We start from the raw sequence: 52,138 nt of genomic DNA on the forward strand, positions 1-52,138 counted from the left end.
GCCTGTATAGGCAATAAGTAGCGGTACAAGATACAAACCTTTGGCGATTTTCCACGCCATCAAACCGGTACGCATCGGTGGTGTTTTGGCGATGGTTGCTGCTGCAAAAGCGGTCAAACACACTGGTGGCGTAACGTTACTGTCTTGCGATAACCAAAAGATGATGAGGTGAGCAGCCAGCAATGCCAAGCCTACCGCTTCCATACCCAAACTTTGCTCTAGTAGGGTTTCCATAAAGTCCGCAGGTACTAGCGCCACCATTTCTTTCGCGGTTTCCAACGCCATTGGTGCATTAAGCAGTTCCAACTTTTCTGGCGCCGCCAACATGAAGATCGCTTTTGCTTGTTCAGGCAATTGACCCGACACCATCAATTCAAGCAATTGGTTTTCCGCAATCAATTTGTAAAGCGCAGGGGCAGACAGTGTACCCAATACAATATACGCCGCTGTCACGGGTAAACCCATACCTAAAACAAGAGAAGCGAGCGCAATCAGAATGATCATGATGAACAGGTCGCCATTCGCCCAACCGTCGATCATCAGTGAGAACGTGTTGCCGATGCCCGTGGTGCTGATCACGTTGATCACCAAACCAATACCCACCAGCAATACCGCAGTTGTCGCCATATTTTTCGCACCTTGTGATAGCGCTTCGATGATCGCTTTTGGTCCCATCTTATGATCTTTCGAGAACCAAGAAGCCACCACCACAGAGATGATCGATAAGCCCGCAGCGTAAGTTGGCGTAAAGCCTTGAACCAACAAAGTAACCAACACTGCCAGCGGGATAAGATTGTGCCAACCGCTGATCAACACTTTCAGTAGAGACTCATCACTGGTCGTGATTTTTTGCACGCCGCTGCGTTTGGCTTCGATACGCACAAAGAACGCCACAGACAAGAAATAGATAAGAGCAGGAATGAAAGAAACGGCAATAATATCAACATAAGGAATTTGCGTGTAAGACGCCATGATGAAAGCACCCGCGCCCATCACTGGTGGCATCAACTGACCACCTGTCGACGCCGCAGCTTCAACGCCCGCTGCAAAGCGCGAAGGGAAACCTGCTTTTTGCATTAAAGGAATACTGATAACACCGGTAGAAACCGTATTTGCCACACTAGAGCCCGATACTGAGCCCATCAAACCGGAGCCAATCACCGCAATAAAACCCGGACCGCCGATGATTTTGCCAGCCGCAGCACGAGCCACATTGATGATGTAATCACCAACACCAGAGCGCACAAGAAACGCACCAAACAGAATGAACATGAATACGAAAGTCCAACTGATGCGCGAGATAGAACCAAACATGCCCTCGGAAGAATAGAAGCTACGGTAGAGCAAGGTTTCCATGCTCAAACCCGGGAAGTGGAAAATACCTGTTGCCCACTTACCCCAAAGCACAACGTAGCTCAGACACACCACAATCAGCACTGGAATAAACCAGCCCATGGTGCGTCGAATCAGCTCAATAACAATCAGGATTGCCATGATGGCGAAGACCCAATCGCTGGTCACGAACTTCACACCACGCTCGTACAGCGCATCTTCGGCATAGGGAATGTAGAGTAAACACGCGACCGCGCCCATGGCGATCAACACATCGATACCGAGTGCAATCTTACTCTGCTTGAGAGAGATATGAGCCGGATACCAAAGCGCACAAATCACCGCAAAGCCAGCAAAGTGGGTCGCGGAAATCCATAACTCTGGTAACGTCGATAAGGTATTAAACCAAATGTGCAAAGCAGACAACACCACGCCAAACACTGTGACCGTGGTGGTTACCCACGGAAAATCAGTGCGCGTGGGCAGCTCAAACTTCTGCAATTCCTTTTCTATTGAGTCGCTCATCTCATACTCCAAGCTCTGGCGGCTTTTTCCATCTTAGAAATCGGTAGGGATAAAATGCCCCTAGCCAAAACTCGGGGCGAAGTTGGCGTTATTTCGCCATTAGATCTGATGGGATTTCGATGCCCATTTCTTTGTAGTAACGCGCCGCACCTGGGTGAAGAGGCACTGGCAAGCCAGCAATCGCTTTCTCAATCGCCATTGCTTTTGTTGCTTTGTGGATACCTTGTAAGAACGGCAGATTCTCGTAGATCGCTTTGGTTAGTTGGTAAACGTCTTCTTCCGAGATATCTTCACGAACAGCCAAGAAGTTTGGCTGTGCAATGGTGGTGATCGGCTTATCTAGACCCGGGTACGTGTTCGCTGGGATCTCGTACTTCGTCCATAGGTTGTAATTGCCGTTCGCTTCTTTGATTTGTTCGTCAGTAAACGAAAGAATCGAAATGTCTTTACCCAGCGCAGCAAAAGCTTGAGTGACCGCACCAACAGGTACACCAGCAGGCGTGTTCATGCCGTCAATGGTGCCGTTTTGAAGTGCGCTCGCACTGCCGCCGTAACCCATGTAAGCAAGATTGAATTTATCAGGGTCGACCTTCAGACCTTTCATGATTTGGCGACCAGAGTTCTCAGTACCAGAATTCTTCTTACCGATAGAGAATTTCTTGCCATCTAGGTTGTTCAGGTCAGTCACAGTGCCAGTTTTTGCTAAGTCAGAGCGAACAATAAAGTGCTCAACGTTTTGCCACAGCATAGAGACCGAACGCAGCTGTTCTTGACGACCGCTCTTCTCATAAGGACCTTCTCCAGACCAAGCCCATGCACCGTAAAGACCTTGTAGAATCGCGAACTGTGCTTCGTTTTCGTTCAGCAGTTTGACGTTTTCACCAGAGCCCGCAGAGCTGATTGCAGAAAGGGAGAAGTGGTGCTTTGGTGCCAATTTCACTTTGCTTAGCGTCGCCAACGCTACGCCCACAGGGTAGTAAGTACCACCTGTCGATGCCGTTGCAAGAATGTAGCTACGATCTTCTGCCGCAGCGTTAGCAGCAATACCAAAAGAAGTCACAGCGACAGCCAAAGCTTTTACCAGCTTGTTCATTTTCATTATTACTCTCCGTGTAGTCGTTTCACGATTGGGGATTTACATCATGTTAAATCTTTATTAACAACACATTCCCTAGAGCAATTGAAATGCCAACTTTTAACTCTTTGTATTTATTGAACTAAGTTCTGAAGGACATCAAAAATGAGCAAAATCATGCTGATTTGATAGCAAAGTAATGAGCAAGATCTTGCTCATTGAAGAGAAGAAGGTTGTACGCCTAGATCGCAAAAGGTTAATAAAATGTGATCAAGACAAAATAAATGCACGATTCACTAATAAGCAATATTTTGCCGATGCAATTTTGGATTGAACTGCAACTAGTGAGCGTCTTAACAATAAGAAGAAAAAGCGCATCATTCTAAACTGCTCACTTTATCAGCGGAGGTTTATAGCCTAAACGACTACAAATAGCACAAAAATACAGCAAAACAAGCCATGTTACAGAAATGAAAAGTCATTTATTCTAATTTTGAACTTAAAAAGCAGTTCGATCCACCAGTTCAGAAACAAACATTGACCGTATCAACTTATTTTCTACTTCGGGGTTGTGCCAATAGCCCTATGTTCGTTAGGGTAACAACACGCCAAGGCAAACGTATTCCTTGGTATTTTTTCGTCATTAAGGATCACCCATGTCAGCAACTGCGCAATTACAATTCGCTTTAAAACGCCCATCTGGCGTTGCTGCTGCGATCCTCCTGCTCTCTCTGAAACTGATTCAGAGCTGACAGGCTATATCTAAACTTTCTGTCAGCTTGAGAAGAAGCTGACGGGAACACCACATACTCCTCCCATTCCTTTCAGTTTCTTCCAAGCGAAACATAAGAGGAATAACAATGTTAAGCGCACGCAATATCGCCGCTTTGGGCTTCATGACTTTCGCCATGTACTTAGGCGCGGGTAACCTGATCTTCCCTCCATTTTTGGGTTATCAAGCAGGTGAAAACTTTCTGAGCGGGATGTCTGGCTTCCTCTTAACGGGCGTAGGTCTGCCTGCGATGGCACTGGTGATGGTGGCTATCGTAAACGGTTCAGACAAACTAACCGCCGCCCTACCTAAACCTTTAGCTACCAGTTTTTGGGTGATGGTGTTTATTGTGATTGGCCCTGCGTTCGTAATCCCACGTGCGATTACCGTGGCTTACCAATTCAGCTTTGCGCCAATGTTTGGTGATGCCGCTTTGGTGCCTTTCACTATTGCCTTCTGTGCTATCACCATCATGTTTGCGCTATACCCGGGCAAATTGGTCGACAACCTAGGTAAGATCTTAACGCCTGCCTTGATGGGTATCTTGATCATCATGTCTGTGACTGCTTTGATTTCTCCTGCAGGTGAGCTAACTGCCGCAACGGGACCATACGTATCTGGCGCATTTGCTGAAGGCTTGACCCAAGGCTACATGACCATGGATGCATTAGGTTCTATCGGTTTTGGTTGGATTATCTTCCGCGCGATTCGTAGCATGGGTGTGGATTGTCCGAAAGCCACTGCAAAATACACACTAATTGCTGCTTTAATGTACGCGGTTGCCATGGCATTTGTTTACATCTCATTGGCTTACATTGGCTCGACAAGCTCATACTTGGGTTCTGAGTTCAGCAATGGTGGCGACATTTTAACGGCATTCACCTTCAGTCACTTCGGCGCATTTGGCTCACTATTGCTAGGTGCCGTGATGGTATTGGCGTGTTTGACTACTGCTATCGGCGTAACCACCGCAGGCAGTGAGTTCTACGACAACACTTTCAGCAAAGTGAACTACAAAGGCTGCGTTGTCACGACCATGGTATTGGCAGGTTTGATCGCGAACGTAGGTCTAGAGCAACTATTGGCTATCACATTGCCAGCGGTTGTGGCGCTTCACCCAGTCGCGATTGCGTTGATGATCATGGCACCAGTGCGCAACAAGATGTCGCAAATCATGGTGGTAGCAACCGCATTCACTGCTCTAACGTTTGGTTGTGTTGATGCGCTGCACATCCTAGGTTACATGCCAAGTTCCACTGATGAGTGGATGGGTAATTACATGCCTCTGTACAATGACTTTGCTAGCTGGATTGTGCCTAGCGTATTTATGATGATTGTTGGTCTGCTGTTTACGACGAAAACCAACCAAACCGAACAATTCGAGCTGGTGAATGAATAGCCGTTTAACATAAGACATCGCTCAATAAGTGCGTTACTATGTAGCTCGCTTATTGATATCAGGCAAAGGAGTTGCCTGAATGAAAGATTGATATGGGTCGCCTATGGATAATCAGTATCTAGACATCAGAACACTGAACTTTATCGTTATTCTGTTCTCTTGCATTTACTCTATTAGTCTGCTTTGTTATCAATACACTCAGGGTAGAGTCAAAGGCTTAAAAACCTTCTCGATATCACTACTGTTTATTGGTTTAGGCCCTTTTTTACTTGGCTTTAGAGGCTCTGCGCCAGACTGGCTGACCATCGTCATAGCCAACACTCTCATATTAGTCGGCTTCTTGCTTACGCTATATAGCGTAAGCATTTTTCGTCAATACCCTTTAAAATTGGCTCACTGTCTTACCTTGTTAACACCTGTTTTCAGTGGTTCATTTTACTATTTCACCTTCCATGACCCTTCTATCAAAAGCCGCATTATTTATCTGAGCATGTATATTTGTATCGTCACCTTCTTTAGTGGTGTCGCCATGCTTAAAGGTACCCAAAAGGACTTAAAGCTCCCTGTTAAAGCAATGGCTTACTCTTTCTTTGGATTTAGTTTTTTTATGGGATTTAGGGCGCTTTGGAGTACTTTTTCAGGTGAGTTACCAAGCTTTATGGTCGCAGGCCTTATCCATCAGCTGACGTTCTTATTTAGCATCTGCCTGATCGTTGCTTTGAGCTTTAGTATGCTGTGGTTAATTAACGGACGCTTGGTGCAATCCATTAATGATCTCTCTCATTTAGATGCACTCACAGGGCTATATAATCGTCGAGCCATGGAAGAAATCGTTCCAAACTTGGTTAGTAAAGCACATAAAAAAAGCCAAGCAATCAGCATTATTATGACTGATGTCGACAAGTTCAAAGCGATTAATGATCACTATGGTCACACGGTTGGCGACTCCGTCATGGCAACGATCTCCACTATTTTTAAAAAGCATCTTCCTGAGTCCGCCTGCATTGTGCGATTTGGTGGTGACGAGTTCATGATTGTTTTGCTCGAAAAAGCACAGCAAGCCAAAATTGTCGCAGAGCAAATTCGCATTGCGGTCGAAACTGAAACCGCTTTGCAATCATTTAAAACTGAAGTGACCATGAGCTTTGGTATCAGTCAGTTATCTGAGGGGCAATCACTTCAAGAGGCGCTTGCTGAAGCAGACGAAGCGCTATATAGCTCTAAACATACTGGAAGGAACCTCGTTACCTTGTTTGGAGAAGGGAAAGACCTAAATTATAAGTTTGTCCCAGCTCCAGCCAAAAGCGCATAACGTGTTTGTTATGCCAGTAATTTCGAATTAGCTAGAAATCGCACTAAGTATAGTCGGAGCGATTCAAACCAAACTTCTGCATCTTTTGGTTAAGGGTTCGACGTGGTAAATCCAACTCCTGCATCACCTCATTGATGCGTCCATGATGCCTGACTAAAGAATCATGTAGCACCTTACGTTCAAAGTTATGTAGCTGAATCGCCAACGGCACGCCCGCATGCGTCTCTTCGGTTGTTGAGGATGGTCGACTGGAGAGAATTTCCATCACGGAGACGGTTTCATCCAATGCAAAACGCATCGCTACATTCCTAAGCTCACGTACGTTACCGGGCCAAGAGTAAGCAAGAATGGCCTTTCTATCGGCTTCACTCAGCAGACGACTCTCAGGATTACTTTTCAGAGCAAAGTGTTCGAACAAGATCAACGCATCTTCTTCTCGCTCACGTAGCGGTGGCAAATAGATCTGCGCCACATTAAGACGATAGTACAAATCCTGACGAAACTCGTCATGATCATTGAGATCTTCTTTCGCGGCGGCGATCACTCTCAAATCAACTGAGATCTGTTGGTTGCCCCCAACGCGCTCTACCGTATGTTCCTGTAATGAACGCAACACTTTCACCTGCATGGACAGCGGCATACTCTCGATTTCATCAAAGAATAAAGTGCCTTTATCCGCGTATTCCAACTTACCAATGCGCTTTTTACCCGCTCCGGTAAATGCCCCTGCTTCATGCCCAAACAGCTCACTTTCAAACAGGTTCTCAGGAATAGCGCCACAGTTGATTGGCACAAAATGATAGGATCTGCGTTGGCTTTCATTATGCAAACTGGTCGCCACCAGCTCTTTACCACAACCTGTTTCGCCGTAAATGATCACGTTAGTATCAATGCGTGCTAACTTGGCTACTTGTTCTCTAAGCTGTTGCATCACTCGGCTTCGCCCAATCAACACCTCTTCTAAGCCGCTAACGCTAGATAGGTACTCTTGGCGATCTTGAGTAGACGTTTGTGCGCGATAGCTCTCGACCGCTTCGGTTACTCGTTGGGATAAACGCTCAGGTTGGAAAGGTTTCTCAATAAAATCGAACGCACCGTTTTGTAACGCCCCTACTGCCATATCGACGTCACCATGTCCGGTGATCAAGATAACTGGCGTTGGGACGTGATTGGCAATCAGGCTTTCTAGTATCGACAAACCATCGGTGTCTGGCAGGCGAACGTCACTGACAATCGCATCAAATTCTTGGCTCAGAATGGCCGCTTTGCCCTCTTCGCCTAAACTGAATGAGGTCACATCGAACCCCGCCAGTTGCAGCCATTGGCTGGTAGCCTGACGAACAATGTCATCGTCTTCGATAAGTGCAATTTTAGGGATGTCGTCAAAAGCCATGAGTTACTGCCTGCTTTGTGGGGTGGGAAAGAAATCGATCTTTATTAACGGTAGCAAAAACCACTGAGGAGAAAAGGAGCTAGATCTCACTTCTTGCTTACAAGTCTTTAACATCCAACCAGTTAGGCGCACTCTTTAATGACTGTTGGTGAGAACGCACTAGCTGAATGGAGTCGGTATGCAGCGCAAAAGGAATGGCAAAACATGGCTTGTGGTCGCAATTGCGGCAGTGCTGATGTTGTCTTGCTATAGCGCCAGCAGAGAGGTTGCCCGTCAGTGGTTGAGTGTACAAACTCAAACCGAAGCTCAACAAAAACTACTCGACTATATTGGTGAAGTTCGCCGTGCACTCAAACGCTTCTACCACTTACCTTACCTCGTAACCAATAACCCAGAAACCATCGCGTTTGTGAAAGGGAATCTGACTTATTACGAGCCATTGCAAACCCAACTGACTCAGCTAGATAAAGCCGCCAATACGGAAGGTTGGCTAATCCTGTCTAACTCTGGCGAAGTATTGGTCTCGAGTTTAATCGAAGAGCGCTTTAGCCTGTCTGACCGAAAAGCCATTGTGGAACAAATTCACAACCAAGGCGGCGGTGTTTCCTTGGTGAACAAAACCAAAGGTTCGAGCCCATTGTATTATCTTGCAGCCCCTATCTACGATGGTCTGGATATCGCTGGCATTGTGGTGGTGCAAATCAACCTTAGCTTGTTGACCGAACAGACCATTACTAGCCAAGACATCATCACGTTGCAGAATCGTCAACAACGCTTTTTCCTATCGAGTAGCGCGCTTTATAACGCTGACTGGTTTAACGAACCGAGCAACACCGTTCAGTTAGAAACGCAACGCTTATACGACAACACCAATATCAGTGTGTGGACGCTCAACCAGCAACGCTATTTTGCGCACACCGTTAAATTGGATGATTTGAATTGGTACGTAAGCTACCTCACCCCTTCTAAGCCGATTCAACAAACCATCAACGTGATTGGTTGGAGCGTCGCTGTGTTGCTCTTATTGGTTGTATTACTCGTCATCATTGGTCTACAACGTCGCCAAAAGCACATCAACCAACAACGAATTCAAGCCCTGTTGGAAGAGTCCCAACGCCGCTTGAAACAGATGATCAATAAGACCCACGTTGGTTTGCTATTGATTGATGAACAAGGTCAACTGTTCGATCTCAACCCAATGGCGAAGCGTTTGTTCTGTTTACCAGAAAGCGTCAATCGACACGCTTTTGCTTGGGAGTTATTCGATGCAGGCAATCCCAATTCCACCACACTTAAGCTACTGAAAGACTTACCTAAACATAAAGAGCTCGCAGAGATCAGCACGGTCGAAACCATTGCCAGACGCAGTGACGGAAGCGTCTTCCCTGTCCTGTTCTCGCTAACCAGTTTCCCTTGGCATGGCGAGCAGTATTTCCTTGCAACGATCATCGACATCAGCAAGCGGAAAAAAGCCGAACAGTCACTGCAACAGGTCAACCAAGAACTGGCACAGCGAGTAGAAGAGCGAACTCAAGCGCTAAAAGAAGCACAAAGCCAGTTGATTGAATCGAGCAAAATGGCCGCTTTGGGTCGCATGTCGAGCGCGATCACTCATGAGCTCAATCAGCCACTAACAGGATTGCGAACCCTGCTCACTACAAACGAGCTGCTAGCGGAACGTGGCGAAACCGAGATGATGAAAGCCAACAATGTTTTGGTACAGAAGCTGATTGATCGTATGGCAAGCATGACCAGTCAGTTAAAGACGTTCGCCTACAACAAACCAGAAAGCTTACAGGCAATTTCTCTCACCTCTGCACTCGAAGAGACCTTACGCGTTTATCAAACCCAATTAGACAAAGTGGATGTACGTGTTCGAGTTCCTCATGACTTACCTAACGTCATGGGTGAAGAACAACGACTGCTTCAGGTACTCGGTAATCTTGTCTCGAATGCGCTAGACGCAATGAACAACACCACCAACCCGCAGCTCAACTTGATCGTCAATCCAACTGTTAATCAGGTCGAACTGATCGTCAGTGACAATGGCTGTGGCGTGTCGAATGAGATGCTTGAATCCATGTTCGAACCCTTCCAAACCTCAAAGAAAATTGGTGAAGGATTGGGGCTGGGTTTAGCGATTACGGCCAACAATATGCGTGATATGAACGGACAAATTACCGTGCATAAGAATGAACAAAATGGGCTGACTTTCACTCTATTGTTCAAATCAGCCTAGGTTGATATTGATTACAAAATCATCATTAGAACTAAGCATCCCCGCTGTTTGAGAAAAATACGATCTCGATACAAGTATCGAGGTGTCTCCTACACTATTCTCAAGCAATAAATCCACAAACATTTCCTAAATATAAAGAGTGAGAAACATGATTAAGTTTCCTGAACATTTTCTTTGGGGTGGTGCCATTGCTGCAAACCAAGTAGAAGGGGCGTACAACCTTGGGGGTAAAGGGTTATCGACATCAGACATGCTGCCAAACGGTATTTTGAGTCCGCATCAAACCCGTGAAGAACGTACACCGGGTATCAAAGACGTGGCGATCGACTTCTACAATCGCTACCCAGAAGACATTGCGCTATTTAAAGAGATGGGCTTTAACTGTCTGCGTCTCTCTTTGGCATGGAGCCGCATCTTCCCGAACGGGGACGAACTAGAACCTAACGAAGAAGGTTTGGCGTTCTACGATAAAATTTTTGACGAACTTGCCGAGCACAACATCCAACCTTTCGTGACCTTATCTCACTACGAAATGCCTTACGCACTGGTTGAAAACTATGGCGGTTGGGGCGATCGTCGCGTCATCGAATTCTTCGAACGTTATGCTCGCACAGTGCTGGAACGCTACAAAGACAAAGTGAAGCTGTGGTTAACGTTCAACGAAATCAACATGTCTCTACACGCACCATTTACTGGTGTTGGTTTGCAAGAAGACGCCAATGAACAAGAGATTTACCAAGCGATTCACCACCAGCTAGTCGCAAACGCAAAAGCGGTAAAACTGTGTCAGCAAATCGTACCTAACGGCAAAGTTGGTAACATGCTGCTTGGCGCAATCAACTACCCATACACCTGTAACCCTGATGACGTGCTGGCAGCAATGCATGAAAACAACAAGTGGTTGTTCTTCGGTGATGTACAAACACGTGGTCAGTACCCTGGCTACATGAAGCGTTACTTCCGTGAAAACGGCATCGAAATTCAGATGGAAGCAGGCGACTTAGAAGAAATTGCATCGGCAAGTGTCGATTTCATCTCATTCAGCTACTACGCAAGTGGCTGTGCAAGTGCGGATCCGAAACAGAAGGAAGTGGGTAACATTGTCGATAGCGTACCAAACCCATACCTTGAAAAGAGCCAGTGGGGTTGGTTGATCGATCCAAAAGGCCTGCGCATTCTGCTGAACTTCCTTCACGATCGCTACCAAAAACCACTGTTTGTCGTAGAAAACGGCTTAGGTGCACGTGATGAAATCGATGAAAACGGTGAGATTCAAGATGATTACCGCATCGCTTACTTGAACGACCATCTTGTTCAAGCACACGAAGCGATTCTGGATGGCGTTGAGCTGATGGGCTTTACCAGCTGGGGGCCAATCGATTTGGTCGCAAACTCAACCGCTGAGATGAGCAAACGTTACGGCTTTATCTATGTCGATCGTCATGATGATGGGCAAGGAACGCTAGAACGTAAACGCAAGAAAAGCTTTTTCTGGTATCAAGACGTGATTCGTACTTCAGGCGGTTCATTGAAAAGCTAAGCCTGTTGTCTAGGTATAAAGTGCAACTAGGCATTCGCCCAAACCATCAAGCCCTGCAATTGCAGGGCTTGAATTTTAAGGTGTTTAAACTGCAATCTCTCCACCGTCTTCACGGCGAATAACCACTGTCGCCGCTCGTGGGCGCACAGAAACACCAGCAGGCGTTTCTTCGGCTGCATCTTCACTGTATGGCCAGTTGCCTGGGTGCTGAATATTCACAAATAATGATTTGTAATCAGGGCTGATGGTAAAGCCTGTTACTTCACAACCATTTGGTCCGACAAAGAAGCGTTTCAATTCAGCTTGATTATCCGCACCAATCACAGCTTGATCACCATTCTCATCTGTTAGCTTAGATGGAACAACAGCCAACATTTGATCATTGGTGTAAGACGTGACTTCATCTGCGCCGTTATCAGTCTGAATCCACAAAATACCACGGCCATCAAACGCTAATCCGTCTGGGCTCGCAAACTGGTTTAGCTCATTCAAGCCAGAACGGTTGGTATCTGCATCACCATTTGCTGGCGAACCGAAGACAAAGATATCCCAAGTAAAGTCAGTTGCTGAAGCACCTTCATCCCAACGAATAACATGACCAAACTTGTTATTCAAACGTGGATTCGCAGGGTTGGTTTCATCTGTACGGCGCGTATTGTTCGTCAATGTTAAATATACTGAACCCGTGAATGGATCAACCGTACACCACTCAGGTCGATCCATTGGTGTTGCCCCAACTAAATCCGCCGCGCCAGCAGTATTGATGATAATTTCAGCCAGTGAGTTAAAGTGATCCGCTAACGTACCACCAGCGGTTGTTACGCTATCAAGCGTTAATGGTAACCAAGTACCTGTGCTGTCTTCATTGAAGCGCGCCACATACAGTGTGCCTTCGTCCATGTACTTGTCACCCATCGCCAAGCGGTTATCAGGGTTAGCATCTGCTGGATCCCACGCTGCCGCAGATTCAAATTTGTATAGGTATTCAAAGCGAGAATCGTGACCAGAATAAAATACCACTGGTTTGCCTTCTTCAAGCTTACCGAAAGTACAGCCCTCGTGACGGAAACGACCTAGCGCAGTACGTTTCTTCGCACGTGAGTTTTGCGTGTAAGGGTCAATCTCGACAATGTAACCGTGACCATTGGCTTCATTGCGGTAATCATCCATCGCACTTGCTCCTGTTGGAGCCACATTAAAGCGAGAGAACTCATCAAGACGCTCTTCTGCATTTCCTGCTAATGTCTCCCACAAGTAGCGTGTACTTTGATCATCGACACCAATGCGATCTTGCTCTTCTGTACGAGTCCCGGCATTAACAAAGTAACCTGGCCAGTTCTCTTCACACGTTAAGTACGTGCCCCACGGCGTGTAGCCATTGCCACAGTTGTTTAACGTACCACGCGCTTGGCTGCCATCTGGCGAGAAACGAGTGACAGTTAAAGATGTGTGGGCCACCGGGCCAGACAAATCCATGACTGTCGCACCAGTATAACGACGGTTTAGTGGATCGGTATCAACCAACTTCCACATGTTGTCTTCCAGTTGAATGCGAACCACTGACACACCGTGCGCGTTAATCTCTTTACGCACTTCATCTACAATGGTACGTACGCCATTTTCAACCGTAGGACCGTTTGGATGCAGTGCTGATGTGTCGATGTACTCGTGGTTAATACATAGCAAGCCATCTGTAGTGCTATCGTTCAATGGGAAAAAATGCATGCCGTCATGGTGCATGCCTAGCGCATTTAACTGATCGGTACTGGTGTTGGTACCATCATTTTGCCATGCGCTGCCTTGTGCATTAAGTGGTGTTCCCCAAGGTACTAGTACTTGTGCGGTGTAGCCTTGTGGAATTGAAACTGCGTCAGTGAGTGAGCCAGGGATAGATTCAAAGTTAAGAACGGCTTTAGATGCGCCCGAACCACTGCTTACTGTACTCCCTGAGTCAGACGAGTTACAACCAGCCAATCCGAAAGCACCAAACGCTGTCATCGCACTGATACCTAAACCACCTTTCAGAATGCTGCGTCGAGATAGGCTCGCTTCTAATACTTCTTCAAATGGTTTGTTTTCACTTTGGTTATAACGCGTCGCGTCAAAGGTTTCCTTGCTCATTTTTACTTTCCCGATCTTATAGTTTAATTAATAAATAAGTGATTAGTTGAACGGCAAGAAGTTTGGATAAGAAAAATGACAAAAGTGCTTAAAACATATGAAACTTGTGTTTCAACAATACTGCAAACCAACCAACACAGCTAACGAAGCAATTAAATTCTGGTCACATAATCACCAACTGTATCGCTTCATTCTGATTTTACTTGGGCTAAAGTGTGATAGAAGGTATAAGGTGTACGAAATCAAATCATCTACGAGAGATAATCATGAAATTAGACAAGATCGATAACAAGAGCCGTCGTATCCGTAAAAAGCTGTTCTTAGGTGAGTTCGCAATCCTAGGTTTCGAGATCAGCTGTGAAACAGACATTAACGACTTCGACCGTTACGATGCATTCGTTGATGACTTTATCGACTACATTGACGAGCTTGGTCTTTGCTTCGGTGGCGGTGGTCTAGAACTGTTTGAAGGCTTCCTATGTTCTACTGACCGTTACGGCAGTGCGACTGAAGAACAGAAAGCGCAAGTTATCAAATGGTTAGAAGCACGCCCAGAAGTGAAAAGCGCGCAAGCGGGCGAACTAGTTGACGCCAACTACCTGTAACTAAAGGGCAACCTGTAATACGCAGAGCTCAATAAATGGTAGAGAAAGCTGGTCTTAAGACTGGCTTTTTTATTTTTTGAAGAATGTGATAGTAAATTAGGGTGCTTGGGAAGTTGCGCGGAGTGATTGTGGCGTTTTTGAGCTGGCAATCAACGGGAAACTGCGTTCCACAGCCAGCTCGTGCCTTTAGGTATAATTAACTATGATTTTTTAGCTGGTGCGTCTTTCGTGTCTTTCCAGTATTGAATACGCACACGATGTAGCTGAGCTCTTCTAGTCTTTTTCATAGTAAAGTCCCTCATCTTATATAAGTAACGCTCCTCATGGAGCTTATTGTCTAAGGTCGTATCCCCTTCAATCTATAAGGGAATCAATCATTTAACCGTGACCAATTTCACAACATAATGATAATTACCGATTTCTTGCAGCCTGTTTTTACTGGCAAACGGCATATTATCTATCTGACACAGTTAACTTACTCACCAGATATGACAGAAAAATGGCAACCAAGTTCCCTACTTATACTGTCATTGAATCTTAATAAGGATTAACAAGGTGGGCATTTCAGATTTACCATACTGTTTATAAAAACCGCAAGATTTTTTATTTCTTTTCAAACAAATCTCTACTCAAGATCAATTCACTTTCATCTTTATCGTCTCCCTTTTAACGCATTGTGATCCAGTTCAATCCACAGAACTCGGAACAAAAAGCGCTCATTAATACATTCACCACCAAACTTGTGCGATATCTCTTACAAGAGTTGTAAGCAAATAGATTAACCACGTCTAAGAGCAATGCCAGAAAAAACATTAAACATATGATTTAACAGTAATATTTAAATTCACTTAAAATAATAAGTAAAAATAATTTAGAAAAGTTAATTGAGTCAAATCAGCAAAACATCAATACTCAATTTGTCGACAGGATGTTGGCGGGAACAGGAAAAAAGCCTAAAGGATTGGGTATCTTCAGGATGAAGATTTGATAGCTTAGGATGAGTTGTCAGCAAGGATGTAGTTAAGCTCTAGGATAGAGTTCGCCCGTCAGGATGATAGGCAAGAATGGACACCGCTAGGAAGGCGATGAACAAGGAACTCGGTTAAAGGACTTAGCCACAATCAAGGATAGATGCAGGGAGCACCTATTAGTAGCTGGATTGCTGCGAAAAAGAATAAGCCCCGTCTGGGAAACCAGGCGGGGTTTTATTTTGTCTGTAATGTATTGATAAAGATTCATCTTTATCGTTTAAGTCTTCTCTGTTTTCATAAAACACCGTGCTATCATTTTCTTTACGTCTCCCAACAAAGCTCTCAGAAAATCACACACTATGCTTAATCCTGTTTGGTTACATACATTTAAGACATTGATTGAAGTCGGTCATTTTACGCAAACGGCAGAAAAACTTTTTATGACTCAGCCTGGCGTCAGCCAACACATCAAAAAATTAGAGCAAAGTTGTCAGCATGCCTTGATCAAGCGCGAAAACAAAAGCTTCGAATTAACCGAACAAGGCAGGATTGTCTACGCATATGCGCTCGAGTTAGAAGATAGAGAGAAGAAGCTGCTCGAAGAGCTCAGTTTTGATGATGCGTTTTCAGGCCACTGTAAACTGGCTTGTTCTGGTGCAATGGCGTTAATGTTGTATGGGCCCATTTTGGAGAAGCAAAAACAGCACCCGAGCTTATCGTTACATTTAGAAGCCGCGCCAAATCAATCTATTCTCAACGCCATAACGCAAGGGCACATCGATATTGGTATCGTGACTGATGTTCCCAACAAAGGTCTGTTTCACAGTGAGCGAATTGGTAAAGAGAGGTTGTGCTTGGTTCTGCCAAAGCATTATCAAAATAAGCAGATAACGCCACAACTCTTGCATGACTGTGGTGTCATTAGCCACCCTGATGCCGAGCATTACATGACGCTGTTTTTTGACCAGTGTGAAGAACCACAGCTCCAAGAAATTAAGATGAGCGATTTACCATTATCCGGCTACGTAAATCAATTGAGCCAAATTTTGCTACCTGTCAGCAAAGGACTTGGCTTCACCGTGCTGCCTCAAAGTGCGGTCGACAATTTTCCGCTAAAAGACACGTTACACATTGCTCAATTGAAAAACACTGTATGTGAAGAGCTATTTCTAGTTCGTAAGCGCAGTCGTGCTCTACCTCTGCGCTATCAGACCATCAAAGAAGTGTTATTGGATGTGATCGGTGGTACGCATCAATGATGTTAGCCACTCTTCGCTGGTAATGCGTTTGTCTTGGCAATCCACCCAATATGGTTTGCCAGATAACCAGCTCTTTGACGCGACCTCTTTTATAAACACATCCACGGAATCAACGTCATCTTTGGCGTAATCCCATTTATTGCGCATGTGTTCTGCCGCTTCTTGATTAGTGTACGCCTTGCCGTTGCGGATAAAGGTGCAAGAGGATTGCTCAACTCGTTTTATCAACGTCGAGATATCTTGCTCTACCCCTGCTAGTGCAAAGGTAGGCAGAATGCTTAATGTAAGTAACAACGTCCACTTTGCTTTCATCGCACCTTTATCCTTATCCCTGACCAAGTAACTACTAATAAGTGACTTAACTATTCTGATGTTTGGCTGTTTAGCTCAGCCATTATTGCCACCATGCCTTCGCAGGCTGAGGCTCCGCAATCGCCAAGCGTTGACCAATCTCAGGGCTAACTAACGTTACACCGCGCTCTTCACTAATATCTAACGCGCGTTGCATCGGTTCATTCCAATCGTGCATCGATAAATCAAACGTGCTGTTATGGATCGGCATCATCACTTTGCCCTGCACATCGATGTGTGCTTGAACGCTTTGCTCTGGGAACATGTGAATGTCTGACCAGAGTTCATTGTACGCACCTGTTTCAATCATGGTGAAGTCAAACGGACCGTACTTTTCGCCAATCTCTTTAAAGCCATTGAAGTAACCAGAGTCACCACTGAAGAACACTTTGTGTTGTTGTGCATTGATAACCCAACTGCCCCACAGCGTCGTATCGCGGTCTGTCAAACCTCGACCGGAGAAATGCTGAGTCGGAGTCAATGTATATTCAATGCCGTCGACAGAATGTGACTCCCACCAATCTAGCTCGATCACTTTCTCCTTCGGCACACCCCAGTTAACCAGTAATTGCCCCACTTTTAACGGCACCAAGAAAGTGCCCACCTTGTCGCCTAGCACTTTAATAGAAGCTTTATCTAGGTGATCGTAATGGTCATGACTGATCACCACCACATCGATAGTTGGCAAATCTTCTATCGTGATGAGAGTTTTGTGAAAACGTTTTGGCCCAGCCCATTTCACAGGAGACGCGCGATCACTGAATACAGGGTCGGTCATCACCAATTTTCCATCGAGCTTCATTAATACGCTTGAGTGACCCAGACGATAGATGACGTCATCTTGCTCTTCTAACAGCTGCTGCGCTGTGATCGCATGCACTGGAATTTCAATCGTTGGTGTTGGGTTAAGGCGCTCAGTCGTAAAATACGCTTTCATGATTTCGAACATGTCGCCCAAACCGCTTTTGTATTCCAACTCTGTATTTGCAAATTTGTCCGGGTATGTTGGCGCTTTTTCAGTATCAACATTAGAACAAGAAATCATTGATGTACCCATCGCGAACGCTCCTACTGTGGCTAGCAAAGTTTTTTTCATAAAAAGTTAACCCGAACAGAAGTAAACTACACGGTGCAGTTTACATTCTAATTATTAAAAGTAAACTACTTAGTGTAAAATAGATCAAGAAACGATCTTCTTAACTTAGCAAGCTTATGAATGTAAAAAGAAAAAGTCGTAGTGAAACCAAAAGAGAAGCCATCTTGTGCGCGGCAAGGCAAGCGTTCCAAGAGTTTGGGGTGCAAAACACCAGCATGGATAAGCTCTCTGCAATCGCACAAGTCTCTAAGCGCACGGTCTATAATCACTTCCCTTCTAAGGAAGCGATCGTGACGGAGTTGCTGACTGAGCTTTGGCGTTCGTCAATGATGGAAAGCGATATTAAACGCTTGGCCACTCTGCCACTCAAAGATCAATTGATTGAATTACTCTACAGCGAGATCATTGTGGTGACGGAACCAAACTATATTGAGCTGGCAAAAGTGGCATTTGGGCACTTCTTATTTAAGCCAGAAGATCTCAAAGAACAAGCAGAACAAATGTCGAAACAGGAAACCGCCCTGTACCGCTGGCTTACGGAGAAATCGAACAGTGGCGCTTTGCAAATTGATGATGTACATATAGCAAGCACTCAATTGCACAACTTACTTAAAGGCAGTGCATTCTGGCCGCAGTTAATGGGAATTCGCCCCTCTTTGTCGAATGAAGAATCTAGGCTGTTAGCTACCCAAACGGCGGAACTTTTTTTAAGTCACTATCAAAACAGCTAAAAACAGCGGTCAAATTGGCCGCTTTTTTAAGCGATAATTCGTGACAAAGCGATGAAATTTTTGCTCAATTTTATTTATCTCACCCTTGACAGTCTCATACCGCAAGGCGTGAGCGTTCGATAAAATATTTTTGTCGTGTCGACGATGCTTTTTCGTTTTCATCTCACAAAAAAACGCCCTAAGGTGCGCACCTCTGACGACGTGGTTGTTCAACCACAATTCTAAATCGTTGAAGTAAGTAGGTTATGTCATAACATGATCACCTGCCTACTGCATTCTATGCTCTATACTTATATTTTAATTTGGTACTGACTTACTAAGGAATTGCCATGCGTATTGCTATTCTCTCTCGTAATGAGAATTTATATTCAACCATGCGCCTAAAACAGGCGGGTGAAGAACGTGGGCATCAAATCGATGTGATCGACACGCTTCACTGTTATATGGACATTACGAGCAACAACCCTAAGATCCGCTACAAGGGTGAAGAATTACCGCAATACGATGCTGTTATTCCACGTATTGGGGCATCTATTACGTTTTACGGCACTGCTGTTGTACGTCAGTTTGAAATGATGGGTACATTTTGTGTCAACGAATCTGTCGCGATCAGCCGCTCCCGTGACAAGTTGCGCTCATTGCAACTGCTATCACGTAAAGGCATCGGTTTGCCACGCACTGGCTTTGCTCACCATCCTGACAACATTCAGGACGTGATCAAAAACGTTGGTGGCGCACCTCTAGTGATTAAATTGCTAGAAGGCACTCAAGGCATTGGTGTTGTACTTGCTGAAACAAATAAAGCGGCAGAAAGCGTGATTGAAGCTTTCATGGGTTTGAAAGCTAACATCATGGTGCAAGAATTTATCGAAGAAGCAAAAGGCGCGGACATCCGTTGTTTTGTTGTCGGAAATAAAGTAATCGCCGCAATGAAGCGCCAAGCAAAAGAAGGCGAGTTCCGTTCTAACCTTCACCGTGGCGGCTCTGCACAACTCGTGCGTTTGAGCAAAGAAGAGCGTGCGACCGCTGTAAATGCAGCGAAAGTGATGGGCTTGAACCTTTGTGGTGTGGATATCCTTCAATCTAAAAATGGCCCAGTGGTAATGGAAGTGAATTCTTCCCCTGGTCTAGAGGGCATCGAACTAGCAACGGGTAAAAACATTGCAGGTATGATCTTCGATTTTATCGAGAAAAACGCTAAGCCAAATTCAAACCGTACTCGCGGTAAAGGTTGATTTTTGTTTAACGCACAAGAGAGCCAAAAACCGGCTCTCTTGTTACTCGTCGCTAGGATGACACTATGAATCAGAAAATGATCATTGGGAATGCCGAAGCTATTTGCTTGCCAGAGTTAGGGATTACTCACCTTGAAGCGCGTATTGATACAGGCGCTCAAACCTCTTCATTACATGTAGACAATATTGATTGCTTTGAAAAAGATGGTCAGTCTTATGTTGCATTCGATCTGCACCCAGATGTATACCATTTAGAACAAGTGGTTCGCTGCACAGCGAAACTAAAAGCAAACCGTAAGGTTAAATCTTCTAACGGTACTTTTGAGCACCGCTGCGTGATCACAACGATGCTGCGTATGGGCGACCAACAATGGCCAATCGACATTACGTTGACTAACCGTGAAAAAATGACTTACATGATGTTGTTAGGTCGTCAGGGCATGGCAGACAAAGTGCTCGTTGATCCTAGCCAATCTCACTTATTGGCATCTTAACCCCGTAGCTTCAGATGAGTGATCGAACGTTTTTGTTGAGCATCACTCGTCTGGCTTTATCTTCGCCTATTTCCTACGAAATAACGCAAACAACAATCCCTTCGCTTTAACTTTTGTCACTCGCCAGTGCGTCATTGGCTTAGTCGGCGCTGTATTCAAAATGTGCTGATACGCTTTTTCATCCAAAGTCACCTCTCCCCCATGTGCCAAAAGCAAACATTGCGGATTCATCTCAAACACACGCTTTAATGATTGCCGATATTGATTCGGATGAAATATGGGAAACGGCGCAATCAGATGCTTTTTCACCTGCACCATTAAATCCGCCACATACAGCACATCTTGTTCAGAATGATAAACCGACAGATCTCGGTCGGTATGCCCAAGCGTTTCTAGCACCTGCCAATCATCAAATCCAGGAATAAACTCTCCATCAATAAGTTCAATATCTGGATTTAACTTGCGGGAATACCAAAGGTTTTGCTTTGGTTTACGCATCCGATTCGCCATCCAGCGTGCTAACATTAAATCGGTCAAATGCATTAGCCAACCGTCTACACCGCTATACCACTGGCTCTCTCGCTTTGCGGCCAATAGCTTACATCCTGTTAAATCACGTAGTTTGTGCGCACCACCAGCATGGTCTGGATGCATGTGGGTCACAACAACCAACTTTAGGTCAGAAAAAGGACGATGGAGTTGATGTTCAATAAAGTCTTTAAGATGAGGAATGTCTGCTCGACTGGCACCATCAAGCAACAATAATTTATCGGGATATTCGGCGAGATACATGGTCTGAATGTACCCCTGAATTCTGTGCAGCTGCAAAATATGTCCTTATTTTAGTGAGATGCTTCATGACCGAACCCTTACTGGTCAGACCAACTATAACAGCAGAATGGACGCTTCGGTAAACAAATATTCACACGTAGCGACGACAACAAATCATAATCGAGATGATAGATTTTAATCATTAGACTCAAGGGCCCTTTTATCCGTTAATGCGCGCACACGGAGTTCGTGTCAGGGTATGAGGTAAATACCTCATGATTTGCTTTTTTGTACTTTTCCTTCTAATTAATTAAGGAGTTAAGTACATTTTTGTGAGAATCGAGTTGGAAAAAGCAACTAAATTAGACCGCATCCGCGCGGACTACAACGTTCACTACTGGAGCCAAGGTTTCTACGGCATTGATGACCAAGGCGAAGTATATGTATCACCACGTAGTGATCGTGCACATCAAATCCCTTTCAGCGCTATTGTAAATGAGCTAGAAGCGAAGCAGTTAAATCTGCCTGTATTAGTACGCTTCCCGCAAATCGTGCACCAACGTGTGCATGGTATTTGCCACGCATTCAACCAAGCAATTGAAGAATACCAATATCCAAACAAATACTTGTTGGTGTACCCAATTAAAGTAAACCAACAACGTGAAGTGGTGGATGAAATTCTAGCGAGCCAAGCTCAACTAGAAACCAAGCAGCTTGGTCTTGAAGCGGGTAGCAAGCCAGAATTGTTGGCGGTACTTGCATTGGCTCAACAAGGTAGCTCCGTGATCGTGTGTAATGGCTACAAAGACCGTGAGTATGTGCGTCTTGCACTGATCGGTGAAAAGCTGGGTCACAAGGTATTCATCGTACTAGAGAAGCTTTCTGAGCTGGATCTGGTACTAGAAGAAGCGAAAAGTTTGGGCGTAAAACCGCGCCTTGGTTTACGCATTCGCCTCGCCTCTCAAGGCGCAGGGAAATGGCAAGCAAGTGGCGGTGAAAAATCGAAGTTTGGTTTATCAGCATCGCAAGTGCTTAGCGTTATTGAACGTCTTAAACGCGAAGGCAACCTAGACGCGATGCAACTGGTTCACTTCCACCTTGGTTCACAGATGGCAAACATCCGTGATGTACGCAATGGTGTGAACGAGTCTGCACGTTTCTACTGCGAACTACGCGCACTCGGTGCAAACATCGAGTACTTCGATGTGGGCGGCGGCTTGGCAGTGGATTATGACGGCACACGCAGCCAATCATCGAATTCGATGAACTACGGACTTGCAGAATACGCACGTAATATCGTCAACACAGTGGGCGATGTGTGTCTGCAATACGAACAACCAATGCCAGTGATCATTTCGGAATCGGGTCGCTCGCTAACAGCGCACCACGCTGTATTGATTTCTAACGTAATTGGTACCGAATCGTACCTACCGGAAGAAGTACATGAGCTTGATGATGACGCTCCGCTTTTGCTACAAAACATGTGGCGAAACTGGGAAAACTTACAAGATGGTACAGACGCTCGTGCGTTAATTGAGATTTACAATGATACCCAAAGTGATTTGGCAGAAGTGCACTCTCAATTTGCTACAGGCGTGCTTAACTTGGAACAACGTGCGTGGGCAGAACAATTGTCACTACGCATTTACTTCGAATTAAGCCGAAAGATGAGCACTAAGAATCGCTTCCACCGTCCGATTCTGGACGAGTTGAGCGAACGTCTTGCGGATAAGTTCTTCGTGAACTTCTCTCTCTTCCAATCTCTACCAGATGCTTGGGGTATTGATCAGGTGTTCCCTGTTCTGCCACTTTCTGGTCTGGGCGAGGCGGAAGAGCGTCGTGCAGTGATGTTGGACATCACATGTGACTCTGATGGCGCGCTCGATCACTACGTTGATGGTCAAGGCATCGAGAGCACGCTACCTGTACCAGCTTGGAGCAAAGACAAACCGTACCTAATGGGCTTTTTTCTAGTAGGCGCATACCAAGAAATCCTTGGTGACATGCACAACCTATTTGGTGATACCCACAGTGCTGTAGTCAATGTTGATGAACACGGTCAATTTGAGATCAGTTACATCAACGAAGGTGATAGTGTAGAAGACATGATGCGCTACGTTCATATCGACGTGGATGCGATTCGTGACAATTATAAACAATTGGTTTCACAGCGAGTTGAAGCCAATGAACAAACACAAATCCTAGCAGAACTAGAACAAGGTCTAGCAGGATACACCTATTTAGAGGACTTCTGATATGAATGATTTGTTTACTAAAACTGATTATTCGCTTTACTCCAACTCTATGTCGTTTTTACGTCTGCCGTACATTCGTAACCCGGTATCGGCAGACGCAGACGTTGTGGTGTTGGGAGTCCCTCTGGACATGGCAACATCTGGGCGTCCAGGTGCGCGTATGGGTCCAGATGCAATTCGCCGTGCCTCAGTCAACTTGGCATGGGAAGGTAAGAAGTTCCCGTGGAGCTTCAACGTATTGGATAAACTGAAAGTGATCGACGCAGGTGATCTCGTGTTCGATTGCGGTGATGCGGAAGATTTTACTTACCGCCTTGAAGCGGCAACCAGTGAAATTCTAAAAAGTGGTAAAACCATGTTGGGATTGGGCGGTGACCACTTCATTACGCTACCTATCCTGCGTGCCTATGCGAAGCATCATGGCCAAATGGCGTTGATTCACTTTGATGCTCATACGGACACCTATGCAAATGGCAGTTCATACGACCACGGTACGATGTTCTACCATGCGCCGAAAGAAGGTTTGATCTCAGCGAAGAACTCAATACAAATCGGCATTCGTACGGAGTACAAACAGCAAGATCACGGCTTCAATGTGATTAATGCGATGCAAGCGAATGACATGTCGGTGAGCGAGATCCTAGAAGAAATTCGTCGCACCGTCGCAGACAAGCCAGTATATGTCACTTTTGACATCGACTGCTTAGACCCGGCCTTCGCACCGGGAACTGGTACACCAGTTTGTGGTGGCTTGAACTCAGACAAAGCGCTGAAAATTATTCGTGGTTTAGCCGGCATGAATATCGTGGGTATGGATGTTGTCGAAGTATCGCCTCCATACGACCACAGTGATGTTACCGCACTAGCGGGAGCAACCATCGCACTAGAAATGCTTTACGCATACGCATCTGAGCGCGAATAGACATAATCATTTCTAAGGGAGCTTCGGCTCCCTTTTCTTTCTGATGCTTTCCTCTACCTTTTATTCACTCGTTTCATCTTGAACTCACCTCAACCGATCAGACGCTTTATTTTTGCACTTTAACCATTAAAACCAGTTACCTATAAGGCTCATTCTATTCACGAAAAGTAAAAAATTTAACGTAATTAGACAAAGAAATGCACCGCTTTTTGAAAACAAAATCGGATTAGTTTTTCTAATTGAAATCATAGATTTTTATCTTGCTCAACTTCACACTTTTCGATTGCTAATTATACAAGCAAGCACTATTATCTCGCGCAAATCCCCCCCGCAACACAAGAATTCAGTTGGCACTCTGTAAAAGAGTGCTAAGGGTTTTTACGTCTTAAATTTTTTGGAGAGATACGCAAATGTCTGCTTCGTTTCCATTAGCGAAACTTACCTTTTTAATCGCTATATTGACTGCCGTGGGTCAAATGACCCAGACAATGTACGTGCCTTCAATCGGTCATATGGCGGGCGAGTTTTTGGTATCTGCGTCATCACTTCAAGCTGTGATGGCTTGTTACCTAATCCCATATGGCTTGTCGCAATTTGCGTATGGCACACTATCGGACCGCTTGGGACGCAAACCGATCATCATCGTCGGGCTGCTTATCTACATCGCGGGTACACTGGTGGCATTATTTGCACATCAATTTGAATGGTTCTTGATTGGTAGCTTTATCCAAGGCTTAGGTATTGGCTGCGGCGGTGCGATGTCACGCACTCTGACTCGCGATTGCTTTGAAGGCTCTGATCTACACAGAGCAAACAGCTTAATTAGCATGTGTGTGATTTTCTCACCATTAATGGCACCAGTATTAGGCGGTTACCTAACAGAAGCTTTCGGATGGCGGTCGAGCTACTTGTTCTTAGCGCTATTTGCTATCGCGGTTGTGATCACCATGATGACAAGCATGATGGAGACGCTACCAAAAGAGAAACGCAAATTCGAACCAGTAGCCAAAAGCTACAAACACGTTTTGTCTGACCGTCGCTTTCAAGGCTTTTTGATTTGCCTGGTTGCAACATTCGCTGGTGTAGGTGTATTCGAAGCGGCGGCTGGGGTGTTGTTAGGTGGGGTATTAGAATTACCTGCAACAACGGTAAGTTTGCTGTTTATATTGCCGATCCCAGGTTACTTGGTGGGTGCGGGCTTATCTAGCTACATCGCAAGACGTCGCTCTGAGCGTCGTGCTTTAAACGTAGGCTTGGTCTCTATTTTTGTGGGCTCTGCTATTGTGCTCATCCCAGGCTTGTTTGGTTTGACCACGGCGTTAACGCTAGTTGGAGGCGCAACCGTGTACTTTTTGGGTGCGGGTATTCTCTTCCCAGCAGCAACAACTGGAGCGATTGCGCCATTCCCATACCATGCAGGAACAGCAGGCGCGACATTGGGTGGCATGCAAAACTTGGGGGCAGGTGTCGCAACTTTGCTCGCGTCACTATTTCCAGCGCATAACCAGATGCCTTTGGGCATTATGATGATGGCAATGTCGGTAATTGCAATGCTTGGGTTAATGTGGGTGAATCGAGCACACAATCACTCAAACGAAGTACCGCAAGTTATCTGATCATTATCAGCTTACTTTCAAAATCCAAAGGGACACACTCAACAAGTGTGTCCCTTTTTTCATATCACACTATATCGATTTCCCGATGAGAATGATTTAACTTTCGAATTGATATTTGTTAAAAATAACAGCTGCTTACACAATGTGTTTTCAGCTTCCTTCAAATTGAGTAGCCAACTCGAAAATATTGAGGATTCTCACTTTTTCGGCATACCCCATAACAAAGAATGGACAACTGAAAACCACTAACAAAATGAAAGCCCAGCCCTCAGGATGAGGCCACTTGGGTGTACAATAAGGATAAAATCAGATGCGTTTCACTTTAACTACGTTGGCCGTCTCGGTCGCGCTTGTCGCCGGATGCAGCAATCAAGGAATCCCCAGCATGACTCAATACTCCCAAACACAGATCGTTGCTCAACAAACTCAAGCTCCGGTTGCGAAAAAAGTCCCTCACGCGATGACTATTCATGGCGATACCCGCGTTGATAACTACTACTGGATGCGTGACGACGAACGTAAAGACCCTGAAATTTTACAGCACCTAGAGAAAGAAAATCAGTACGCAGAAACCGTTCTAAAGCACACTGAAACATTTCAAGATACGCTATTTGAAGAAATTAAAGGGCGTATCGCAAAAGACGACAACTCAGTACCGGTTCGTAAAGGCAACTACTTCTACTCCAGTGAAGTGACCGGAGATAACGAGTACGAAGTCCATTTGCGAGCTAAAGACTTTGCAGGCAAAGACAAACAAATCATTTTAGATGTCAATGAACTAGCAAAAGAACATGAATTTTTCAGTATCGGCGGCCTATACGTTAGTCCGAATGAAAACTTATTGGCGTATGGCGAAGACACATTAAGCCGCCGCGTGTACACCCTTAAGATCAAAGACCTGACAACAGGCAATTACCTACAAGATGAAATCGAAGGGGCCTCAAGCGCTGTCGCATGGCAGAACGATAACAACGCCTTTTACTACATCAAAAAAGATCCTCAGACCTTATTGGGCTACCAAGTTTATCGTCATGTATTGGGCACACCACAAAGCAACGATGAGCTGATTTTTGAGGAAACCGACAGCGCCTATTACACCTCACTAAGCAAAAGCAAAGATGGCGAAGATATTTATATCTGGCATTCGAGTACAGAAACCAGTGGGGTCTCTATCATTGATGCGAACAACCCTAAAGCAAAGGCGAAACCGTTCTATCCTCGCGAAGATGGCATTGAATACAGTATTTCTAAGCTAGGCGATTGGTACTACATTTATACTAACTATCAAGCCGTCAACTTCCGTTTGATGAAAGTTCATCAAAATGACATACATGACCGCTCTAAATGGCAAGATGTGATTGCCGCAGACGACAACACTCAACTTGTCGACTTCGAGTTATTCGATGATCACATCGTCTATGAGCAGCGCTCTAACGGCCTAGCAAGCGTCACTGTACGTCAGCTTTCAACAGGAAAAGAATTCCCCCTCACATTTAATGACGATGCGTTTGCTGCCTATTTGACAGGTAACCTAGAGCTGGATAACGAGAAAGTTCGTATTTATTACAGCAGTTTAACCACTCCAGGAACCTACTACGATTTCGATCTAACAACGGGCGGGTCAGAAATCATGAAGCAAACACCTGTACTTGGTGATTTTAATCCTGACAATTACCAATCAGAACGCATCATGGTCACAGCCCGTGACGGTAAAGAAGTACCCGTTTCTTTGGTGTATCGTAAAGACTTATTTAAGAAAGATGGTACGAATCCACTCTACCAATATGGTTATGGGTCTTATGGCGCAACCATTGAGCCAACTTTCCGCTCGACACGTTTGAGTCTATTGGATCGCGGCTTTGTTTACGCCATTGCTCATATTCGTGGATCTGAAATGCTTGGCCGCCCTTGGTATGAAGACGGTAAAAAACTAACCAAGCAAAACACATTCAACGACTTTATTGATGTGACTAAAGGTTTGGTTGAACAAGGCTACGGCGCGAAAGATAAAGTCTTCGCTGTTGGTGGCTCTGCAGGAGGTCTCTTAATGGGGGCTATCATCAACCAAGCACCAGAACTGTACCGCGGTATCGGTGCACATGTTCCGTTTGTGGACGTGGTAACCACCATGCTCGATGAATCGATTCCATTGACCACCAATGAGTATGATGAATGGGGTAACCCAAATAACAAAACATACTATGACTATATGTTGAGTTACTCGCCTTACGACAACATCAAGGCGCAAAACTACCCGAACATGTTGGTAACGACTGGCTTGCACGACTCTCAAGTACAGTACTTTGAACCAATGAAGTGGGTCGCCAAACTTCGTGAAATGAAGACAGACGATAACGTCTTGTTGTTCAAAACCGATATGGAAGCCGGACACGGCGGCGCATCTGGTCGATTTAAGCGCTTAAAAGAAGATGCGCTAGAGTATGCCTTCTTCCTCGATTTACTCGATAAAAAATAAGCGTATTAATAGAACTGCATCTCTTCTAACAACAAAAATGCCCGCAAGTTGCGGGCATTTTTTATAGACGCACTCTCTAAACAAAGAGTGGGGTTACCTAAGCACAGAATGACTAGCGTCTCTTATAGCCAAAGGATAGCAGAAAGAAAAACGCCTACTCACAACGAGTAGGCGTTAACACAATAAATGTGTTTAGGCAGTAGAAACTGGCCTATTTATTAGAAGTAGTAACGAGCACCTAGAGTCCAGTAGTCGTTCTCTTCATTGTTGTAGTCGTTACCTAGGTCAAACTGGTAACCAGCGAAAGTAACAAATGCAGGAGTTACTGCGTACTCTGCTTGTAGCGCAGTTTCGCTTGAAACTGTCTTGTTGTCTTTGTCGTCTTCTACACCTTCGTAGTTAACGCTGAACGTCCAATTGTTGACTCCGTACGCTAGTAGGCCCTCAATCTGAGTAGTTTCTTCACGCATCTCGTAGAAGTATTCGTTCATGCCGTATACAACAGCTGCGTACAGACCAGAGCCATACTCACCGTAATTTACAGAAACAAGGTGTGATTCAGCAGTTTTAGTACCTAGACCAGAATTCTCAACATCACCGCCGCTGTATACGTAGCCTAGACCAAAGCCCGCAACAGAGCCGCTCAGTGCGATTTGACCACGTTGGTCATACTTGCTGCCTTTAGAAACGTATTCTGGAAGACCTGTGTTAGGGTTTTGTTGTAATGATAGGCCTCTATCATCATTTTCACCTTGCCAACCAAGACCTAGGTTGAAAGCAAAACCTTCGCCAAACTCAAAGCTTTTACGGTAGCTGATCATTTTTTCAGCACGACCAGTACCTAGATTGTTGTGATTGTCGTACAAAAAGTCGTTCGCGAACGCGATTGGTAGATCCGCAACGCCAGCGACATCGTAGTACGGAGACCACTGTGTACCTCCCACTAAACGGCCAAACTGCTGGTGGGTCGCGCCGATGTAGCCCAAACGAGTTGAAAACGACTGGCTACCACCATTTAGGTAGTTAAGTGCCCATTCGCCTTTAGCGTCGATAGTGATACCGTTGCCAATGTCTTTCTTGCCCGCAACATTGATACGTGGAGACACTTGGTGAACTTTTACTTCTTCTTCGAAATACTCACCCACGCCAACTGAAACGTGACCGCCGATCGATAAAGATGTACCATCGCTGTTGTAAACTTCTGCTGCGAAGGCCTGTGAACCACATGCTAGTGCCGCCACTGCAACGGCTAGAGTTTTCATTTTCATTGTTAACATCCGTATAGTTGTTTGTACCGGTTCGCTTAGAAACAGATTAAATCCGAATCAATCGCAACGAACACATAACAAAGTAGTAATGAAATAGAAATGAAACAAACACTTTCTTATGCAACCAGTGGTATCAATGCTCACATTTTGAGCTTAATCACAAAAAAATAGGGAACTTTTCACTCCCCATCATAAAATCTGTGGCTTTTTACGTGTCACATCTCCCAACGTGCGAGTGGCTTCTCAGTTTTGATACCGTTACTGCCCCAGCGGTCAATAACATCAATTTGCAGTATGCGGCTCGGTTTAATAAGCGATGTCAAGGTTTTCGACGGTCGTTTATCCGTCACTAACCATAGCGTTTTATCTTGTTCAAACTGAGCTTTTAAAGATAATTTGTCTTCTTCTGTCCACTCAAGTTCCGGCTTAAATTCGCGCCCAACCACAAACAATTGGTTGCCAGAGGCAAAGTCCTCTAATGACTCACTCATCAGTACCACTGAATCGATGCCTTTATCGAAGATCTCTGCCTGTTGTTGGTTGATCAGTTCACGCACATTGAGCATAAGAGCCTGTTGATTCGTTTGAATCGCCTTTTGGTGTTCAGGATATACACGTTGTAGATCCTCTCCAACAATGCCCGCCATTCGGATTAAGTTTGTAGGGTTCAGCCATGCGTACTTCGATGTTGACCCGTTTTCCAATGTCAGAACTGCAACTCCTTGAGCTCTAGGAGAAATGGCCTGCGATGCATCGATTTCAATCAAGTGAATGTTGCCCTGTCGAGCGTAAACATAAGTCGGGTCTTGTTTCCAAATCGCACCAAGAGTAATAGCAACCGTCGCGGCTTGACCCGCTTGCTTAACTTGCTCTGTACCTTTATTTGCGAACCAGTTCTCAAGACGCTCAACGCCGTAACGCTTTGGAGGCAGATACTGAGTCTCTATCCCTGTACCTTTCATGAGTTGCTCAGACAACATGTACGTGACGGGAGTGCTGGTTAAAATGTCTTTGGCGCTTGCCAACGATGGAAGTGTTGTCGCTATAACCAAACCAAAAGTTATCGCTAATTTTTTTATCTTCATGTTCATTACTTTATAAAAAGGGTTACGCTTTTTGGATAATTCGGTAAACCGTTGCTGTTAGGAAAAATGCCGCAGAAACAATGATGATGGATGCGCCTGATGGCACTGGTAGCTCAAGCTCCATCGGCAGTATGGTTCCTATTAAACACGCAATGGTTGCCAATAAAGAAGAAAGGAGAACAAAACTGCCCATGCGTTTAGTCAATAACCTAGCCGTTGCACCAGGAATCAGTAGCAATGCACCAACCAATACCGCGCCAATAATCTTTACCGCGGCGATGGTGACCAAGGTGATCATCATGACAAATAAGTAATCATAAAAGCTGGTATTAAAGCCGCGTACACGTGCAATATCCGGGCTGATACAAGTTAGCAAAATGCGGTTAAACGTTGGAATAAGAAGCAGTAATATGATCAAACAACTGATCGCTAAAATAAGGATATCGTTGTCCGTCACAGTCAAGATCGAGCCAAACAACACGTTCTCCAACATGTGAATGTTGATCTTACGAGCAACGTACATTAACAGCGCAGCACCAACCGCTAACGCTAATGCAAGAAAAACCCCAACCAGTGTGTCGTAAGGTACATTCGTACGATTACGAACAAAGTGAAGCAACAGCGCAAAAATCATACAAAAGCTAAACAATCCGATGATCGGATTCTCTGGCGGCTCACCGAGCAACACACCAATCGCGATTCCGGTAAGCGCAGCATGCCCAACCGCTTCAGAGAAAAAAGCCAGTCGCTTGGCGATGACTAATGTACCAAGACCACCAAGTAATGGTCCTAATATCAGCGCTGCCACAATTGCGTTTACCATGAAGGCATAAGAAAAGCTATCGCTTAACCATCCAGCTTCAACGCCGCTAACCGCTAACTCTCGCAACCAATCCATTATGCAGCCTCCACTTTTGCTGTGTAGTGCTTGAATAATGTTTCTATACGATCAGGGCTTAGCACATCTGAATGGTGACCTGACGCCACAATTTGACGATTTACGACATGGACCTGCGCATCTAAACGGCGCACGGCGGTCACGTCATGATGTACTGCCACCACCGTTTTGCCTTCTCCAACAACTTCATGAATCAAACCTTCAAGATATCGAACACCTTGCTCATCCATGCCAGTTGTAGGTTCGTCTAAAACCAATAAATTGGGCTCATCCAGTAAAGCTTGCGCAAACAAAACACGCTGTTGCTCACCGCCAGAGAGTTGCCCCATACGACGGTCGCTACGCGTTGCCATACCCACGCGATCCAGCTGGGCCAGGGCATGTTGAGTTTGTTTCGTTTTACGTCGCCAAAATAGAGGGATACGAGTTTGGTTAAGCAGTACAAAATCCATCACGGTTAACGGGAGGCTTGCTTCAAACATCGCTTTTTGTGGCACATACCCTATCTTCCCCGATGCAGCTGATGGTTCTGGCCAATTGAGCGCTATGTTTCCCGAAAATGGCGTGAGTCCAAGTACCGAACGAAGCAAAGAGGTTTTACCACCGCCGTTCGGTCCCATAATCACGTGACATTTCGCGTTCTCGAATTCGACGCTGATGTTCTGCAAAATGATATTGTCGGCGTATTTTAGGCCCACGTTACTTAAGGAAATGGAAGGTCCAGTCATTACGCCTTTTCCCCTGCTCGCTTACTCGCCACAAATTTCATGGCTTCGATTAGTGTTTCCACATTATCTCGCATCTCAACCTCGACTTTATCGGCCTCATACTCACCGTGAGTCATGTGAGAAAAGCGATAAAGCTGCACCCCAGTCGCCTCTTCGATGGTATCAACAAAGCGATTCGGCATATTGAGCTCATAAAACAGAACATCAATGCCCGATTCACGAATTTTCTCTATCGTTTCCTGTAGCTGACTTGCACTTGGTTCTACACCATGAGCAGGCTCAATGACAGCGGCAACGTCAACACCAAACTCCTGAAGGATATATCCGTAAGCATTGTGGGTTGTCGCCACCTTCATACCAGCCGTGTCCAACTCACCAAGAGACAACATTGCATCACGCTTCATCAGGCGAAATGTTTTCGCGTAGTTACGAGCATTTTGGCGATAGAACGTAGCATTGTCTGGGTCCAATTGGCTTAGCTCACTCGCGATGGTGTAAACCTTTTGAATGGTTGTTGATAAACCGACAAAGGTGTGAGGGTTCACTGCTCCTTGACCAACAGACTGCCCCATAGCAGGCAATAAAGGCACTTCTTTGTTCGCTTCGATAACCACGAGATCATCACGCTGAGAAGCCTTGATCACTTTCAGTGCAAAATCGTCATGACCAATACCATTGATCACTATTACGTCCATTTCATTTAAGCGCTTAAGATCATTAGGTTGTGGCAAATAGTTGTGAGGATTAAAACCAGCATCAACCAAAGGAACGATGTCCGCCTTCTCACCAACAACGGCTTTAACATAGCTGTAATAAGGTTGAAGCGTAATACCAATACTGAGTTTATCGGCAGCAAAGCCAGTAGAAGACACCGTCAATAACGCGGTGGCTGTAAGAATACGACGTAAAAGAGAGCGTTTGATCATAGTACTTATCAATTATGTTGTCTTAATGGGCGTGAGAGTGGGAAGAAGAGTCTGACAGAATGATTTGTTTCCACCCGAAATCGTGGCGTTTAGCTAGATCGCTTAGTCCCTCCACATTTAACGAACGGCTAGAATCATTAAACCAAATATCAGCTTGAGAACTGCGGCTATCCAACAGCATGGAAGCAGAGCCTTGGGCACTGGTCTTCACGCCAATGTAGACACCGTCATCAATTCGTTGCCACTGATGAGAACCTTTACGCTTCCAGTTTTGGTCTTTCACGAACGGAGCAATCCAAAGCACCTCCATATCAGAGATCTCAGGCCAAGTTCCGGTATCTAACTGCAAATCACGAATCTCTTCATGAGCGAGCTTAAGCTCAGCGATCAACCCCAACTCATTTTGACGTAAATCCGTGATTAACACTTGATGAGACTGCATGTCTGGCTTTTCAGTCGCGACCTGATGGTAGGGCATAAGTATGGCTGCTGAACTGAGAATTGCTGCGATTGTCAGTGCGACCCACTTTCCTTCTCGGTTACCATCATCAGGGCGAACTTTCTGTACACTCATTTCTCTTTCAGCTCAACGATATCCACTTCCACCGGGCTTTCATGTCCGGCATCAAATACCAAATAGAAATCTGTTTCAGGGTGAGTAAATTCTGCGATGGAACGCTTATCTGTTTTTTCTTTGGCGATCAGATTGTCGTCGTAATCGTACATTTCGACATCGTAGTCGACCGCTGTCGATCCATCCGAGTAGCCCGCTTCACAAATCACTTTATCTTGCGCCAAGTGACAGCTCATCAGAGGAAAATGTGCAGCAGCGTGAAAGGACGCAAATCCAGAAAAAAGCAAAACCGCTTTTAGAAGAGAAGTGTTATTCATGATAATTCCAAAATGGCCCAGCAATTGCTGAGCCTAATTCGATTAGTTAAGTTGAGTTTCAAACGTAAGGTGAACATTGGCACTCGCTTTATCCGCCAATGGATTATCTTTCAATTCACCTTTGTAGTTCGCTTTCATTAAGTAGCGCCCGGCGACTTCTGGCGTGAAGATCACTTTGCCATCTTTATCGCTCACCACATCGATTTGTTCTTGATGGTTTCGGTACATAGTACCTTCACGTGTAATCTCAGCAGTAACGCCCTCTTGTGGCTCTCCGTTAAAGAAAAACTGGAACGTCACAGGCTCACCTTCAATGATGTCCGATGGATGCGTGATCGGTTTCATCTCCAGCATTTTGCCTTCAATCTCCAACGCTTTGTCCGTTGGCATACCAACCGTAATGTAGCTTTCTGCTCGGGTGTAACTTAGTTGAGTAACCACATCACGCGCTTGCTCGGGAAGCACATCACCACGCTCAGCTTTGCTTGCTCGCGCCCATTTCACCGTATCACGACGGCCCGCTTTGTATTGTGTGTAGTAGCTCGGCTGATTATTAATCGCAACTTTGTGCGTGCCTTCTTCTGTAAAAAAGAAATCAAACATAGAGCGACGCTTGCCACGAACAACAAAGTTAGGACGCTCAGAGCGGCCATCCGGCATCACCACAAATGCCTGATCACTACCCGCAGGCTTATCAAAAACAAACGTTCCGTGAGAGGCAGTAACATCAAATGTCAGCCAGTCACCGCCTTCTTTAGAAACCGTAAAGTGAGAGGGCAGAACCCAACGTGGATGTGCTTGCGCGGTGGTGGTTACAGCCAATCCCATTGCCATTACACTCGCCAATGCCACTGCTTTCATTTTGGTTTTCATTGTTGTGTCCTTTAATCACTTAACTTGATAATTGACGGTGATGACACCCGTCTCTTGTGTTGGTTTAAGCTCATAGCGCACGTCACTGTCCGCTAGCGTTATTTTTTGACGTAAGTAGTTTCGCCCACCGTGTTCACGAACGACCTCGACGTACAACGTGTAATTTCCTTGTTCCAAACGCTTCCCTGCGTCATTGGTTCCATCCCAGACAAAGCGGTATTGACCAGCAGGACGTGTTGCAGAAGTCACCGCATCAACAAGTTCACGATCATAACGACCCGCTTTTCTCCACCAGCTGCGTAGATCTTTTAACCATTCGTCTTTCCCTACCCATAACTGAATGGTTTTAACCGGTTTACGCTGATCGTTTTCAACCCAAACCGCCACATAAGGGCGTGCATACATTGAGGTATCTATCTTTGGAAGTTCGAGTTCGAAGTCGACCTTCGCGTTATCTGGTATAGGCGCCGCGGAAAGAGAGAAAGGAGCAAAAGCCGCGATCAAAGCGGCTTTACAAAAGTGATTACGGCGGAAAAATCTTCCTGTGTTCAACATAAGTGTTCTCTAAAAAAGCTGTTATGGAACAGCAACAAAATAAATTACGAGCGACAGTAACGTACCAAAGCTCATCCATTGCATTGACGTTCTGAGCGTCTTCTTCTTAGGCAGTAATAAGCACACGCCTGTAAGAACAAAAAACACCATCAAAAGCGCAGTGACGTCGATAAACCACTTCCAAATCCCACCACTGTTGCGTCCTTTATGTAGATCGTTCAGCAGCGCAACAATACCGTAGTGCATCGTTTCGACGTCTGCTGCACCAGTAGTCATATCAATAAAGACCGTAGCGTTATAACCCGGGCCTTTAAAATCCATAGAAAGCTCTCCGAGTAACAACTCACCTTGCTCAACTTCGGTATACACATCTAGTGCGGAGGGAGTGCCGCGAAGCTCGGTTTCTTTAGTCAAGAAAGCCACCAGCCCTTCACGATTAGGTTGAAAGGTATCTGAATGTGAGAATAGAACTGAGTGCGGAACCGTCAGAGTATGTTGTTGAATGATAGGTTCACTGCGTTCAAACAATTCGGGGCGATTGAGGGTAATACCAGTTACTGCAAAAAACAGCGTAACTAAGAGAAGAGCCATCGAAATATAGATATGTAGGCGGCGAGCCCAAGTTTGAACACCTTTGCTTTTAAGCAACATAAAAACAATCATCACCAATAAATGTGGGGCATAATTTAGGTGATAATCATTCGTATTGGCATTTAATTTACATTGTTTACTTTTTCAATTCAGCTTGGCTTGCACATGTTTTAGCTATTTGGGCCAATGCGAGTTACCGATTGCCTACCCTCTAGATAATAACCCTATCAATTTTAATGACTCAAAATTTAATGATATTTCCAATACTAAAAAGTGGGATAGACTCCACCAAAATGCGCCTTTATGTATATTTAATGAAAAGCTTAAAAACTATCCATAAACTAGATAAAAAAGGTAAGCTAAGAAGTTAGTGTAGGGTTAGATAGAGAAGATTTTCTGATGCTAGCCAAACGTTATGGTGTAGTTCAGAAGGAAAAATATGAACAAGAATGTTGGAATAATTCTCTTATCACTTTTCTCAAGTGTCACTTTCGCAAGTGAAAAGTTTGAAGCCAGTTTGTTTAACAACGTAAGCCAATCTATCGATAATTATGGTGCTAAGATAAAGCTGTGCGAATCTATGGCAGACCAGAATACACCTGACAAACAAACCCTAGAGTATTCAAAGAAGCATATAGAAGCATTAACTCCTGTTCTGCCGTTTTTAAGCGAGAAAGCTTTTGAGGCTTGTGTATTAAAAGAGAAGCAAGAGCTAGCATATTATCTATTAATAGCAAAAAATAACGCTTCAAGAACCTCAACATTAAAGCTTGTAGAATCGACTGAAAGCCTAACTTTTCATATCGAACCTACATCGAGAGAAAAGTTTGAAACACTGAGCAAGGTACATCAAGAATACATAGAGAAAAGCCCTTTTTTCTCCCGACCATTTGATGCATTAGCTTTTTATGAAAAGCTCATACAATAAATAGCCTTTATGACTTTAGACAAAAAAATACCCGAGACTGAGCTCGGGTATTTAATAAAAATGTTCGCTATGAGTTCTGCGTCGATTCTACTTTGCGTAGCTGTGATAGATACTTAACCCAACTCTTTGCCTGATTCGATGGCTTAATCTCATTCGCTCTTTTGGCATTAGCGAGCGCATCGTCAAACCGCTTAAGTTTGTAGTAAGCGCGAGTTTTGATAAGTGCAACATCCGCTTTACGACCTCTGACCTTATCGAGCGCGGCAATGGCATCTTTATAATGGCCTTCTTGCACCAACAGTTGAGAATAGTTCCAGTAATACTGCCTATCTAGCTGAGCTGCAATACGCCAGCTATCAATAGACTCTTCCCACTCTTTTGCCATTTGCCAATACGTTGCTTGCTGAGCTTTTAGCTTACTATTCGAGTTTACATCCTCTAGCTCGTTCATCACCAACGCAGCTCTCTCAGGAATACCTCGTTTCGCGTACAATTGTGCCAGCAGCTTTAAGTCATCTTGGCTAAGTTGTAACCCTTTCAGTTTTGCCAACGCCAAAGAGTCTAGGGCACGTTTGTTGTCATCAACCCGTAGGTATAGAGCAACAAGCTGACGCCACCATTCAATTCGCTCAGGTTCAATCACGATTAAGCGTTTGATGGTCGAGATTGCCGGCTTCCACTTTTTCAGTTCTAGCTCAGCAGAAAGCTTTATCGACAATGCGCCAAGCTTGTCTGGCTGACCAAATTTCTCATAACGAGCCATTGCTGAAAGCACTTTTTGCCACTGACTCAGTTGATAATGAGATTGGGAAATACGCAGCCATAGCTCATGCGCTTTTTGACCTTTAGGAATGTTTTTGCTCAAGGCATAGTAATGAGGTAAAGCCTTAGAAAAACGTTGCTCGTTCAGCAGTATATCAGCCAACATTTTTCGGGTTTGCCATGCTTGCTCATCTTGTAGCAAACCACTATTGACTGCCAACTCAAGTTGCTTAATCGCCGCTTGAGTTTGCTCGTTCTGCCAGTAAAAAATACCCAACATTCGAGCGACATAAGCTTGGTCATATCCACGAGAAAGCTCCATAGCTTCAAGAGATGAAATCGCTTCTTTCAGTTTCTCTTCTTGAGCCAAATTATGTGCTCGTTGAACTCTCGCTGCGGTGTATTGGCTTAACTCACTGGCAATGGTTGAGAGTGCACTCAGGCTTAATACCGTACCGATTAAGAATTTTTTCATCATTTGGCTAACTTGAACTCCACTTTAGCGGTTTGTCCGAACTGCTCAATTGACACACCATCCTCAACTTTTGGCTGATACTTCCATTTTTTAAGCGCACGGATTGCTTCCCTTTCAAACATGCGCTCGGGCTCAGCCTCGATCACTTCAATATCTTTTGGTCGTCCAGTTGCATCGATCGTGAAACGCATAATGACATAACCTTCCACTCTACGTTTCAGCGCCTTACTTGGATAGCGAGGATCAACACGATACAACGGCAGTGCTTGCTGGTTGCCCATTGTTCCCTTCAAGTTTGGTGCACTAATCGCGATGCCTTCAAGGGCAGTGTTTAAACCTAAAGCACTGACTGGCGTCATCTGACTCATTGGTTCCATTTGAGTGTCAGCTTGAGACAGATCCATTGGCTCCGGCGCTTGAGGTGGTTCTGGTTGCTCCGGCACTGAACGTTGACGACGCTGCACGTCTGCTTCATTCTCTACCATCACCATATCAAAACGAACGGCTTCTGAAGCTTCTGGCGCACGCTGGTTGCCTTTATCAACCATCCACGCCATAAAGCTAAACAAGCTCACAGAAATTAACAGTGATGCTGGTAGTGCAAGTAACAGCCTGCCCATTAAGGTTTCTCCGCCGCCAATGCAATGTTCTTCACACCTGCCGCCTTTGCAGCGTCCATCACTTTCACGACAGTGCCATTGTAAGCATGCTCGTCAGCTTGGATAACTAACGAAGCATCAGGCTGATCAAGTAACAGGTGCTCAATAGAGGCCTCAACACGCTCAATATCAACCACTCGTTTGTCGATGTACACATCATTCGCTGCCGTTACTGCGATAAAAATGCCCGCGTCTTTTTGGCTTACTACATTAGAAGCCTGAGGGCGATTCACTTCAACACCGGATTCACGTACAAACGAACTGGTCACAATGAAGAAGATCAACATGATGAAGACGATATCAAGCATCGAGGTTAAATCGACTTGAGCTTCATCTTGTTGGTTAGGTCTGCGTCCGAGTCTCACTTTTGACTCCTTAAAGATTGTTCTAACTGGATAGCTTTTCGTTCACACACTTTGCTAAGGCGAGCATGAATAAACATGCCCGCAAGCGCTGCTACCATACCCGCCATGGTTGGCAGCGTAGCAAGTGAGATACCAGAAGCCATCAATTTCGGATTGCTGCTGCCTTGCGATGCCATTACGTCAAACACCGTAATCATGCCTGTCACCGTCCCTAACAACCCTAGCATTGGGCAAACCGCCACAAGTAGCTTAATAGTCGATAGGTTTTGGCGTAGTTCGATTTGCGCTTTTGCAATCCATCCTTCACGGATTTGATGCGCGTACCAAGAGTGGTGCTCTGATCTTGCGTGCCACTGCTCACAAAGCTGTTTTTTTACCCCAGGGAAAACCGTTGTGAGATAAATAACTCGCTCCATAACCAACAGCCAGCACACCGCCACGACGGCGGCCAACCACCATAGGATTTGACCACCTTGCTGCATAAAGCTCATCAAGGTTGTGGCCCAATCCTCACTGATCAAACCCAATGTGCTGAGTAGGATCTGCTCCATTACGCTGCGTTCTCCGCTAAGGTGTTAGAATGGCTTTTGTTACTCGGCATATCACGCTCAGCTTGTTCTGCAACTAAACCGATGCCTTGTTTTTCTAAGATACTGCGAATATTTTCTGCTTGAGAGCTCAATACGTTGTGCGCTAATAGCAAAGGCATGGCTGAAACAAGGCCAAGTACGGTAGTCACAAGTGCCATTGAAATACCACCCGCCATTACTTTCGGATCACCATTACCAAATTGAGTGATGACCTGGAAGGTTTCGATCATACCCGTTACCGTGCCTAGTAGGCCAAGCATAGGAGCTAGGGCTGCAAGAAGCTTAAGCATCGACAACCCTTTTTCTAGGTGGGTTTGCTCATCAACAACAGCTTCCAAAAGACGTAGTTCTAACGCTTCTACGCTGCGATGCTTGTCTTTCTGGTATACCGCTAGCACGCGACCCAAAGGGTTGTCTCCTGGCTGCGCTGGGGTTTTCAGTTGCTTCATGATTTTCTGGCGCGAAATCATCAGTGATGCACCACGTACGAGCGCAATCAATAGGCCGATAGCCAATAAACCAAGGATGATTTTACCGACAACGCCACCCGCATTTAGGCGATCAGCCAAAGTCGGTGAGTTTGCAAGCTGTTCAAGAAGAATGCCACGTGACGGATCAATGACAAGTGCATCAATGTCACCAGAGGAAATAGTATTCGCTGTTGGACCGTTCTCAGGCTGACGAAGATAGTTTACCGCGTCTCCGCGTTGACCATTCCACTTAACGTAGCCAGTCTCATCCAGCAGCGCCATAGAACCAAGACGAACACCATTAACCGTTTGTTCACGACCTTCGCCATTTAGCAGTGTGAAAGAGACGTTTGCCATTTCACCGCTTGCTTTGATTTGTTCTTCCATGCTGCGCCACATCGCCTGAAGTTGGGTCAACGTTGGCAGTGATTTAGCCGCAACAATAGCATCGATATCTTTCTGATATGAGTTTGCATCTACACCGGTTACTGAGCTTTTTAGCTCAGACTCTAGCTCTTTTGCGTTCTGGCGAACGACGCCAAATAACTCACCTAGGCTCCCGGTTTCTAGACGCAACTTTTCTTCTAGCTGTGCCAGTTCTGCTTCATTTTCACCGAAGGTAACACTTAATGAGTCCGCTTCTGCTTGAAGAGCAGCACGCTCTGCCATCAATTTATTCTTTATAGCCTGTAGCTCTTGCTCTGTTTGCTTAAAACCTGATTCACGTGCGACATTGTGCGATTGCTGTTGACGATTTTCTTGCTGCGCCTTTTGTAACAACGCATCACTCGCAAAAGCAGCATGAGGCATTAATGCGGCTGTCGAGATTAATGCAACCGATAACCATTTTTTCATCATTTATTTGCCCTCCGCAGCGGTTAACGACACTGGCAGAGTTAACATGCTCGGCGCGATCTGTTTATTCGCCATAGCGAACGCTTTATCTAGCTCTGATTTTTGCTCAGAACCCACTTGTTGCCATGCTTGTTGTTGCTGTGACCAGCTCCAGAATGTCTCACCAGATAAGCTACGTGCTACCAAAGACAAACGCCCTAAATAGAGAATGTCCGCCTCCACAGCTTCATTGTCACCCAGGTTAATCTTGCCTTGGTAAACGCCAAGCTTGGTGCCGTAATCCATTTCAATTTGGTACGCTTCTAAAATACGACGAAACTTCTCTGCATCCGCAACGTCTGCACGCGTCATCATGGAATCCAGCTTTGCAATTCGTTCCTCACGTTGCGCTTTGCGTATAGGTTTGTCGTTAGCAACGAGCGCTTTTAAGCCTTCAAGCATGTGATACATCAAAGGCACGACACCTTGACGAGTTTGAGCAATCTGCTCAATTTGCTCGTTCAAGCTATCAACTTCTTGATTTTGGCTCTCAACAAGGCTTGCAAGATGATCGCGATAAATCTTCAAGTTACCGACTTCCTCTTGCAGCTGCTCAATTTCAGCTTCTAGAGTAAGTGATTTTTCTGCGCTTGCATCAATACGTTTTTGGCTTACCGCCGACGACTGGTTTGTTTTACTCTGCACAGCTTGTGCATCGTTTAAGTTCGCCGCGTGAGCGGGAATCAAAACCGATGATATCAACAGAGCGATACTTGATTTCATTAGATTCATACGAGTTATATTTCTGTGTTCCTAAAACGACCAAAGGGGAAGACTACCCTTCCCCTTTAATAATCAAATTGTTATCAGTACTTGAACTGGATTGTTGCCATGTAGTTGCGGCTTTCTCCAACCACAACCCCACTCGCACCTTTTTGCTCGCCATTCGTGCTACCACCACCTGCGAAGTAGTCGGTATCGAATAAATTCTCGACATTGAATCGAGCAATGATATCCAAGTTTTCATCGTACTTATGTTTGTATGACACGCCCATATCAACGCGAGCGTAGCCATCTTTCTTGAAGGTGTTCTTTGCATCACCGTAGCGATCACCTTCATAAATCAAACCAAGGTTTAAGTTAGTGTTGTCTTGAACCTTGTAGCTAGACCATAGACTTGCCGAGAACTCTGGCACGTCTACAGGGCGGTTACCTTCATATCTTTCTGCCTTCTTAAGCTCTGCATCCAAATACATCGCAGAAGCGGTTAGCGACAACTCTGGGGTCACAAAACCTTGAGCCATTAACTCAGCGCCTTTGTGAACTTGCTCACCACCTTGCGTTTTCTTGTGTAGGAGATTGCCGCCCGCGTCTTTGCCGCTTTCAACATCCAGCGAGATGTTCTCTAACGTGATATCAAACACAGCACCAGATACAAATAAACGCTGATCAAACAGTTCCCACTTCGTACCGATTTCATAAGAGATACCACGCTCAGCGTCGAGTTTCTCACCTTCATTGATGTAGGTACGACTACCGTTGCTGACTTCACCTTGAGGCATGAAACTTTCAGAATACTGAACGTAAACCGAGCCATTCGTCGATGGGTGGAAAATGACACCAAATTTTGGAGAAACCTGGTTTTCGGTCAGTTCATCATCACGCTTTTCGTCATAACGAACACCTGCAAGCACTTGCCAGTAATCATTAATCGTCATCATATTTTGCGCGTAGATACCCCAAGTATCGTACTCAGCAGTTGGTGATTTCTTCGAACTACGATAGCTAGGCTTAGGCACCGTTTCTCCTGGCGCAATACTCGCCTCATTATGAAATGCCATAAAGCGATCATAACTGTAATCTAAGTAGTTAGCGCCCACTAACAACGTGTTTTCCGTACCGAACAAAGTAAAGTCCGTCGTCACATCTATATATGCAGTATCAAATACCCAATTATCGGAGCGATCGTTGCCTCGATGCTTAATCGTATTTAACTCTTCATACTGATCAAACTTAGGGTAAGACTCTACATCAAAACGCTTAAAGTCTTGGCGGTTGTAACCTGCTTTTACGTTCACGTTATCCGTGACTTGCGCATTAATATCGACACCGTAGTTTTCTACTTCGTTATCAATTTCAGACCACTGCGCATCCCAAATGTACTTATCACCGCGAACCGCTTTGCCATCAACAATGTATGCGCCAGAGTCCACGCTACCATCGTCTTTCGTGCGATCGTAATGAGCCGATACCATAAAGTTGTCTGTGATATCGTACTCAACCACTAGGCCAGCTACCGTACGATCTGTTTTAGGCTCAGTGCCATCACCGTACCTGCGCCAAGAGCCGTAGCTTTCTTTGGCAAAAATTGCGCGCGCTCGCAGTGTCTCTGCATCATTTAGCGCGCCGCTCACATCAAGCACAGTGCGTGAGTGATCATTCGAACCTAGATCTTGACTCAAACTTGCTTGTGTTTGAGTTGTTGGTTTTTTCGAAACCATGTTTACCAAGCCACCCGGCTCAGATTTACCGTATAGCAGACCTGATGGACCTTTAAGCACTTCAACACGCTCTAAAAGCTCAATTGGCTGACGATAGTGTGACCAGTGTTGACGACCATCACGAAGAAAACCGTCTGAACTGCTAAGTTCAAAACCACGTAGAGAGAAACGTTCGCGGTTACGGCTTGTACCACCCGCGCTAACACTTGCATCGTTACGTAGCACTTCACCAAGTGTACTTGCACGCTGCTCATCAATTACCGTTTCATCGATAACCGCTACTTGTCCCGGCGTTTCCAGCTGCGTCATTTCCATGCGCATTGCTGTACTGTTTGTATCTGCCTTGTAGCCGAACTCTCGACCTTCTACAACTACATGTTCGTCTGTTTGAACTTCCGCCACTGCAGGTGTTGCTAACACTGCACCGATCACTAACGCCAAATGGCTCTTAGTAAACATATCCTTTCACTCCGATTATTATTTTTCGGGTCACATACTTGTTGAATGCGATTCCCTCTTAATTATTTCGCGGGTGAATATAAGTGATAAGTATTACCATTTGCATTAAATTTACATTCTTTGCATTTGAAAACTTTTGTAAAGTACTCTCTGATGACGCGCCACAATAATGTGACATTAATCACGAAGATTGCGACTTAATCATACTTATTGCTTGAACACTAAAGTAACCCTCAAACCACCTTGCTCACGGTTTTTCGCCGTGACTGCTCCACCCATAATACGCATGGATTCTTTGACAATCGCAAGACCTAAACCGTAGCCACCAAGCTTTTTATCTCTAGAAGCATCTAAGCGTGTAAACGGATCAAAAATATCGACCAGCTTGTTCTCTGGAATACCAGGCCCATCATCAGATACTGACATGGTGGTGAACTGCTGCCCTTCTTTGACATAATTTTCCAGAGAAACTTCTATCTGAGATGCTGGTCCTGAATATTTAATGGCATTACCAATAAGATTGTTCAAACAACGAATGACCAGCGTTTCTTCACAAATGGCTTTAGCACATACAGCTTCTGAGCGGAAAGACAACGTCTGTTCTGACTTCAAATCTATTTTGCAACGTTCTACTTGCGGGGAAAGCAAAACTTCTAAATCACAGCGTTTCGTGGCTTTGTCGAAGCGCGCATTTTCCAAGCGACTGAACTCCAATATATCGCTGATCAAATGGTTTAGCTCTTTTGCTTCATCTTCTAGCCTTGTCACTAGGCTTTGCTCACTTTCTCCAACACGCTTTCGCAAAAGATGCAGAACCAAGTTCTGCCTCGCTAACGGCGTTCTCAATTCGTGAGAGACATCTCTTATAAGCAGTCGCTGCTTTTCAGCGAGAGAATGAATCTGTTGCGTCATGTGATCGAAGTCTTGCGCTAACTCGTTAAACTCACGCGTGCTCGACTTCAGCTCTTTCACGACACTGACATTAAAATCGCCATTAGATAGCTTTTTGCTTGCTTCTCTCAATCGATCCAATGGTTGCTGTAAGTTACGTGCCATTAGCAGTGAAAAGAGCGCCAAAATAACCACTGCAATCACGACTTTGAGAATAGAGAAATACAGAATGAAGTCATTTGCAGGGTGCAGTCGATGTGGCAACTGAATCACTAAAGTATTGCCATGAACTAAAGGAATATTGATGATGGGGCGATTCACTTTCCCCTCAAGTTGATCATCAATGCTTCTCTTAAATTGAAGTTTGAACTCGAAGTGCGGATGCATCAGACGGTGCGTAACTGGTTGCTGATGTTCATTCAACACAAATAAATAAAAGTTTTGCGCATTTGCCCAGTCAGCAAGTTCGTCCATGTCTCCGTGCTCAATCAATACATTGGCTTGATGTGCAAGGTCTAGCATTTCTTCTCGCACACTATCGGGCACTTTCAACATGGCTTTCACCAGAGCTTGTTCCGCTAAGGATTGCACGACCAAAATACTAATTACAATTGCGGTCATGCAACTAAATAACTTGAACGCTAAGCTATCTTTACGTTTTGCAATAAAAGGTGGACACCGGAGCTTCATTAACGGTTTACAGCCTCTAAATAACTGTAACCTTTGCCACGGAAGGTTTTGATATGTTGCTTGGAAAGCCCCGCTTCAACTAACTTGCGACGTATGTTACTGATGTGCATATCAAGGTTGCGATCAAAAGGACTCAGCTCTTTCTTTAACACTTCGGTTTGAAGCTCTGCTTTTGAAATCACGACTCCTTGGTTTTTTACCAAGTAGCTCAATAGTTCAGCTTCCGTACTTGTGAGGGGTAAGCTATTAAGCTGGTCACTGATCGTTTGAACGGTACTACACATCGTCTGACGTTGACGTTCCAAGCCAACACGACGAAGAATCGCTTTGATGCGCATTAGAAGCTCAGCGACATTAAAAGGCTTTCCGATATACTGATCGGCCCCCGCTTGGTAACCATCAAGCATCGAGTTTTCATCGTTGAGAGCGGTAAGCATTAGAATAGGTGTCGCGAAGCGCTGACAGATCCTACGAGCAACTTGCATGCCGTTAAGGTTTGGTAACATGACATCAAGCAATACAAGATCTACAGGCGTTTTTTCCATATATTGCAGCGCACTTTCACCGCAATGTACAGAAGAGACGATGTAGCCCTCCTCTTGCAAAACCGCTTCTAACAGCTCACACAAAGGAACGTCATCATCGACTATCAAAACTCGTGACATTACCACTCACCATTCAAATAAAAATGGTTCGCATTTTATTACTCATTTACCAATTAAACAACTACACACTCTAAGGCTTTAAGTCCACAGGACTCAGTCCAAGAAGCAGCAACGTGCCATTAGAGTTTAATGTTCACTTTTACTAAAGGTTCCTAACAATATGCACCTAGATATATCTTCATAGAAAAAACGAGTACAATCTGGCAACCGCAAAGCAAAAGATAAAGCGAATGGAAACGTTATTAATTGGTCACCGTGGCGTGGCAGGTTCATACCCTGAGAATACAAAAATAAGCATTCAAGCAGCCATTGACCTGGGGTTGAAGTGGGTGGAAGTGGATATACAGCCTACCAAAGATAATGTTTTAGTGGTTTGCCATGATCATACCGTCAATCGATGCAGCAATGGACAAGGCCGTGTTGATGAGCTCACCCTGGAAGAGTTAAAAGCATTAGATTTCGGTAGTTGGTTTAGCACAGACTTTTCAGGCGAGAAGATCGTGACACTAGATGAACTGCTCACTTTAGCTACTGAGAATAAGCTTAACTTGAATATCGAAGTTAAAGTAGACAACCATCCAGCGGAAGAAGTGGCGCAGACTCTCGCCAATGCGTTAACAAAAAGTCCAATGCCGCAAGAGAATGTACTCCTATCGAGCTTTAGTCATGACGTCATTAGAGCGATGCACAAATACTGCAGTGGCTACCGATTGGGTGTGTTAAGTGAATTCTTTACGAGAAAAGATAAACGCCTTTTGGAGGAAGTTAGTGCCTATAGCTGCAACCTAAACATTAACTGGGTTCGTACTCGCCAGATAAACAAACTCCAACAAGCCGGTTACAAAGTGATGTGCTATACGGTAAACAATCCAAATAAACTGAAATACCTACCTCAATTAGACGGTATTTTTAGTGATCATCCACAGCGCTTTATGCCATAGCCTATAAGAGCCAGAACATTAAAGGGGACCTTTTATTACCACTCAATCTGAATTGGTGTCCCCATCTCGACAAGCTGGATAAATTCGTCCATCTCCTCGTTGGTAATCGCAATACACCCATTAGTCCAATCAAAACTTTGGATATAAATCGGCAACTGACTCTCACCGTTTTTTAAGCCATGAATTTTGATGTTCCCTCCAGGGGACACACCTCGGCGCTTCGCTTCCAACGTATCAATCGCATCAGGGTAACTGATATGCACAGAACGATAAAAAGCAGAGTCCTCTATAACATAATCTAGAGTGTATTCGCCCTCTGGCGTGCGATTGTCTCCCTCTTCTTGTTTATGTCCTTGCGGGTTCGCTCCTAAAGCAATTCGGTATTCTTTTAGCACTGCTCCTTGTTCCATCAAATACATTCGACGCTTAGACTTGTCGACTTTAACAAGGTCAACAGCTGCGTGAGTGCCCGAAGCAAACACACAACACAAGAACATAGAGAACCATTTTACTGACATTGTCGTAACGCCTAAGCTAATAAAGTGAACAAGAAAAGAGCGATAATGCTAGTCAGTTAAGGCTCGTAAAGCAAACAGTATCTAATGCGGAACCGTAAGATAGCACTCGCTGAAAGGCGTACTTCTTATCGTTATTTGATACAACAAAGTCAAAGAGAAGATTTCTCTATTCATTGCGGCTAAGTTGCATTACTTTATAAGAATATTTATTTATAAAGTCCGTACTTTTTGAGAGGGAACCATGATTAACATTGCTTTTTTTAGTGCAAAATCCTACGACGAAGCCTCTTTTAATAAAATTAAAAATAACCGCGATTTTGAATTTCACTATCACGACTTCCGACTAACCGAAAAAACAGCCAAGATGGCGCACGGCAGTGATGTTGTATGTGCGTTTGTTAATGATGATCTTTCAGCTCCTGTCCTTAAACAGCTTTCTCTGGGCGGGACCAAGCTTATTGCTATGCGCTGCGCGGGATATGATAAAGTTGATCAACAAGCAGCCAAAGAACTAGGCTTACAAGTGGTTCGAGTTCCTGCTTACTCACCAGAAGCAGTGGCAGAGCACACGGTTGGTTTAATGATGTGCCTAAACCGCCGTCTTCACAAGGCCTACCAACGCACACGTGACGCCAACTTCTCGCTAGAAGGTCTTGTTGGCTTTAACTTTTTCGGAAAAACCGTTGGTGTTATTGGTACGGGTAAGATTGGTATCGCGACGATGCGTATCTTCAAAGGGCTTGGCATGGAACTGCTTTGCTACGACCCCTACGAAAACCCATTAGCGCTAGAAATGGGAGCCCGTTACTGTTCGCTTGAAGAAATCTACGCTAATGCGGATATTATCTCTCTCCATTGTCCAATGAGTGAAGAAAACTATCACTTATTGAACGAAAAAGCCTTCGCGCAAATGAAAGATGGTGTAATGATCATTAACACCAGTCGAGGCGAGTTGCTAGATTCACTAGCGGCGATAGAAGCGTTGAAACAAGGTAAGATTGGTGCGCTTGGCCTAGACGTGTATGACAATGAAAAAGACTTATTCTTCCAAGATAAATCTAACGATGTCATTGTAGATGATGTTTTCCGCCGTTTATCGGCTTGTCATAACGTGCTGTTTACTGGCCACCAAGCATTCTTGACTCACGAAGCACTGAATAATATTGCCTCTGTGACGCTTGATAACGTCGAAGCCTTTTTCTCTGGTAACGTATCGGGCAATGAACTGATTAACTAAAGCCAGACAATCGAGAAGTATAGTAGAGCGTGTGATCTCAGCTATGCTATACTCCTCGACTATTTAAAATTTGAGCCAAATTACCATGAGCATAAAAACTGATATTCAAAAGCTGCACAACCGTTTAGATACATGCCAACGTAAACTTGATGCGGCACGTTCTCGTGGTGATCACGAAATGATTACAAAGTTCACGGATGAAGTAGAACAGCTTACCAAAAAGCTTAACCAGTTAAAGCACAAGCAAAACTATGAGCTGAACAAAGAACGTAAAAGCTTACTTGATATGCCTTTCTCTCGTGAAATCACCAAAGCAGAACAAGCGGACATCGGCAAACTGAAAAAACGCGTACGCGGCTTAGTAATCGTTCACCCATTAACAAAAGTTGGTAAAGAACTTCGCCTTGATGTGATGACAGGCTTTGCGCCAAAAGAGTTTTAAAACTCGCATTAACATTTATTGAGCCCAAGCATTTGCTTGGGCTTTTTATTTTGTACTGCTTCATTAGATTTCATCGAAATATCAATCCATAAGCTATTAAAAAGGCCAGCGACAAAAGCCACTGACCTATTTCGACCAATATCGTCCGCATTACATCTCAACGTTACGACAGTTGCTGCAACTTGTGCTCCACAACGGGATCATTCGGAACCAACTGCTGAGCGACTTCCAAAAGCTGTACTGCATCTTGCGGGTTGTCATACTCATGCTTAAGTGCAATATCAACAAGTGGCTGAATATCGATTTGTGCTTGATGCTCCTTCACATGTTCTTTCTTTTCTTCAATTAGTACATTATGAGCGGTACTCAGTAAGTTTAAACGATGCTGTGAGCTCGCATTCGCCTTGTTAAGGCACTGATAGTAATCTTCTTTTAAGCGCAGCGTTTTGGTCTGATGACGAAACTGCGCTATATCTATCTTCTGATAACGTATAAAGTCTACGGCCACTTGCTTATAAAAACCGAATTTATTCAAATACGTCGCGTGGGTACCATGTCCCATCCCGAAGACTCTTAAGTGAGTGAGCTCTGGGTAGCGTTTGGCGTGAAGGCGGTCGATTTCATTAGTTGGATCATAAATGATATAGCCTTTTGCATCGCCAAGGTCGAGGTCGTGATACTTTCCTTCCCAATCAAATTGTTGGGCAAGTTCAGTACTTGGCCTATCATCCCATGGTACCAAAACTTTGTTTTTTGTGCTGACCGGGTGAAACATCAATACTTGATCCAACTTTAATAGATTAGAAAAGGCACCAATAGCAAAACCACCGCGGCTAAGTCCATAGCCTAAACGACATTCAAAGGGCTCAAGTAAAGTCGACAGTTGCTCTAGAAAGAAAATTAAATTACGGCTACGAAACCAGTTACTTTTCCCAAGGTGCTGAAATGAAATAATATTTACTTTTTGTTTCTGGGCTAAGCGATAGCCCCAAGGCGCAAAGTCTGAGTGTAAGTCCTGTACTTGTAGATTCGTACCAGCAGGGGAAAAGGTGAACAACAACGGTTTATTGCGGTCGACAAACTCATACTTAACAAATACATCATCAAGTAAGTCCTCCCCGGACATCGGTAGTCTGGTTTGCTGTTCTTCACGAGAAAGAGCCAGCCATTCATCCAACCAGTACAGTAACTTCATTAATCCTCCATCTAAATTGCGCCTAGCAATTGTGTTAAAAATCTAGTTTTTAGTGTGTGATCATCTCCCCCTGGTTACAGGGGACTCTGATATCAGTCCTCTTTTAAAACAAAGCGTGAATTTGCTTATTAAATTGGTCAATATCTAAGGTTTGATGGCGAACAAACTCCTGCGCCACCAGATTAAAAAATTCTAATTTATCTAATTGTGTGGATTGAGTGCCGTGTCCCATACCGACGACTTTTAAATGGGTAAGCTCTGGATAACGTTCAGCATGAAGACGATCAATGCGATTGGATGGGTCATAAATAATATAACCTTTGGCATTGCCCAAATCTCGATCATGGTAGCCGCTTTCCCAAGCAAACTGCTGAGCAAGCTCAGTACTCGGCCGATCATCCCAAGGCACTAACGCTTTATTTTTAGTGCTAACAGGATAAAACAACAAAAGATGTTCTAGTTTCAGCAAGTTAGCGAACGCGCCAATTGCAAAGCCACCTCGACTTTGCCCATAACCCAAACGACATTTGAAGGGATGAAGCAACTCAGATAGCTGCTCCAGAAAGAAAATCAAATTCCGACTACGGAACCAATTACTTTGTCCTAAATGTTGAAAGGCAATAATGTTTACTTGTTGTTGTATTCCGAGCTCGTAGCCCCAAGGAGAAAAATCCGGAGTTAAGTCTTGTACCTGCACATCAGTACCGGAAGGAGAAAATGTGAACAACAATGGCTTGTTAAGATCGACGAGTTCATACTTCACAAACACATCATCAAGTAAACCGTAGCCAGAGATAGGTAAAGCCATCTCTTGTTCTTGCTGAGTAAGAGCTTGCCATTCATCTAACCAGTAAAGTAGCTTCATTTTTTCTCCAAGTGCATCCGCAGTATTTAGACTGGAACTCTATCAAAATGCGTTTAAGCATCCCACGTTGAGACTTAAAAAAGCTCTATTTGAAGCCCAAATGGCGTATGGAAATGTCTTCGATTGAAGGTATTACTGCGTAAACTAAACCCAAAGTAGGTACGCAAAAACTTGAAGAAAGAGCTAGAGAAAAACCAATTAGAAGTTTCGATAACAGCGGTTAAAAAACAGCAGATACAAAAAAACCGCTGCAAGAACAGCGGTTTTTTTAAAAGTGGCGGAGAGATAGGGATTTGAACCCTAGATACGCTATTAACGTATGCCGGTTTTCAAGACCGGTGCTTTC

General features: G+C 44.8%; 46 protein-coding genes (1 of these 46 running past the window's edge). 17 read left to right on the forward strand and 29 right to left on the reverse strand.

Annotated elements, in window-relative coordinates; genetic code table 11:
* On the reverse strand, window positions 1-1,857 hold the 5' portion of the coding sequence (locus R8O10_RS05920) for a TRAP transporter permease (protein ID WP_318191205.1). It extends 267 nt beyond the left edge of the window; 1,857 of the gene's 2,124 nt are visible here — the first part of the coding sequence; its start codon is at window positions 1,855-1,857; its stop codon lies beyond the left edge, outside the window.
* Window positions 1,858-1,945: 88 nt separating this feature from the next.
* Complete coding sequence (locus tag R8O10_RS05925; RefSeq protein ID WP_005374185.1) at window positions 1,946-2,956, reverse strand: TAXI family TRAP transporter solute-binding subunit; 1,011 nt, start codon at window positions 2,954-2,956, stop codon at window positions 1,946-1,948.
* A gap of 836 nt (window positions 2,957-3,792) precedes the next feature.
* Here R8O10_RS05925 and brnQ point away from each other — a divergent pair.
* Together brnQ and R8O10_RS05935 are read left to right on the forward strand one after the other, a co-directional pair.
* The gene (gene brnQ, locus R8O10_RS05930) at window positions 3,793-5,103 is read left to right on the forward strand and encodes a branched-chain amino acid transport system II carrier protein (protein WP_318191206.1); all 1,311 of its coding nucleotides are present in this window, start codon (window positions 3,793-3,795) and stop codon (window positions 5,101-5,103) included.
* Between the two features lie 103 nt (window positions 5,104-5,206).
* On the forward strand, window positions 5,207-6,415 hold the full coding sequence (locus tag R8O10_RS05935) for a GGDEF domain-containing protein (RefSeq protein WP_318191207.1): 1,209 nt from the start codon (window positions 5,207-5,209) through the stop codon (window positions 6,413-6,415).
* A 43-nt stretch (window positions 6,416-6,458) separates the two neighbouring features.
* Here R8O10_RS05935 and R8O10_RS05940 read toward each other — a convergent pair whose 3' ends face one another.
* Complete coding sequence (locus R8O10_RS05940; protein WP_053349389.1) at window positions 6,459-7,808, reverse strand: sigma-54-dependent transcriptional regulator; 1,350 nt, start codon at window positions 7,806-7,808, stop codon at window positions 6,459-6,461.
* A 178-nt stretch (window positions 7,809-7,986) separates the two neighbouring features.
* Here R8O10_RS05940 and R8O10_RS05945 point away from each other — a divergent pair, with 178 nt between their 5' ends.
* A complete protein-coding gene (locus tag R8O10_RS05945) occupies window positions 7,987-10,047 on the forward strand; it encodes a sensor histidine kinase (RefSeq protein WP_064369501.1) in 2,061 nt (686 codons plus the stop codon).
* Window positions 10,048-10,195: 148 nt separating this feature from the next.
* Window positions 10,196-11,587 carry a glycoside hydrolase family 1 protein gene (locus tag R8O10_RS05950; protein WP_064369502.1) on the forward strand — a complete coding sequence of 464 codons (1,392 nt, stop codon included), beginning with the start codon at window positions 10,196-10,198 and terminating at the stop codon, window positions 11,585-11,587.
* A gap of 84 nt (window positions 11,588-11,671) precedes the next feature.
* Here the strand turns inward: R8O10_RS05950 and R8O10_RS05955 are convergent, their stop codons facing one another.
* Window positions 11,672-13,708 (reverse strand): PhoX family protein, encoded by a 2,037-nt coding sequence (locus tag R8O10_RS05955; RefSeq protein ID WP_005384183.1) that lies wholly within the window; start codon window positions 13,706-13,708, stop codon window positions 11,672-11,674.
* 266 nt (window positions 13,709-13,974) lie between these two features.
* On the opposite strand from R8O10_RS05955, the gene R8O10_RS05960 reads away from it, so the two are divergent.
* Window positions 13,975-14,313: a YggL family protein gene (locus R8O10_RS05960; RefSeq protein WP_005374208.1), complete on the forward strand. Its 339-nt coding sequence runs from the start codon at window positions 13,975-13,977 to the stop codon at window positions 14,311-14,313.
* Window positions 14,314-15,643: 1,330 nt separating this feature from the next.
* Window positions 15,644-16,543, forward strand: a complete 900-nt coding sequence (locus tag R8O10_RS05965) for a LysR family transcriptional regulator (RefSeq protein WP_064369503.1) — start codon at window positions 15,644-15,646, stop codon at window positions 16,541-16,543.
* Here R8O10_RS05965 and R8O10_RS05970 read toward each other — a convergent pair.
* Both R8O10_RS05970 and R8O10_RS05975 read right to left on the reverse strand, forming a co-directional pair.
* On the reverse strand, window positions 16,511-16,855 hold the full coding sequence (locus R8O10_RS05970; RefSeq protein WP_025768060.1) for a DUF5329 family protein: 345 nt from the start codon (window positions 16,853-16,855) through the stop codon (window positions 16,511-16,513). The two genes, R8O10_RS05965 and R8O10_RS05970, sit on opposite strands and share 33 nt — an antisense overlap.
* Before the next feature lie 82 nt (window positions 16,856-16,937).
* Complete coding sequence (locus R8O10_RS05975) at window positions 16,938-17,951, reverse strand: MBL fold metallo-hydrolase (RefSeq protein WP_318191208.1); 1,014 nt, start codon at window positions 17,949-17,951, stop codon at window positions 16,938-16,940.
* Window positions 17,952-18,106: 155 nt separating this feature from the next.
* Here R8O10_RS05975 and R8O10_RS05980 point away from each other — a divergent pair, with 155 nt between their 5' ends.
* The 3 genes from R8O10_RS05980 to R8O10_RS05990 all read left to right on the forward strand — a co-directional run bounded on the left by R8O10_RS05980 (window position 18,107) and on the right by R8O10_RS05990 (window position 20,450).
* On the forward strand, window positions 18,107-18,721 hold the full coding sequence (locus R8O10_RS05980) for a TetR/AcrR family transcriptional regulator (protein WP_025768062.1): 615 nt from the start codon (window positions 18,107-18,109) through the stop codon (window positions 18,719-18,721).
* Window positions 18,722-19,050: 329 nt separating this feature from the next.
* On the forward strand, window positions 19,051-19,956 hold the full coding sequence (gene rimK, locus R8O10_RS05985) for a 30S ribosomal protein S6--L-glutamate ligase (RefSeq protein ID WP_005374224.1): 906 nt from the start codon (window positions 19,051-19,053) through the stop codon (window positions 19,954-19,956).
* A gap of 65 nt (window positions 19,957-20,021) precedes the next feature.
* Window positions 20,022-20,450 (forward strand): ATP-dependent zinc protease, encoded by a 429-nt coding sequence (locus R8O10_RS05990; RefSeq protein ID WP_005384193.1) that lies wholly within the window; start codon window positions 20,022-20,024, stop codon window positions 20,448-20,450.
* Between the two features lie 66 nt (window positions 20,451-20,516).
* Here R8O10_RS05990 and R8O10_RS05995 read toward each other — a convergent pair whose 3' ends face one another.
* On the reverse strand, window positions 20,517-21,242 hold the full coding sequence (locus R8O10_RS05995; RefSeq protein WP_005384195.1) for an MBL fold metallo-hydrolase: 726 nt from the start codon (window positions 21,240-21,242) through the stop codon (window positions 20,517-20,519).
* Between the two features lie 323 nt (window positions 21,243-21,565).
* Between R8O10_RS05995 and speA the strand changes: the two genes are divergently transcribed.
* The 4 genes from speA (at window position 21,566) to R8O10_RS06015 (ending at window position 28,490) form a co-directional block, all read left to right on the forward strand.
* On the forward strand, window positions 21,566-23,476 hold the full coding sequence (gene speA / locus R8O10_RS06000) for an arginine decarboxylase (RefSeq protein ID WP_412035160.1): 1,911 nt from the start codon (window positions 21,566-21,568) through the stop codon (window positions 23,474-23,476).
* A 1-nt stretch (window position 23,477) separates the two neighbouring features.
* Complete coding sequence (gene speB / locus R8O10_RS06005; protein WP_238967341.1) at window positions 23,478-24,398, forward strand: agmatinase; 921 nt, start codon at window positions 23,478-23,480, stop codon at window positions 24,396-24,398.
* 410 nt (window positions 24,399-24,808) lie between these two features.
* Complete coding sequence (gene emrD, locus R8O10_RS06010) at window positions 24,809-26,014, forward strand: multidrug efflux MFS transporter EmrD (RefSeq protein WP_138939801.1); 1,206 nt, start codon at window positions 24,809-24,811, stop codon at window positions 26,012-26,014.
* A gap of 310 nt (window positions 26,015-26,324) precedes the next feature.
* Window positions 26,325-28,490: a S9 family peptidase gene (locus R8O10_RS06015; RefSeq protein ID WP_082240176.1), complete on the forward strand. Its 2,166-nt coding sequence runs from the start codon at window positions 26,325-26,327 to the stop codon at window positions 28,488-28,490.
* 218 nt (window positions 28,491-28,708) lie between these two features.
* Here R8O10_RS06015 and R8O10_RS06020 read toward each other — a convergent pair whose 3' ends face one another.
* The 10 genes from R8O10_RS06020 to R8O10_RS06065 form a co-directional block, all read right to left on the reverse strand.
* On the reverse strand, window positions 28,709-29,758 hold the full coding sequence (locus R8O10_RS06020; protein ID WP_005374238.1) for a porin: 1,050 nt from the start codon (window positions 29,756-29,758) through the stop codon (window positions 28,709-28,711).
* 215 nt (window positions 29,759-29,973) lie between these two features.
* Window positions 29,974-30,843, reverse strand: coding sequence for a metal ABC transporter solute-binding protein, Zn/Mn family (locus R8O10_RS06025; RefSeq protein WP_005374240.1), 870 nt, complete (start codon window positions 30,841-30,843; stop codon window positions 29,974-29,976).
* Between the two features lie 22 nt (window positions 30,844-30,865).
* The gene (locus R8O10_RS06030; protein ID WP_005374244.1) at window positions 30,866-31,741 is read right to left on the reverse strand and encodes a metal ABC transporter permease; all 876 of its coding nucleotides are present in this window, start codon (window positions 31,739-31,741) and stop codon (window positions 30,866-30,868) included.
* A complete protein-coding gene (locus tag R8O10_RS06035) occupies window positions 31,741-32,469 on the reverse strand; it encodes a metal ABC transporter ATP-binding protein (protein WP_033906235.1) in 729 nt (242 codons plus the stop codon). Before R8O10_RS06035 ends, R8O10_RS06030 begins: the two co-directional genes overlap by 1 nt.
* Entirely contained in the window at window positions 32,469-33,395 is a 927-nt protein-coding gene (locus R8O10_RS06040; RefSeq protein ID WP_033906234.1) for a metal ABC transporter solute-binding protein, Zn/Mn family, read from the reverse strand. The genes R8O10_RS06035 and R8O10_RS06040 overlap by 1 nt, the downstream gene beginning before the upstream one ends.
* Before the next feature lie 22 nt (window positions 33,396-33,417).
* A complete protein-coding gene (locus R8O10_RS06045) occupies window positions 33,418-33,969 on the reverse strand; it encodes a DUF6162 family protein (RefSeq protein WP_318191210.1) in 552 nt (183 codons plus the stop codon).
* Window positions 33,966-34,286, reverse strand: a complete 321-nt coding sequence (locus tag R8O10_RS06050) for a hypothetical protein (RefSeq protein WP_005374251.1) — start codon at window positions 34,284-34,286, stop codon at window positions 33,966-33,968. Before R8O10_RS06050 ends, R8O10_RS06045 begins: the two co-directional genes overlap by 4 nt.
* 42 nt (window positions 34,287-34,328) lie before the next feature.
* On the reverse strand, window positions 34,329-35,159 hold the full coding sequence (locus tag R8O10_RS06055) for a DUF4198 domain-containing protein (RefSeq protein WP_025768070.1): 831 nt from the start codon (window positions 35,157-35,159) through the stop codon (window positions 34,329-34,331).
* A gap of 15 nt (window positions 35,160-35,174) precedes the next feature.
* A complete protein-coding gene (locus R8O10_RS06060) occupies window positions 35,175-35,714 on the reverse strand; it encodes a DUF2271 domain-containing protein (RefSeq protein ID WP_053349400.1) in 540 nt (179 codons plus the stop codon).
* 21 nt (window positions 35,715-35,735) lie between these two features.
* Window positions 35,736-36,365 (reverse strand): PepSY-associated TM helix domain-containing protein, encoded by a 630-nt coding sequence (locus tag R8O10_RS06065; protein WP_213871501.1) that lies wholly within the window; start codon window positions 36,363-36,365, stop codon window positions 35,736-35,738.
* Window positions 36,366-36,744: 379 nt separating this feature from the next.
* Between R8O10_RS06065 and R8O10_RS06070 the strand changes: the two genes are divergently transcribed.
* On the forward strand, window positions 36,745-37,233 hold the full coding sequence (locus R8O10_RS06070) for a hypothetical protein (protein ID WP_042523421.1): 489 nt from the start codon (window positions 36,745-36,747) through the stop codon (window positions 37,231-37,233).
* Between the two features lie 67 nt (window positions 37,234-37,300).
* Here the strand turns inward: R8O10_RS06070 and R8O10_RS06075 are convergent, their stop codons facing one another.
* The 9 genes from R8O10_RS06075 to R8O10_RS06115 form a co-directional block, all read right to left on the reverse strand.
* Window positions 37,301-38,473 (reverse strand): tetratricopeptide repeat protein, encoded by a 1,173-nt coding sequence (locus R8O10_RS06075; RefSeq protein WP_017635539.1) that lies wholly within the window; start codon window positions 38,471-38,473, stop codon window positions 37,301-37,303.
* Window positions 38,470-39,090 carry an energy transducer TonB gene (locus tag R8O10_RS06080; protein WP_005374256.1) on the reverse strand — a complete coding sequence of 207 codons (621 nt, stop codon included), beginning with the start codon at window positions 39,088-39,090 and terminating at the stop codon, window positions 38,470-38,472. Before R8O10_RS06080 ends, R8O10_RS06075 begins: the two co-directional genes overlap by 4 nt.
* Window positions 39,090-39,494 carry an ExbD/TolR family protein gene (locus R8O10_RS06085; protein WP_005374257.1) on the reverse strand — a complete coding sequence of 135 codons (405 nt, stop codon included), beginning with the start codon at window positions 39,492-39,494 and terminating at the stop codon, window positions 39,090-39,092. The genes R8O10_RS06080 and R8O10_RS06085 overlap by 1 nt, the downstream gene beginning before the upstream one ends.
* Window positions 39,491-40,045, reverse strand: coding sequence for a MotA/TolQ/ExbB proton channel family protein (locus R8O10_RS06090; RefSeq protein WP_017819708.1), 555 nt, complete (start codon window positions 40,043-40,045; stop codon window positions 39,491-39,493). Before R8O10_RS06090 ends, R8O10_RS06085 begins: the two co-directional genes overlap by 4 nt.
* Window positions 40,045-41,412 (reverse strand): MotA/TolQ/ExbB proton channel family protein, encoded by a 1,368-nt coding sequence (locus R8O10_RS06095; RefSeq protein ID WP_213871502.1) that lies wholly within the window; start codon window positions 41,410-41,412, stop codon window positions 40,045-40,047. Before R8O10_RS06095 ends, R8O10_RS06090 begins: the two co-directional genes overlap by 1 nt.
* On the reverse strand, window positions 41,413-42,180 hold the full coding sequence (locus R8O10_RS06100; protein ID WP_054574483.1) for a DUF3450 domain-containing protein: 768 nt from the start codon (window positions 42,178-42,180) through the stop codon (window positions 41,413-41,415).
* Window positions 42,181-42,254: 74 nt separating this feature from the next.
* On the reverse strand, window positions 42,255-44,348 hold the full coding sequence (locus R8O10_RS06105; protein WP_213871503.1) for a TonB-dependent siderophore receptor: 2,094 nt from the start codon (window positions 44,346-44,348) through the stop codon (window positions 42,255-42,257).
* A 207-nt stretch (window positions 44,349-44,555) separates the two neighbouring features.
* Entirely contained in the window at window positions 44,556-45,929 is a 1,374-nt protein-coding gene (locus tag R8O10_RS06110) for a sensor histidine kinase (protein ID WP_213866831.1), read from the reverse strand.
* Window positions 45,929-46,594, reverse strand: a complete 666-nt coding sequence (locus tag R8O10_RS06115; protein WP_005386018.1) for a response regulator transcription factor — start codon at window positions 46,592-46,594, stop codon at window positions 45,929-45,931. Before R8O10_RS06115 ends, R8O10_RS06110 begins: the two co-directional genes overlap by 1 nt.
* A gap of 230 nt (window positions 46,595-46,824) precedes the next feature.
* Between R8O10_RS06115 and R8O10_RS06120 the strand changes: the two genes are divergently transcribed.
* On the forward strand, window positions 46,825-47,535 hold the full coding sequence (locus tag R8O10_RS06120; RefSeq protein WP_005374268.1) for a glycerophosphodiester phosphodiesterase family protein: 711 nt from the start codon (window positions 46,825-46,827) through the stop codon (window positions 47,533-47,535).
* A 35-nt stretch (window positions 47,536-47,570) separates the two neighbouring features.
* Here the strand turns inward: R8O10_RS06120 and R8O10_RS06125 are convergent, their stop codons facing one another.
* Entirely contained in the window at window positions 47,571-48,053 is a 483-nt protein-coding gene (locus tag R8O10_RS06125; RefSeq protein WP_005374271.1) for a L,D-transpeptidase family protein, read from the reverse strand.
* Between the two features lie 241 nt (window positions 48,054-48,294).
* On the opposite strand from R8O10_RS06125, the gene R8O10_RS06130 reads away from it, so the two are divergent.
* Both R8O10_RS06130 and R8O10_RS06135 read left to right on the forward strand, forming a co-directional pair.
* Window positions 48,295-49,290: a 2-hydroxyacid dehydrogenase gene (locus R8O10_RS06130; protein WP_054579202.1), complete on the forward strand. Its 996-nt coding sequence runs from the start codon at window positions 48,295-48,297 to the stop codon at window positions 49,288-49,290.
* Between the two features lie 85 nt (window positions 49,291-49,375).
* Window positions 49,376-49,732, forward strand: a complete 357-nt coding sequence (locus R8O10_RS06135) for a YibL family ribosome-associated protein (RefSeq protein ID WP_005374274.1) — start codon at window positions 49,376-49,378, stop codon at window positions 49,730-49,732.
* A 163-nt stretch (window positions 49,733-49,895) separates the two neighbouring features.
* Here the strand turns inward: R8O10_RS06135 and R8O10_RS06140 are convergent, their stop codons facing one another.
* Window positions 49,896-50,927, reverse strand: coding sequence for a hypothetical protein (locus R8O10_RS06140; protein WP_005374275.1), 1,032 nt, complete (start codon window positions 50,925-50,927; stop codon window positions 49,896-49,898).
* 103 nt (window positions 50,928-51,030) lie between these two features.
* On the reverse strand, window positions 51,031-51,792 hold the full coding sequence (locus R8O10_RS06145) for a cytosolic protein (RefSeq protein WP_182039364.1): 762 nt from the start codon (window positions 51,790-51,792) through the stop codon (window positions 51,031-51,033).
* Between the last annotated feature and the right edge of the window lie 346 nt (window positions 51,793-52,138).

Origin of the sequence: Vibrio sp. 1727 (assembly GCF_033344415.1) — a bacterium.
GTDB lineage: Bacteria > Pseudomonadota > Gammaproteobacteria > Enterobacterales > Vibrionaceae > Vibrio > Vibrio alginolyticus.

Coding starts and splice junctions, on each gene's coding strand:
- R8O10_RS05925 (WP_005374185.1), bottom strand. CDS start 2,956: ATGAAAATGAACAAGCTGGTAAAAGCTTTGGCTGTCGCTGTGACTTCT.
- brnQ (WP_318191206.1), top strand. CDS start 3,793: ATGTTAAGCGCACGCAATATCGCCGCTTTGGGCTTCATGACTTTCGCC.
- R8O10_RS05935 (WP_318191207.1), top strand. CDS start 5,207: ATGGATAATCAGTATCTAGACATCAGAACACTGAACTTTATCGTTATT.
- R8O10_RS05940 (WP_053349389.1), bottom strand. CDS start 7,808: ATGGCTTTTGACGACATCCCTAAAATTGCACTTATCGAAGACGATGAC.
- R8O10_RS05945 (WP_064369501.1), top strand. CDS start 7,987: ATGCAGCGCAAAAGGAATGGCAAAACATGGCTTGTGGTCGCAATTGCG.
- R8O10_RS05950 (WP_064369502.1), top strand. CDS start 10,196: ATGATTAAGTTTCCTGAACATTTTCTTTGGGGTGGTGCCATTGCTGCA.
- R8O10_RS05955 (WP_005384183.1), bottom strand. CDS start 13,708: ATGAGCAAGGAAACCTTTGACGCGACGCGTTATAACCAAAGTGAAAAC.
- R8O10_RS05960 (WP_005374208.1), top strand. CDS start 13,975: ATGAAATTAGACAAGATCGATAACAAGAGCCGTCGTATCCGTAAAAAG.
- R8O10_RS05965 (WP_064369503.1), top strand. CDS start 15,644: ATGCTTAATCCTGTTTGGTTACATACATTTAAGACATTGATTGAAGTC.
- R8O10_RS05970 (WP_025768060.1), bottom strand. CDS start 16,855: ATGAAAGCAAAGTGGACGTTGTTACTTACATTAAGCATTCTGCCTACC.
- R8O10_RS05975 (WP_318191208.1), bottom strand. CDS start 17,951: ATGGGTACATCAATGATTTCTTGTTCTAATGTTGATACTGAAAAAGCG.
- R8O10_RS05980 (WP_025768062.1), top strand. CDS start 18,107: ATGAATGTAAAAAGAAAAAGTCGTAGTGAAACCAAAAGAGAAGCCATC.
- rimK (WP_005374224.1), top strand. CDS start 19,051: ATGCGTATTGCTATTCTCTCTCGTAATGAGAATTTATATTCAACCATG.
- R8O10_RS05990 (WP_005384193.1), top strand. CDS start 20,022: ATGAATCAGAAAATGATCATTGGGAATGCCGAAGCTATTTGCTTGCCA.
- R8O10_RS05995 (WP_005384195.1), bottom strand. CDS start 21,242: ATGTATCTCGCCGAATATCCCGATAAATTATTGTTGCTTGATGGTGCC.
- speB (WP_238967341.1), top strand. CDS start 23,478: ATGAATGATTTGTTTACTAAAACTGATTATTCGCTTTACTCCAACTCT.
- emrD (WP_138939801.1), top strand. CDS start 24,809: ATGTCTGCTTCGTTTCCATTAGCGAAACTTACCTTTTTAATCGCTATA.
- R8O10_RS06015 (WP_082240176.1), top strand. CDS start 26,325: ATGCGTTTCACTTTAACTACGTTGGCCGTCTCGGTCGCGCTTGTCGCC.
- R8O10_RS06020 (WP_005374238.1), bottom strand. CDS start 29,758: ATGAAAATGAAAACTCTAGCCGTTGCAGTGGCGGCACTAGCATGTGGT.
- R8O10_RS06025 (WP_005374240.1), bottom strand. CDS start 30,843: ATGAAGATAAAAAAATTAGCGATAACTTTTGGTTTGGTTATAGCGACA.
- R8O10_RS06030 (WP_005374244.1), bottom strand. CDS start 31,741: ATGGATTGGTTGCGAGAGTTAGCGGTTAGCGGCGTTGAAGCTGGATGG.
- R8O10_RS06035 (WP_033906235.1), bottom strand. CDS start 32,469: ATGACTGGACCTTCCATTTCCTTAAGTAACGTGGGCCTAAAATACGCC.
- R8O10_RS06040 (WP_033906234.1), bottom strand. CDS start 33,395: ATGATCAAACGCTCTCTTTTACGTCGTATTCTTACAGCCACCGCGTTA.
- R8O10_RS06045 (WP_318191210.1), bottom strand. CDS start 33,969: ATGAGTGTACAGAAAGTTCGCCCTGATGATGGTAACCGAGAAGGAAAG.
- R8O10_RS06050 (WP_005374251.1), bottom strand. CDS start 34,286: ATGAATAACACTTCTCTTCTAAAAGCGGTTTTGCTTTTTTCTGGATTT.
- R8O10_RS06055 (WP_025768070.1), bottom strand. CDS start 35,159: ATGAAAACCAAAATGAAAGCAGTGGCATTGGCGAGTGTAATGGCAATG.
- R8O10_RS06060 (WP_053349400.1), bottom strand. CDS start 35,714: ATGTTGAACACAGGAAGATTTTTCCGCCGTAATCACTTTTGTAAAGCC.
- R8O10_RS06065 (WP_213871501.1), bottom strand. CDS start 36,365: ATGTTGCTTAAAAGCAAAGGTGTTCAAACTTGGGCTCGCCGCCTACAT.
- R8O10_RS06070 (WP_042523421.1), top strand. CDS start 36,745: ATGAACAAGAATGTTGGAATAATTCTCTTATCACTTTTCTCAAGTGTC.
- R8O10_RS06075 (WP_017635539.1), bottom strand. CDS start 38,473: ATGATGAAAAAATTCTTAATCGGTACGGTATTAAGCCTGAGTGCACTC.
- R8O10_RS06080 (WP_005374256.1), bottom strand. CDS start 39,090: ATGGGCAGGCTGTTACTTGCACTACCAGCATCACTGTTAATTTCTGTG.
- R8O10_RS06090 (WP_017819708.1), bottom strand. CDS start 40,045: ATGGAGCAGATCCTACTCAGCACATTGGGTTTGATCAGTGAGGATTGG.
- R8O10_RS06095 (WP_213871502.1), bottom strand. CDS start 41,412: ATGATGAAAAAATGGTTATCGGTTGCATTAATCTCGACAGCCGCATTA.
- R8O10_RS06100 (WP_054574483.1), bottom strand. CDS start 42,180: ATGAATCTAATGAAATCAAGTATCGCTCTGTTGATATCATCGGTTTTG.
- R8O10_RS06105 (WP_213871503.1), bottom strand. CDS start 44,348: ATGTTTACTAAGAGCCATTTGGCGTTAGTGATCGGTGCAGTGTTAGCA.
- R8O10_RS06110 (WP_213866831.1), bottom strand. CDS start 45,929: ATGAAGCTCCGGTGTCCACCTTTTATTGCAAAACGTAAAGATAGCTTA.
- R8O10_RS06115 (WP_005386018.1), bottom strand. CDS start 46,594: ATGTCACGAGTTTTGATAGTCGATGATGACGTTCCTTTGTGTGAGCTG.
- R8O10_RS06120 (WP_005374268.1), top strand. CDS start 46,825: ATGGAAACGTTATTAATTGGTCACCGTGGCGTGGCAGGTTCATACCCT.
- R8O10_RS06125 (WP_005374271.1), bottom strand. CDS start 48,053: ATGTCAGTAAAATGGTTCTCTATGTTCTTGTGTTGTGTGTTTGCTTCG.
- R8O10_RS06130 (WP_054579202.1), top strand. CDS start 48,295: ATGATTAACATTGCTTTTTTTAGTGCAAAATCCTACGACGAAGCCTCT.
- R8O10_RS06135 (WP_005374274.1), top strand. CDS start 49,376: ATGAGCATAAAAACTGATATTCAAAAGCTGCACAACCGTTTAGATACA.
- R8O10_RS06140 (WP_005374275.1), bottom strand. CDS start 50,927: ATGAAGTTACTGTACTGGTTGGATGAATGGCTGGCTCTTTCTCGTGAA.
- R8O10_RS06145 (WP_182039364.1), bottom strand. CDS start 51,792: ATGAAGCTACTTTACTGGTTAGATGAATGGCAAGCTCTTACTCAGCAA.